The organism is Burkholderia stagnalis (assembly GCF_902830275.1).
Lineage (GTDB): Bacteria > Pseudomonadota > Gammaproteobacteria > Burkholderiales > Burkholderiaceae > Burkholderia > Burkholderia stagnalis.
This window is the reverse complement of sequence record NZ_CADESW010000032.1, coordinates 1-49,903: the sequence shown is the minus strand read 5'-3', so window position 1 is coordinate 49,903 and position 49,903 is coordinate 1. Positions and strand designations below refer to the sequence as shown.

46 protein-coding genes and 2 pseudogenes are annotated in these 49,903 nt (G+C 68.1%); 29 read left to right on the top strand and 19 right to left on the bottom strand.

Annotation, left to right across the window (positions count from 1 at the left end; all coding sequences use genetic code 11):
* Positions 1-342 (top strand): transposase (locus tag HWY45_RS34010; protein ID WP_150999185.1); only part of this gene is annotated, 342 nt, incomplete at its 5' end.
* 39 nt (positions 343-381) lie between these two features.
* Here HWY45_RS34010 and HWY45_RS34005 read toward each other — a convergent pair.
* Together HWY45_RS34005 and HWY45_RS34000 are read right to left on the bottom strand one after the other, a co-directional pair.
* A pseudogene (locus tag HWY45_RS34005) lies at positions 382-828 on the bottom strand (cysteine hydrolase family protein); the annotation flags it as partial.
* Between the two features lie 208 nt (positions 829-1,036).
* Entirely contained in the window at positions 1,037-1,927 is an 891-nt protein-coding gene (locus HWY45_RS34000) for a LysR family transcriptional regulator (protein ID WP_059881075.1), read from the bottom strand.
* A gap of 99 nt (positions 1,928-2,026) precedes the next feature.
* Between HWY45_RS34000 and HWY45_RS33995 the strand changes: the two genes are divergently transcribed.
* From HWY45_RS33995 to plcR, 4 genes are all read left to right on the top strand, one after another.
* A complete protein-coding gene (locus HWY45_RS33995; RefSeq protein ID WP_059563769.1) occupies positions 2,027-2,467 on the top strand; it encodes a PACE efflux transporter in 441 nt (146 codons plus the stop codon).
* 89 nt (positions 2,468-2,556) lie between these two features.
* On the top strand, positions 2,557-3,567 hold the full coding sequence (locus tag HWY45_RS33990; RefSeq protein WP_059881083.1) for a Gfo/Idh/MocA family protein: 1,011 nt from the start codon (positions 2,557-2,559) through the stop codon (positions 3,565-3,567).
* Positions 3,568-3,762: 195 nt separating this feature from the next.
* Positions 3,763-5,919, top strand: coding sequence for a phosphocholine-specific phospholipase C (locus HWY45_RS33985; protein WP_059881073.1), 2,157 nt, complete (start codon positions 3,763-3,765; stop codon positions 5,917-5,919).
* Positions 5,916-6,515, top strand: coding sequence for a phospholipase C accessory protein PlcR (gene plcR, locus HWY45_RS33980; RefSeq protein WP_081069733.1), 600 nt, complete (start codon positions 5,916-5,918; stop codon positions 6,513-6,515). Before HWY45_RS33985 ends, plcR begins: the two co-directional genes overlap by 4 nt.
* A gap of 76 nt (positions 6,516-6,591) precedes the next feature.
* On the opposite strand, the gene HWY45_RS33975 is transcribed toward plcR, so the two are convergent.
* The 5 genes from HWY45_RS33975 to HWY45_RS33955 form a co-directional block, all read right to left on the bottom strand.
* The gene (locus HWY45_RS33975) at positions 6,592-7,446 is read right to left on the bottom strand and encodes an alpha/beta fold hydrolase (RefSeq protein WP_059563772.1); all 855 of its coding nucleotides are present in this window, start codon (positions 7,444-7,446) and stop codon (positions 6,592-6,594) included.
* A 268-nt stretch (positions 7,447-7,714) separates the two neighbouring features.
* Positions 7,715-8,044, bottom strand: a complete 330-nt coding sequence (locus tag HWY45_RS33970) for a DUF3579 domain-containing protein (protein WP_059563773.1) — start codon at positions 8,042-8,044, stop codon at positions 7,715-7,717.
* Between the two features lie 81 nt (positions 8,045-8,125).
* Complete coding sequence (locus HWY45_RS33965) at positions 8,126-9,490, bottom strand: sigma-54-dependent transcriptional regulator (RefSeq protein WP_059563774.1); 1,365 nt, start codon at positions 9,488-9,490, stop codon at positions 8,126-8,128.
* Positions 9,480-11,363, bottom strand: coding sequence for a sensor histidine kinase (locus HWY45_RS33960; RefSeq protein ID WP_059881069.1), 1,884 nt, complete (start codon positions 11,361-11,363; stop codon positions 9,480-9,482). The genes HWY45_RS33965 and HWY45_RS33960 overlap by 11 nt, the downstream gene beginning before the upstream one ends.
* 106 nt (positions 11,364-11,469) lie before the next feature.
* Entirely contained in the window at positions 11,470-12,834 is a 1,365-nt protein-coding gene (locus HWY45_RS33955; RefSeq protein WP_059881066.1) for a 2-hydroxycarboxylate transporter family protein, read from the bottom strand.
* Positions 12,835-13,243: 409 nt separating this feature from the next.
* Here HWY45_RS33955 and HWY45_RS33950 point away from each other — a divergent pair, with 409 nt between their 5' ends.
* Genes HWY45_RS33950 through HWY45_RS33925 form a run of 6 tightly spaced genes read left to right on the top strand, consistent with a single transcriptional unit; the run spans position 13,244 to position 19,431 of the window.
* On the top strand, positions 13,244-14,071 hold the full coding sequence (locus HWY45_RS33950) for a MetQ/NlpA family ABC transporter substrate-binding protein (protein WP_059881065.1): 828 nt from the start codon (positions 13,244-13,246) through the stop codon (positions 14,069-14,071).
* Positions 14,072-14,082: 11 nt separating this feature from the next.
* On the top strand, positions 14,083-15,486 hold the full coding sequence (locus HWY45_RS33945) for an LLM class flavin-dependent oxidoreductase (protein ID WP_059881062.1): 1,404 nt from the start codon (positions 14,083-14,085) through the stop codon (positions 15,484-15,486).
* Between the two features lie 18 nt (positions 15,487-15,504).
* Positions 15,505-16,671 carry a methionine ABC transporter ATP-binding protein gene (locus HWY45_RS33940; protein WP_059563779.1) on the top strand — a complete coding sequence of 389 codons (1,167 nt, stop codon included), beginning with the start codon at positions 15,505-15,507 and terminating at the stop codon, positions 16,669-16,671.
* Positions 16,664-17,320 carry a methionine ABC transporter permease gene (locus HWY45_RS33935; RefSeq protein WP_059881061.1) on the top strand — a complete coding sequence of 219 codons (657 nt, stop codon included), beginning with the start codon at positions 16,664-16,666 and terminating at the stop codon, positions 17,318-17,320. Before HWY45_RS33940 ends, HWY45_RS33935 begins: the two co-directional genes overlap by 8 nt.
* 57 nt (positions 17,321-17,377) lie before the next feature.
* Positions 17,378-18,223 (top strand): hypothetical protein, encoded by an 846-nt coding sequence (locus HWY45_RS33930; protein WP_059563781.1) that lies wholly within the window; start codon positions 17,378-17,380, stop codon positions 18,221-18,223.
* The gene (locus tag HWY45_RS33925) at positions 18,220-19,431 is read left to right on the top strand and encodes an acyl-CoA dehydrogenase family protein (protein WP_059881059.1); all 1,212 of its coding nucleotides are present in this window, start codon (positions 18,220-18,222) and stop codon (positions 19,429-19,431) included. The genes HWY45_RS33930 and HWY45_RS33925 overlap by 4 nt, the downstream gene beginning before the upstream one ends.
* Before the next feature lie 12 nt (positions 19,432-19,443).
* Here HWY45_RS33925 and HWY45_RS33920 read toward each other — a convergent pair whose 3' ends face one another.
* Positions 19,444-19,908, bottom strand: a complete 465-nt coding sequence (locus tag HWY45_RS33920; protein ID WP_059810669.1) for an Lrp/AsnC family transcriptional regulator — start codon at positions 19,906-19,908, stop codon at positions 19,444-19,446.
* A 132-nt stretch (positions 19,909-20,040) separates the two neighbouring features.
* Here HWY45_RS33920 and HWY45_RS33915 point away from each other — a divergent pair, with 132 nt between their 5' ends.
* Both HWY45_RS33915 and HWY45_RS33910 read left to right on the top strand, forming a co-directional pair.
* Complete coding sequence (locus HWY45_RS33915) at positions 20,041-20,667, top strand: LysE family translocator (RefSeq protein WP_059881057.1); 627 nt, start codon at positions 20,041-20,043, stop codon at positions 20,665-20,667.
* Positions 20,668-20,713: 46 nt separating this feature from the next.
* Positions 20,714-20,914, top strand: a pseudogene (locus HWY45_RS33910) (site-2 protease family protein); the annotation flags it as partial.
* Between the two features lie 36 nt (positions 20,915-20,950).
* Here the strand turns inward: HWY45_RS33910 and HWY45_RS33905 are convergent.
* Positions 20,951-22,327, bottom strand: coding sequence for an MFS transporter (locus HWY45_RS33905; protein WP_059881081.1), 1,377 nt, complete (start codon positions 22,325-22,327; stop codon positions 20,951-20,953).
* 237 nt (positions 22,328-22,564) lie between these two features.
* Here HWY45_RS33905 and HWY45_RS33900 point away from each other — a divergent pair, with 237 nt between their 5' ends.
* The gene (locus HWY45_RS33900) at positions 22,565-24,142 is read left to right on the top strand and encodes an aldehyde dehydrogenase (NADP(+)) (RefSeq protein ID WP_059881053.1); all 1,578 of its coding nucleotides are present in this window, start codon (positions 22,565-22,567) and stop codon (positions 24,140-24,142) included.
* 45 nt (positions 24,143-24,187) lie between these two features.
* Here HWY45_RS33900 and HWY45_RS33895 read toward each other — a convergent pair whose 3' ends face one another.
* Complete coding sequence (locus HWY45_RS33895; protein WP_059881051.1) at positions 24,188-24,559, bottom strand: type II toxin-antitoxin system VapC family toxin; 372 nt, start codon at positions 24,557-24,559, stop codon at positions 24,188-24,190.
* Positions 24,556-24,753, bottom strand: coding sequence for a type II toxin-antitoxin system VapB family antitoxin (locus HWY45_RS33890; protein ID WP_059563810.1), 198 nt, complete (start codon positions 24,751-24,753; stop codon positions 24,556-24,558). The genes HWY45_RS33895 and HWY45_RS33890 overlap by 4 nt, the downstream gene beginning before the upstream one ends.
* A gap of 241 nt (positions 24,754-24,994) precedes the next feature.
* Between HWY45_RS33890 and HWY45_RS33885 the strand changes: the two genes are divergently transcribed.
* Positions 24,995-25,546: a hypothetical protein gene (locus tag HWY45_RS33885; protein WP_059881049.1), complete on the top strand. Its 552-nt coding sequence runs from the start codon at positions 24,995-24,997 to the stop codon at positions 25,544-25,546.
* Between the two features lie 49 nt (positions 25,547-25,595).
* Here the strand turns inward: HWY45_RS33885 and HWY45_RS33880 are convergent, their stop codons facing one another.
* Both HWY45_RS33880 and kdgD read right to left on the bottom strand, forming a co-directional pair.
* Complete coding sequence (locus HWY45_RS33880) at positions 25,596-26,645, bottom strand: PDDEXK nuclease domain-containing protein (protein ID WP_059881048.1); 1,050 nt, start codon at positions 26,643-26,645, stop codon at positions 25,596-25,598.
* Between the two features lie 305 nt (positions 26,646-26,950).
* Positions 26,951-27,865 carry a 5-dehydro-4-deoxyglucarate dehydratase gene (gene kdgD, locus HWY45_RS33875; RefSeq protein ID WP_059563789.1) on the bottom strand — a complete coding sequence of 305 codons (915 nt, stop codon included), beginning with the start codon at positions 27,863-27,865 and terminating at the stop codon, positions 26,951-26,953.
* A 229-nt stretch (positions 27,866-28,094) separates the two neighbouring features.
* On the opposite strand from kdgD, the gene garD reads away from it, so the two are divergent.
* From garD to HWY45_RS33860, 3 genes are all read left to right on the top strand, one after another.
* Positions 28,095-29,651 carry a galactarate dehydratase gene (gene garD / locus HWY45_RS33870; protein ID WP_059881047.1) on the top strand — a complete coding sequence of 519 codons (1,557 nt, stop codon included), beginning with the start codon at positions 28,095-28,097 and terminating at the stop codon, positions 29,649-29,651.
* 128 nt (positions 29,652-29,779) lie between these two features.
* On the top strand, positions 29,780-30,235 hold the full coding sequence (locus HWY45_RS33865; RefSeq protein ID WP_059563791.1) for an RbsD/FucU family protein: 456 nt from the start codon (positions 29,780-29,782) through the stop codon (positions 30,233-30,235).
* A gap of 181 nt (positions 30,236-30,416) precedes the next feature.
* Positions 30,417-30,854, top strand: a complete 438-nt coding sequence (locus HWY45_RS33860) for a DoxX family protein (protein ID WP_059810675.1) — start codon at positions 30,417-30,419, stop codon at positions 30,852-30,854.
* Between the two features lie 107 nt (positions 30,855-30,961).
* On the opposite strand, the gene HWY45_RS33855 is transcribed toward HWY45_RS33860, so the two are convergent.
* Entirely contained in the window at positions 30,962-32,254 is a 1,293-nt protein-coding gene (locus HWY45_RS33855; RefSeq protein WP_124484014.1) for an MFS transporter, read from the bottom strand.
* Between the two features lie 311 nt (positions 32,255-32,565).
* Entirely contained in the window at positions 32,566-33,702 is a 1,137-nt protein-coding gene (locus tag HWY45_RS33850) for a branched-chain amino acid ABC transporter substrate-binding protein (RefSeq protein ID WP_081063059.1), read from the bottom strand.
* A 445-nt stretch (positions 33,703-34,147) separates the two neighbouring features.
* On the opposite strand from HWY45_RS33850, the gene HWY45_RS33845 reads away from it, so the two are divergent.
* Positions 34,148-34,942, top strand: a complete 795-nt coding sequence (locus HWY45_RS33845; RefSeq protein ID WP_059563793.1) for an AraC family transcriptional regulator — start codon at positions 34,148-34,150, stop codon at positions 34,940-34,942.
* A 73-nt stretch (positions 34,943-35,015) separates the two neighbouring features.
* Here the strand turns inward: HWY45_RS33845 and HWY45_RS33840 are convergent, their stop codons facing one another.
* Positions 35,016-35,285 carry a hypothetical protein gene (locus HWY45_RS33840; RefSeq protein WP_059810676.1) on the bottom strand — a complete coding sequence of 90 codons (270 nt, stop codon included), beginning with the start codon at positions 35,283-35,285 and terminating at the stop codon, positions 35,016-35,018.
* 274 nt (positions 35,286-35,559) lie between these two features.
* Positions 35,560-37,452 (bottom strand): bifunctional sugar phosphate isomerase/epimerase/4-hydroxyphenylpyruvate dioxygenase family protein, encoded by a 1,893-nt coding sequence (locus tag HWY45_RS33835; protein WP_059881045.1) that lies wholly within the window; start codon positions 37,450-37,452, stop codon positions 35,560-35,562.
* Between the two features lie 254 nt (positions 37,453-37,706).
* Here HWY45_RS33835 and aroQ point away from each other — a divergent pair, with 254 nt between their 5' ends.
* The 3 genes from aroQ to HWY45_RS33820 are packed head-to-tail and all read left to right on the top strand — an operon-like array spanning position 37,707 to position 40,395.
* Complete coding sequence (aroQ, locus tag HWY45_RS33830; protein ID WP_059563796.1) at positions 37,707-38,162, top strand: type II 3-dehydroquinate dehydratase; 456 nt, start codon at positions 37,707-37,709, stop codon at positions 38,160-38,162.
* Positions 38,159-39,013, top strand: a complete 855-nt coding sequence (locus HWY45_RS33825; RefSeq protein ID WP_059563797.1) for a shikimate dehydrogenase — start codon at positions 38,159-38,161, stop codon at positions 39,011-39,013. Before aroQ ends, HWY45_RS33825 begins: the two co-directional genes overlap by 4 nt.
* 41 nt (positions 39,014-39,054) lie before the next feature.
* Positions 39,055-40,395, top strand: coding sequence for an MFS transporter (locus tag HWY45_RS33820; RefSeq protein WP_059881043.1), 1,341 nt, complete (start codon positions 39,055-39,057; stop codon positions 40,393-40,395).
* A gap of 79 nt (positions 40,396-40,474) precedes the next feature.
* On the opposite strand, the gene HWY45_RS33815 is transcribed toward HWY45_RS33820, so the two are convergent.
* On the bottom strand, positions 40,475-41,590 hold the full coding sequence (locus HWY45_RS33815; protein ID WP_059881041.1) for a 2-aminoethylphosphonate--pyruvate transaminase: 1,116 nt from the start codon (positions 41,588-41,590) through the stop codon (positions 40,475-40,477).
* A 318-nt stretch (positions 41,591-41,908) separates the two neighbouring features.
* Between HWY45_RS33815 and phnS the strand changes: the two genes are divergently transcribed.
* The 7 genes from phnS to HWY45_RS33780 all read left to right on the top strand — a co-directional run bounded on the left by phnS (position 41,909) and on the right by HWY45_RS33780 (position 49,479).
* On the top strand, positions 41,909-43,000 hold the full coding sequence (phnS, locus tag HWY45_RS33810) for a 2-aminoethylphosphonate ABC transporter substrate-binding protein (RefSeq protein ID WP_059810681.1): 1,092 nt from the start codon (positions 41,909-41,911) through the stop codon (positions 42,998-43,000).
* Positions 43,001-43,313: 313 nt separating this feature from the next.
* The gene (phnT, locus tag HWY45_RS33805; RefSeq protein ID WP_059881039.1) at positions 43,314-44,417 is read left to right on the top strand and encodes a 2-aminoethylphosphonate ABC transport system ATP-binding subunit PhnT; all 1,104 of its coding nucleotides are present in this window, start codon (positions 43,314-43,316) and stop codon (positions 44,415-44,417) included.
* Positions 44,395-45,318 (top strand): 2-aminoethylphosphonate ABC transporter permease subunit, encoded by a 924-nt coding sequence (locus HWY45_RS33800; protein WP_059881037.1) that lies wholly within the window; start codon positions 44,395-44,397, stop codon positions 45,316-45,318. The genes phnT and HWY45_RS33800 overlap by 23 nt, the downstream gene beginning before the upstream one ends.
* A complete protein-coding gene (phnV, locus tag HWY45_RS33795) occupies positions 45,308-46,168 on the top strand; it encodes a 2-aminoethylphosphonate ABC transport system, membrane component PhnV (RefSeq protein WP_059881035.1) in 861 nt (286 codons plus the stop codon). The genes HWY45_RS33800 and phnV overlap by 11 nt, the downstream gene beginning before the upstream one ends.
* Positions 46,165-47,472 (top strand): phosphonoacetate hydrolase, encoded by a 1,308-nt coding sequence (gene phnA / locus HWY45_RS33790; protein ID WP_059810685.1) that lies wholly within the window; start codon positions 46,165-46,167, stop codon positions 47,470-47,472. Before phnV ends, phnA begins: the two co-directional genes overlap by 4 nt.
* The gene (phnY, locus tag HWY45_RS33785; RefSeq protein WP_059881033.1) at positions 47,469-48,923 is read left to right on the top strand and encodes a phosphonoacetaldehyde dehydrogenase; all 1,455 of its coding nucleotides are present in this window, start codon (positions 47,469-47,471) and stop codon (positions 48,921-48,923) included. The genes phnA and phnY overlap by 4 nt, the downstream gene beginning before the upstream one ends.
* A 4-nt stretch (positions 48,924-48,927) precedes the next feature.
* Entirely contained in the window at positions 48,928-49,479 is a 552-nt protein-coding gene (locus HWY45_RS33780; protein ID WP_059881031.1) for a phosphonate degradation HD-domain oxygenase, read from the top strand.
* Positions 49,480-49,697: 218 nt separating this feature from the next.
* On the opposite strand, the gene HWY45_RS36645 is transcribed toward HWY45_RS33780, so the two are convergent.
* Positions 49,698-49,903, bottom strand: a 206-nt coding sequence (locus HWY45_RS36645) for a hypothetical protein (RefSeq protein ID WP_208450112.1), incomplete at its 5' end; no start/stop codon positions are given.

Below are 49,903 nucleotides of genomic sequence, written 5' to 3'. Positions count from 1 at the left end.
GTGGCGCTGGACGCGTTCGATACGAGCCCGTGGGGTACTAAATACCCTCCGATTGCCGCGCTCTGGCGCCGAGCCTGGGATCAGGTGATTCCGTTCTACGCCTTCGCGCCGGATATCCGGAAAATCGTATATACGACCAACGCGATCGAGTCGCTGCACATGCAGCTTCGGAAGATCATCAAGGCGCGCGGCCACTTCCCGTCAGATGAGGCCGCGCTCAAACTGATCTGGCTGGCGCTGCGCAACGTCGTGGCCAAGTGGACCGGTTCCCGGCACGATTGGAAGAGCGCCATGACCCAGTTCGCGCTGCTTTACCCGGAACGATTCAACATCGGAGTCTGAATCTCAACCCGCCTCACACACGGAATTCCGGATACCTCCCGCGTCGCTCGCATACGCGACCGACGACAGCACGACACCGGTCGACGCAATGCCGACCATGATCAGCGTATCGACGCCTTGCGCGGACAGTCGCACCGCCAGATCGGTGCCGAAGAACACGCTGGCCCGGTGCGCGGCGATCAGCGGTTCGTGGGCCTGCCGGCCCAGTTCGGGCGCGGTCCGGTCTTCGACGAAGAGCCCCAGCCGCTTGATGCCTTGCCCGTTCTTGTTCAGCGGGCTGACTTCCGGATAGCCCGGACTGAAACGCAGGTTGGCGAAATACACGCCGACGCCCTTGGCCCGCGCGGCGTCGCAGAGCTGGCGCGTATTGGCGAGCAAGGCCGGCGCGACGGATGGAAAGAGCCCGAGTATGTCGGTCTGGTAATGCATGACGACGAGCGCGGTTTGCGACGGCGTGATCGGGCGGTTGATTTCGTCGGTTGTCATGGCGCCACCTCTTTCCGGTTCGTGACGGATGCTGTCATTCGCGTCTCCTTCAGGTCGATACGTGGTTCATTTTCGCAACCTGGAAATAGTACGTCATGTGGTCGGGAGAACGACCGGCCCGGCATTCGTGTCGCAACTAACGGCCTATCCCTACCGGCGCCCGCGAACTGACGCGCGCGGCGCTGCCGCGGTCGTTAGCCCGCGATCGTCAGCCCACCGCACCAGTCGCCCTTAGCGCCCGCACCAGCTCGCCCGCCGCCTTGCCGAGCCCCGTGTGCTTCGGCAGGCGCAGATAAACGGGCAGCGTCAAACCGTTGCGAATATTCGCGAATGCCAGTCGCGCGAGCTCGCCGGCGTCGACATGACGTCCGATCACGGATTCCGGCAAGTTCGCCCAGCCGTGGCCGGCCTTCACGAGCGCGATCGCGGTGGCCATGTCGTCGACCTTCCACGTGCGGCTGCCGATCACGGGCCGGATATCGGTCAGCGGCGTATCGGCATCGGCGATCACGATCTGCCGGAAGCCCGCCAGCCGCTCGATCGCTTCCGGCCGCGCGCCATCTGCAATCAACGGATGGCCCGGCGCGGCGACCGCGACGAGCGTCTCGGCCCACAGCGCATGAATCTGCTCCTGCGGATGGAGATCGAGCCCGCCGTACGCGACGCACAGGTCCACCGCGGAGCGATGCAGCGCGTCGACGATCACGTCCTGCGGCGCCGTCGTGACGCTGATCGCCAGCGCCGGGTAGGTTGAGGCGACGGCGGTCAGCGCCTGCGCGACGGGCGCGCCGTCGATCTCGGCGGCAAGGCCGATGCGCAGCGTGTCCTCGACGCCCGCGGACAGGTGCTGCGCATGCGCGCGCAATGCTTGCAGCCGTTCGGCGATCGACCGCGCGTCGGGCAGCAAGGCCGTCATCGCCGCAGTGGGCGTGGGTTCGCGCGTGCCGCGGTCGAACAGCGCGAGGCCCAGCTCGGCCTCGAGATTCGCGATGGCCATGCTGACGGCCGACGGCGTGCGGCCGAGCGCGCGCGCGGCGGCGGAGAAGGAGCCTTTGTCGATGACGGTCAGCAGCATGTCGATGTGGTCGCTGGTGAGCACGAGACGCCTCCTGTAAGCAGAATTGAAAGGACCTGACTTTTGCGGACGGCCGCCTCGCTGTTAGTCTCGGCGCCTTGTTCGATTCGCAGGTGAGTGGTCATGCAAGGCTGGAAGAGACGCATCGTCTATGTCGTGCTGTTCGAGGTGCTCGGCATCCTGGTCGCGTCCGCGACGCTGGGTGCGCTGAGCGGCGCGGGCGCCGCGAAAAGCGGCATGCTGGGGGTGATGATCTCGACGACGGGCGTCGTCGTCAATTTCCTGTACAACCTCGCGTTCGAGGCATGGGAGCGGCGTCGCGCGGCGACCACCCGCTCGGTCGGGCGCCGCGTGCTGCACGCGATCGGGTTCCAGGTCGCGCTCGTGACGTTCCTGATCCCGCTGATCGCGTGGTGGCTCGACGTGTCGCTGCTTCAGGCGTTCCTGTACGACGCCGTGCTGATCGTGTTCTTCCCGATCTTCACGTTCGTCTACAACTGGTCGTTCGACGCCGTGTTCGGGCTGCCGGACGCGGTGACGCGCCACGCCGAACCGCAGGCGTAGGCCGCACGCTCGCGTCCTGCGCGGCCGGCGACGCGCGTATATTGGCACGAATCGAAAGCGTATCGCAGGTCGATCGAATGGAAGAACGCATGACGGAAGTACGCTGGGGCATCATCGGCTGCGGCGCGGTGACCGAAGTGAAGAGCGGCCCGGCCTTCGGGAAGGTGGCCAACTCGCGCCTGGTTGCCGTCATGCGCCGCGATGCCCGGCTGGCGGCGGATTACGCGAGTCGGCATCACGTCCCGCGCTGGTACGCGGATGCCACCGGCCTCATCGAGGATCCGGAAGTCAACGCGGTGTATGTGGCGACGCCGCCGAACATGCACAAGGCATACGCGATCCGGTGCATGGAGGCGGGCAAGCCCGTGTACGTCGAAAAACCGATGGCCCTGAATGCGCAGGAGTGCGCGGAGATGCTCGCGGCATCGAGGGCCAACGGCACGCCGCTGTTTGTCGCCTATTACCGCCGACGTCTGCCCCGCTTCCTGAAGATCCGCGAGCTGATCGCGTCGGGCGCCTGTATCGGAACGCCCCGGTTCGTCACCTGCATGCTTCATCGGCCGCTCGAAGCGCGATACCGGAACCCGGCCGAGCTTCCGTGGACGGTCATGCCGGACATCTCGGGCGGCGGCCTCTTCGTCGATCTGGCGTGCCATACGCTCGACATCCTCGATTTCCTGTTCGGCGAAATCACGTCGGTGCGCGGGCATGCCAGTTCGCAGTCGAATGCCTATCCTGCGGAAGACTGCGTATCGATGTCGTTCCTCTTCCGCAACGGCATGCACGGCTGCGGGATGTGGAATTTCGCGTGCCATGAGCGGTACGACGAGGTTCGCGTGGTCGGCAGCGAAGGGCAAATCAAGTTTGCGACGTTCGGCGACGGGGACATCGTCGTCACGCGGCCGGGCGAACCCGAGCAGCGATTCGCGATCGGGAATCCCGTGCATATCCAGCAACCGCTGATCGAATGCGTGGTCCGGAGCCTGACAGGGGAAAGCGCTCACCCGCCTGACCTGGCGCCCGAGCATGCGGCTCGAACCAGCTGGGTCATGGATCAGGTGCTGAACGAATACCGACTCAGCCAGCACCTGCGCGCCTGACTGGCGCGGCCACCGGCCGCATCGAAGGACGATTGGTAGAAGACTTCTAATGTCGCAATCGTCTGGTTTTTCGTCGCGGCTTAACAAAATTGTCCGATCGCGCTTCCTAGAATTCGACGAAACGATGTGACGCGCGGCTTCGTTGCGCGCTCACCCATTCCATCCCGTGAGCCAAAAAACGAGGAGAGTGTGTCGATGTCGCGACTCGATCGTCGTACGTTCCTGATCCGCTCGGCCCAGGCCGCCGGTGCTTCGGCACTCGCGGCCGCGGTGCCCGAATCCATCCGGCGCGCGCTCGCCGTCGAGCCGGCCCGCGTGACCGGAACGATCCGCGACGTGCAGCACATCGTCGTGCTGATGCAGGAGAACCGCGCGTTCGACCATTACTTCGGGACCTTCCCGGGCGTGCGCGGCTTCAACGATCCGCGCGCGGTCGCACGCCCCGACGGCAAGGCGATCTGGTATCAGAACTACAAGGGCCGCGACTACGTGCCCTGGCACCTCGACACGTCGAAGACGTGGGCGCAGTGGATGACGTCCGAATACCACGACTGGGATCCGTTCCACCAGCTGTGGAACGAGGGCCGCAACGACAAGTGGATGGCCGTGCAGTGGCCCGAGGCGATGGGCTATTTCAAGCGCACTGACCTGCCTTACTACTATCCGCTCGCGAACGCGTTCACGATCTGCGATGCGTATCACCAGTCGATGATGGGGCCCACCAACCCGAACCGGCTGTACCTGATGACGGGCCGCGCGTCGCCGAACCCCGACGGCAGCCAGGTCGCGACGTCCAACTTCATGGGCGACCGCACCGGCACGGTGTCGTGGACAACCTTCCCGGAACGCCTGCAGCAGGCCGGCATCGACTGGCGGATCTACCAGGAAGGCGGCGTCGGCTCGTATCGGGACGTGTGGAATGTCGTGTCGAGCCGCTACTGGATCGACAACACGAACAATTTCGATTGCAACGCGCTGGCGTGGTTCGCGCAATTCAAGTCGGCACCGACGAGCTCGCCGCTGTACCAGCGCGGGATGACCGCGCGCGGCATCGCGTCGCTGCGCGACGACGTGCTCGCCGACCGCCTGCCGCAGGTGTCGTGGATCGTGCCGCCGTTCTCGTCGTCCGAGCATCCGTGGTGGGGGCCGTCGTTCGGCGAGGAGTTCGTGTCGCGGATCCTCGATGCGCTCACGTCGAACCCGGCCGTGTGGGCGAAGACGGTGTTCCTGCTCTGCTACGACGAAGGCGACGGCTTTTACGATCATGTGACGGCGCCCGTGCCGCCGTGGAAGGCCGGCAAGGGGCTGTCGACGGTCAGCGTCGAAGGCGAGATCGAGCAGCAGTCGGGGCTGCCGATCGGGCTCGGCACGCGCGTGCCGCTGATCGCGATCTCGCCGTGGTCGAAGGGCGGGTGGACCTGCTCCGAGGTGTTCGACCACACGTCGGTGATCCGCTTCATCGAGAAGTGCTTCGTCGACGATCATCCGGGCGTCTACGAAACCAACATCACGCCGTGGCGCCGCGCAGTGTGCGGCGACCTGAGCTCGGCGTTCGATTTCGCGGGGGACGCCGATGCCGCGGTGCCTGCCGACTTGCTCAACCTGACCGCGACCAAGGCGCAGCTCGACAATGCGTACTGGGTCCAGTACTACCTCGCGAAGCCGAGCTATCCGGCGGGCTACCCGGCCGAGAACGCGCCGCTGCCCGTGCAGGAGCCGGGCCAGCGCAAACTGCGCCCGGTGCCGTACGAGCTGTTCGTCGAGGCCGCGCTCGACGTGCGCGCGGGCGTGCTGAACGTGAGCTTCGCGAACAACGGCAAGGCGCTGCCCGGCAACGCGGCCGGCACGTCGGCCGCGGTGTTCCACGTGCACGACGCGCTCGCGCAGAACGGCCCGCGCTTCTACACGATCCAGAACGGCCGCGTGCTGAGCGACCAATGGTGGCCGGTGCGCGATACGCAGGGGCGCTACGATCTCGCCGCATACGGCCCGAACGGCTTCTATCGCCGCTTCAAGGGCGGCGCGACGGCGAGCGCGGCGCTGCTCGACGTGAGCGTCGCGTATCGCGTCGACGGCGGGCTCGTCGTGCGGATGCGCAACGCCGGCAACGCGCGGCTCACCGCGACGATCACGGACAACGGCTACGGTGTCGCGCCGCGCGCCGGCGCCATCGAGCCGGGCGCGACGGTCGAGACGGTGTGGAACCTGGCCGGAAGCGGCGGCTGGTACGACCTGAGCGTGACGGTCGACGCGGATGCGGACTATCTGCGCGCGCTGGCCGGCCACGTCGAGACGGGCGCGGCCAGCATCACCGATCCGCTATTCGCGCGCGTCACCGGGAGCGCAGCATGAGCCGCGATCGCGTGTTGTGGGGGGGCGTGGTGCTGGCGGCGGGCACCGTCGCATCGGCCGCCGTGTTGTGGACCAGCCGCCTGGACGCCGCGCGGCCAGCCGATTCTCCACCTGCCCTTCAACAGGAAACCCGCATGACGAACGCTTCGACTGCCTCGCCCGCCGACTTCCACACGCAGTTCGACGGCTATGCGCACGACCGCGCGACGCTCGGCGCTGCCGAGCGGCAGGCGCGCGCGCGCGAACTGCTCGCGCGTTTGCGCGCCGGCGCGGATGCGGGGGCGCTCGATCCGCACGAAGCGTCCGGCATCGCGGATCTGCTGTGGCAGGACGCGGAACCCGATGCGGCCGCGCGTCGCGCGGGCAGCGATGCGCTGCGCGAGCACCTGCGCGATCTCGCGATGGGCGCGCGTGCGCCGTCGCCGGCGCGCGAGCGGCAGGACGCGGCCTATGTGGCGGAGAGCCGCAAGATCATCGACGAGGTGACGCGCACCGTGCCGGACCGCGAGCAGCAGCGTGCAGCGCTCGATATGCGGCTCGCGGAATTGCGCAGGCAGATCTACGGGACGGCGGCGCCGGCGACGCACGGCGGTTGAGCGCGGCAGGCACCGGGCGCGCATCGCGCGGCCCGGTCGCGTTTCGGAGGGAATGGGCGCACGGCCTGAAGAACGCTTACGCGGCGACGAATTCGTGCACGTAGCGATTGAACACGCCCGGCGCCGCGGCGTTCATGCCGTGCGACGCACCGGCGACGGTCTGCCGTTGCGCGCCGCCGATCCACTGCGCGAGCGTCTCGACGTTGTGGCGGAACATCTTCGGGCTGCGCTGCCCGTCGATCAGCAGCGTGGGGCACGCGATGTCGGCGGCCGCGCCGCGCGTATACGCAGGCAGCGCGTCGCGCAGCTGCTTCGGCAGCGTGCTCGCGTTGTCGATCGCCATCGTGCGGAAGCGCGACGTGCTCTTCTTCCACGCGCCGGGGATGCTGACCGAATCGACGAACATCTCGAGCCCGGCCTCGACGTCGCCGTGCTCGATCAGGCTCACGGCTTTCGTGCGCAGCGCGATCGCGGCCGGCGGCAGCTTCGCTTCCTCGCGCACGCCGTCCTGCTGCAACGGGCCGCCCGGATCGGCGAGCGTCAGCGTCGCGACGAGATCGGGGCGATGGCGTGCGACGTTGAACGCAACGCTGCCGCCGCGCGAGTGGCCGACCAGGTGCACGGGGCCGAGATCGAGCGCGTCGATGAATTCGGCCAACTCGTCGACGTGGTTCTGCCACGCGAACTCGTTCTGGATGCCTGCCTCGACGGCCGGCCAGTAGTGGCTGAGGCTCGGCGCGATGCAGTGGTAGTGCGCGGACAGCGACGCGAGCTGCGCGTCCCAGTAGCGGTAATCGCAGAGCGATCCATGGACGAAGATCATCGGCGCGCCCGTGCCCTTCTCGACGTAAGGCAGGCTGATGCCTGACGACAGCGTCGCAAATTGCAGGTCGGGGTTCGCGAGCACCGAAGGCTCGATTCGCATGTTCATGAGTGAAAAACTCGCAGGTGCGTCATCACGTCGCAACTATGCCCGACGGCGGCGTTTAAGAAAAATGGATAATTCTCATTGCATCGATCAATTTCCTTGATACCAACACCGCAAACCCCTGTCGTAGAAAGGGCCTTCAGCCCGGCGATCAATTGGTCTGATGATTGCGCGCGGGCCGAGCGGCGGCGTGCCGCGGGCCGGTGAGCCCGGCGCGGCAGCGAAGCGGGAGAGGGGGGAGAAGCGGGAAAAGCGGGCGGCCGGTCCGCCGTCAGCGGGCCGCCAAAGCGGGCGCGGGGCGGGCGTCGACCGGCAGGTCGTTGTCGCGGGCGAACTGCATCACGAACGCGAATGCGTCGGGGCATACGGCCTGCAGTTCATGCGAGACGAGCAGGCACTTGGCGCCGCTGTCGACGACAGGCGTCGCGAGCCGCGTGAGCGCGCTCGGAAAGCCCGGCCGCTTCTCGCCGACGAACAGCGTGATGACGCCCGCGAGGCGCTCGGGCCAGTCGCCGGGCCGGAACGTCTTCTGCGCGTGCGTGATGCCCCGGATCAGGTAGCCGTCGAGCTGGCCTGCGTCGGTGAGGGTGATGCGATCCATGCGTATTCCGATCCTCGTTCGCGTTGCGTGGGCAGCCGCGCGTGGCCACGGCATGCCCGATTCGATATGCGTGAACAGGCCCTAAGCATCGCCGCCGTCGGCCGCCGCGTCGCCGCGCGCGGGAATCTTCAGGTTGCGCAGCTTGTGATAGAGCGTCTTCTTCGGCATCCCGAGTTCGACGCTGGCGTCCGCCACGTTGCCGTTGTGCCGGCGCAGCATGTCCTCGATCAGCATCCGCTCGAAATATGCGAGCTGCTCCGCGAGCGTGCCGCCCTTCGCGGCGGCGCCGCCGGCCGACAGCAGGCTGTCGCCGGTCAGCCCGAGCACGAAGCGGTCGGCGACGTTCTGCAGTTCGCGCACGTTGCCGGGCCACTGGTGCGTCATCAGTTCGGAAACCTGCGCAGCGGACACCACGGGCGCCGGCTGCCCGAACCGCCGCGCGGCCGCGAGCACGAAGTGCTCGAACAGCAGCGGCACGTCCTCGCGCCGCTCGCGCAGCGGCGGCAGCTCGATCTGCGCGACGTTCAGCCGGTACAGCAGGTCGGCGCGAAAGCGCCCGTCGGCCGCGAGCTCGGCGAGGTCCGCCTTCGACGCGGCGACCACGCGGCAATCGACCGGAATCAGCTCGTTCGCGCCGAGCCGCTCGATCACGCGCTCCTGCAGCACGCGCAGCATCTTGACCTGCAGCGCGATCGGCATCGTTTCGATTTCGTCGAGGAACAGCGTGCCGCCGTGCGCCCACTCGATCTTGCCGATGCGCTTCTTGATCGCGCCGGTGAACGCGCCGGCCTCGTGGCCGAACAGCTCGCTTTCGAACACCTGCTCCGGCAGCCCGCCGCAGTTCAGCGCGACGAAATGCGCGTCGCGCCGGCCGCCGAAGTCGTGCAGGCTGCGCGCGATCAGCTCCTTGCCGGTGCCCGTCTCGCCGGTGATCAGCACCGACACCGACGTATCGGCGAGCCGCAGGATCTTCTTGCGCACGTCGGCCATCGCCGGCGACTTGCCGAGCACGAACGCCTCGATGCCCTGCCAGTTGTGCAGCGCCGCGCGCAGCCCTTGCACCTCGAGCGTGAGGCGCCGCTTCTCGACCGCGCGCGCGACCCGCCCGGCGATCACGTCGGACGAGAACGGCTTCTCGATGAAGTCGTACGCGCCCACCTGCATCGCGCCGACGGCCGTCGAGATGTCCGCGTGGCCGCTGATCAGCACGACCGGGATCTGCGCGTCGACCGCCATCACGCGGTCGAGCAGCTGCAGCCCGTCGATGCCCGGCATCCGCACGTCCGACACGATCACGATCGGCGCGCCCGGCGCGACGTGTTCCAGCGCGTCGGCAGCCGACGCAAACGCGCTCACCGGAAACCCGGCGAGCGCGACGGCCTGCTCGACGCCGATCCGGACGTTCTCATCGTCCTCGACGACCAGCACCCGAATCTCATCTTCCATGGTCTGTCCTTTGCGGCGTGGCCGCCGCGAATTCGATACTGAACTGCGCGCCGCCTTCGTCGCGGTTGGCCGCGCCGATCTTCGCGCCGAACCCCTCGACGATGCGCGACGTGATCGCGAGGCCGAGCCCGAGGCCCTGGCCGCGCGGCTTGGTCGTGACGAACGGCTCGAACAGGTGCGCGAGCACGTCCGGCGCGATGCCCGCGCCGCTGTCGGCGATCGTGAAGCGCACGCGGCCGTGCGCGTCCGGCCCGTGCGCGGCGATGACGATCTCGCGCCGGGCCGCATCATGCACCGCGTCGAGCGCGTTGCCCAGCAGGTTCACGATCACCTGCTGCAACTGGCTCGATTCCGCGTATACGGTCGTGCCCGGCGGAATCCGCACGTCGAGCGTCACGCCCTCGTCGCGAATCCGCGCGTCGTAGATGAGCCGCGCATGCGCGACCGCCTCGGCCAGCGACACCGCGACGCGCTCGATATCCGGCTTGCGCGCGAACGTCTTCAGCTCGCCGGTCAGCACGGCCATGCTGTCGACGAGCTTGCCGATGCGTTCGAGATTGGCGAGCGCCTGCGCCGGCTGGCTGCGCTCGAAGAACGTGCGCGCGTTGTCGCACAGCGTGCGGATCGCGACGAGCGGCTGGTTCAGCTCGTGCGTGAGGCCCGCGGCCATCTGTCCGAGCACCGCGAGCTTGCCCGCGTGCACGACTTCCTGCTGCGAATCGCGCAGGCGCTGTTCGGTGCGTTCGCGCTCGACGATCTCCTGCTGCATCCGTTCGTTCGCGGCCGTCAGCGCGGCCGTGCGCTGCGCGACGGTCAGCTCGAGCTGGTCGTTCGCGCGCCGCAGCGCGTCCTGCGCGTTGAGCCGCGCGGCGATCGTGCGGCGCCGCTGGATCGCGTAGGCGGCATAGAGCGCGGCGATCAGGAATACGCCCGTCACGAACGCGAACGCCATCTGCTGCTGGCGGCGCGCGCCCGACACGTCGAGCAGCACCATCAGCGAATCGCCGGCCTGCGGCGCGGGCCGCGACATCACGAGATAGCGTGCGGTGCGCCCCGCATGGCGCAGGTCCGGAAACACGCCGAGCCACGCGGCGGCGTTGCGCTCGTCGGTGCGCCGGTAGGGCAGCGCCTCGACCGTGCGGCCCGCGTATTGCCGCGAGGCCTGGATGTCGCTCTGCTGCTGCGCGGTGATCGGCCGCAGCGCGGCGAATTTCCATTCGGGTTCGGTCGAGATCACGATCACGCCGTTGCGGTCGACCACCATCGCCGCGACGCCGGGCGCGCGCCACGCCGATTGGAGCGCGTCGACGCTTACCTTGACGGCGGCGGCGCCGAGCGTCGCGCCGTCGTCGCGCACCGCGCTCGCGAAGTAGAGGCCGGGGATGCCCGTGTTGGTGCCGATGCCGAAGAAGCGGCCGCTGCCGTGCGCGAGCGCGTCCTTGAAGTACGGCCGGTACGACACGTTGGTGCCGACGAAGCTGACCGGCTGGTTCCAGTTGCTGGCCGCGATCACCGAGCCCTGCAGGTCGATCACGTCGGCGGCGCCGCTGCCCGCATCGCGGTTGACGGCTTCGAGATAGGTGTTGACGGTGTGCAGCAGGCCGGGCGCGTCATGCGGCGTGGCTTTCAGCAGCGCGCGCACGCTGTCCTGGCGGGCGATCAGCACGGGCATCATCTCGTAGCGCCCGAGCTCGCTCTTCAGGCTCGCCGCATACAGGTCGAGCCGGTGCGCGCCGGTTTCCTCCAGGCCGTCGATCGCGCGATCCCACGCGAACTCGACCGCGGCGGCCGTCACGCCGACATACAGCGCCGCGGCCGCCGCCCAGCCCCACCATGCGATTCCCTTGTAACGCTTCTGCACATTCGCCCTCATCGATGCCCGTCGCCGGCCCGCCGGATGTGCGCGCGCCGCGCGCCGGGCGAACCGGCCGCGGCGCTGCGCCGCGTGCGGCCGCCGCGACGGGACGCGCGGCGACGCGTCATCCGAGATGCGCCAGCAGGATCAGCGTCACCGTGACGACGATCGCGCCGCCGATGCGGGTGGCGATCTGCGCGAACGGCATCAGCTGCATGCGGTTCGCGGCGGTCAGGATCGCGACGTCGCCGGTGCCGCCTTGCCCGCTGTGGCACGCGTTCACGATGGCCGTGTCGATAGGGTACATCTTCAGCAGGCGGCCGACCACGAAGCCGGTGCCCATCAGCGTGGCGACCGTCGCGACGATCGTGATCACGTTGACCAGCGTGAACGCGCCGGTCAGCTTGTCCCACGGCGTCATCGCGACGCCGATCGCGAACAGCAGCGGATAGGTGACGGCGGTCGAGAAGAACTTGTAGACGACGAACGCGCCTTCCTGCAGCGGCGGCGACACCGCGCGCGCGAGCTTCACGAGCACCGCGAGGAACAGCATCGCGACCGGCGCCGGCAGGCCGAACAGCTTGTGCGCCATCAGGCCGACCAGGTACAGCGTGATCGCGGTGATGCCGGCGCCCGCGATGTGCGTGACGTCGACGTGGCCGCGGATCTCCTCGTTCTCCGGCGCCATGTCGCCGTGCTCGCCCACTTGCAGGCGGCCGTTGCCGGTCAGGTGCGGCAGGCGCTTGCCGAGCATGTCGAGCGCGCCCGACAGGATGATCGCGGTCAGGCTGCCGAGCATCACCGGCGGCAGCACCATCGCGAACATCTCGCCTTGCGGCAGGTGCAGGATTTCCGAATAGCCGATCGACAGCGGGATCGCGCCTTCGCCGACGCCGCCGGCCATGATCGGCACGACGATGTACAGCAGCGTGTGGCGCGCGCCGAGGCCGAGCGCGGTGCCGACCGCGGTGCCGACGATCGCCGCGGCGATCGAGCCGGCCGCGAGCGGCACGAAGATCTTCACGAAGCCCTGGATCAGCACGCGCCGGTCCATGCTCAGGATGCTGCCGACGATGATCGACGCGATGAACAGGTACAGGAAGTTGGTCGACTTCGTGAACTCGGTCGTGAGGGTGAGCACGGGCTTCGGCAGCACGTGATAGTAGGTCAGCGCGGACGGCACGAAGGTCGCGAAGATCGCCGCGGCGCCGATGTTGCGCAGGAGCGGCAGGCGCTTGCCGAGTTCGGCGCAGGTGAAGCCGAAGAACGCGAGCACCGCGATCGCCATCGAGATCTCGCCGGGCACCTTGCCGGTGACCGAGAAGCCGACGATCAGCGCGAACAGGATGAAATAGATCGGCAGCGGGATGATGCCGATGCGGATCTCCATCAGCTTCCACCAGCCTTCGGGCCAGAAGCGCGTGCGGGTGTCGGAACGGAGCTGGGCGATCGGCTCCGCGTGAGCGGGGGTGGACGTAGAGGTCTGCAACACGTGTCTCCTTGGATTTGGAATGCCGGCGCCGCGTGGCGGCATCGCGTGCCGACTATTACGCAACGTCCGTGCCAGGAGCGATCTCGCGAGAAAATCCGTAATGCATTGATTTGACGAGGGTTTTTTTGGTGTGATGAAAGCGGCGGGAAACGGGCGTTCCGAAACTTCGGAATCGGCCCCGCGCGCAGGCCGAGATTTCAGCCGGCCGGGCGCGGCCCGGCGCAGATCGGGTCATATCGCTGACGAAGATTTTCTTCGCACAATCGCTTCGTAGACCGCTCCCGCGCCGCTCTCTATCATCGGCTGAACTTTTCCTCTCGCATGACGCCCTGTCCGGAGAACGCCCGCGCGCTCGCCGCGGCTTTGCGCATGCGTCGTCACCGTCTATCGACTGGAGTGGGTTCCCATGCAGCATCCCGTACTTTCCGTTCGCGGCGCCGCGCGCGTCGTCCGCCTGCTGGCCGTGGCGCTCGTCGGCGCCGCGCTGTTCGCCGGCGCGCACGCCGAACCCGCGCCGCTCAAGGTCGGCGTCGCGACCACGCCGCAGATCGACGCGCTGAAGATCGCCGCGAAGGAGGCGAAGGCGCAGGGGCTCGACGTGAAGATCATCGAGTTCACCGACTGGAATACGCCGAACGCGGCGCTCGCGAACAAGGACATCGACGTCAACTACTTCCAGCACGTGCCGTTCCTCGAGAACGCGAAGAAGCAGGGCGGCTACAACTTCGTCGCGATCGCGCCGGGCACGATCATGAAGATCGGCCTGTATTCGAAGAAGGTGAAAAGCTTCGGCGAGCTGAAGGACGGCGCGAAGGTCGCGATCGCGAACGATCCGGTGAACGGCGGGCGCGGGCTGTTGCTGCTGCAGCGCGCGGGGCTCATCACGCTGACGCCGGGCATCGACTACCGCGCGACGACGCGCGACATCGTCGCGAACCCGAAGCACCTGAAGATCATCGCGCTCGAGGCCTCGCAGCTCGCGCGCTCGCTCGACGACGTCGATCTCGCGCAGGGCTACCCGAGCTTCATCAAGCTCGCGGGCACCACCGACCCGAACAGCGCGCTGCTGTTCGACGGCACCGAGAACAAGAACTACGCGCTGCAATGGGTCGTGCGGCCGGAGAGCGCGAACGACGCGCGCATCCGCAAGTTCATCGCGATCTACCAGACCTCGCCCGCGGTGCGCAAGGCGCTCGACAACGCGTTCGGCACGCTGTACGCGATCGCGTGGTGACGGGGGCGCGCATGGCGAACACGAACAAGAAGAAGATCCTGCTGAACGCGTTCAACATGAACTGCGTCGGGCACATCAACCACGGCCTGTGGACTCACCCGCGCGACCGCTCCGCGCACTACACCGATCTCGACTACTGGGCCGATCTCGCGAAGACGCTCGAGCGCGGCAAGTTCGACGGCATCTTCCTCGCGGACATCGTCGGCGTGTACGACGTGTTCGGCGGCGGCCCGGACGCCGCGCTGCGCGAATCGGTGCAGGTGCCCGTGAACGATCCGCTGCTGATCGTGCCCGCGATGGCGCAGGTCACGAAGCATCTCGGCTTCGGCGTGACGGCGAACCTGACCTACGAGCCGCCGTACCTGTTCGCGCGGCGCATGTCGACGCTCGATCACCTGACGAAGGGCCGCATCGGCTGGAACATCGTCACCGGCTATCTCGACAGCGCCGCGCGCGGGATGGGCCTCGCGCAGCAGATCGGCCACGACGACCGCTACGAACGCGCGGACGACTACATGGCGGTCGTCTACAAGCTGTGGGAACAGAGCTGGGACGACGATGCGGTGATCCGCGACGCGCACGCGCGCGTGTTCGCGCAGCCGGGCAAGGTGCGGCGCGTGAAACACGACGGGCCGTTCTATTCGATCGACGCGATCCACCTGAGCGAGCCGTCGCTGCAGCGCACGCCGGTGCTGTACCAGGCCGGCGCGTCGGCGCGCGGCGTCGAGTTCGCGGGCAAGCACGCGGAATGCGTGTTCGTGAACGGCCAGAGCAAGGCGGCCGCGCGCGCGGCGGTGCTCGACATCCGCGCGGCGGCGGCGCGGCAGGGGCGCGATCCGGCATCGATCAGGATCTTCGCGGGCGTGACCGTCGTCACCGCCGAGAACGAACGGCTCGCGCGCGAGAAGTTCGACGAATACCGGCGCTACGCGAGCGCCGAGGCGGGCCTCGCGCATTTCGCGAGCTCCACCGGCATCGATTTCGCGAAATACGGGCTCGACGAGCCGATCTCGTACGTGAAGACCGATTCGATCCAGTCGGCGGTCGACGCGATCTCGCGCAAGAGCACGAGCGGCGCGTGGACCGTGCGGCGCATGCTCGACCAGATGTCGCTCGGCGGCCGCTATCACCCGATCGTCGGCTCGCCGTCGCAGGTCGCGGACGAGCTGCAGGCGTGGATCGACGAAACCGGCATCGACGGTTTCAACCTGACGCGCACCGTGATGCCCGAGTCGTTCGAGGATTTCGTCGACTGGGTCGTGCCGGAGCTGCAGAACCGCGGCGTCTACAAGGAAGACTACGATCCCGCGCCGACGCTGCGCGAGAAGCTGTTCGGCGGCGGCGCGCGGCTGCCCGCGTGGCACGCGGGCGCACAGCACCGGCCGGCCGCCGTGCGCGAGCCGGCGCATGCGTGAACGTGGCGGAGTGAAGCAATGACGCAATTTCTCGATACGCTGGGCTTCGTCGAAACGTCGGCCGCGCATGCGGGGCGGGACGCCCATGCGCGTGCTGAAGCAGCCGCGCCGGCCGACGGCAGCGCCGTCGCATTCGAGCAGGTCGGCAAGGTGTTCGCGTCGCCGCGCGGGCCGGCCGCCGCGCTGCGCGACGTGACGCTGAACGTGCGGCGCGGCGAGGTGTTCGGCATCATCGGCCGCAGCGGCGCGGGCAAGTCGACGCTGCTGCGGCTCGTGAACGGGCTCGAACGGCCGACGTCCGGGCGCGTGCGCGTGCAGGGCGTCGACGTCGGCGCGCTCGACGAGAACGGGCTCGTCGCGCTGCGCCGCCGCACAGGCATGGTGTTCCAGCATTTCAACCTGCTGTCGGCGAAGACGGTGGCCGAGAACGTCGCGCTGCCGCTGAAGATCGCCGGCGTGCCGAAGGCCGAGCGCGCGCGCAAGGTCGCGGCGCTGCTCGAACTGGTGGGGCTGACCGCGAAGCGCGACGCATACCCGGCGAGCCTGTCGGGCGGACAGAAGCAGCGCGTCGGCATCGCGCGCGCGCTCGTGCACGATCCGGAAGTGCTGCTGTGCGACGAGGCGACCTCCGCGCTCGATCCCGAAACCACGCAGTCGATCCTCGCGCTGCTCGCCGACATCAACCGCCGCCTCGGCCTGACGATCGTGCTGATCACGCACGAGATGGAAGTGATCCGCGCGGTGTGCGACACCGTCGCGGTGATCGAGCAGGGCGAAGTCGTCGAAACGGGCCCCGTGTGGCGCGTGTTCGGCGATCCGCAGCACGGCGCGACGCGCGCGCTGCTCAGCACGCTGGTGCACGACCTGCCGGCCGAACTCGCCGCGCGCGTGCAGCCGCTGCCCGCGCATGCGGCGCTGCCCGACGGCGCGCAGGTCGTGCTCGACGTCCGCTACACGGGCGAGAGCGGCGGCGAGCCGGACGTCGGCGCGCTGGCTGCCGCGCTCGGCGGCTCGGTGCGCTTCCTGCACGGCGGCATCGAGCGCATTCAGGGGCGCGCGCAGGGCCGCCTCGTGATCGCCGCGGCAGCCGGTGCATCGGATGTGCCCGCAACCGGCGCGATCGCCGCATTGCTCGAGCGCGCGCGCCGCCATGCGAACCACGCGGAGGTGCTCGGCTATGTTTGAGCTGTGGGGGCCCGAACTGCTCGACGCGTTTCGCGACACGCTGTCGATGGTCGCCGCGTCGGCCGCGATCGCGGCGCTGCTGGGCTTGCCGCTCGCGGTGATCCTGGTGACGACCGCGCCCGGCGGCATCTATGCGCGGCGCGGCCTGAACGCGGTGCTCGGCGCGATCGTCAACGTGTTCCGCTCGACGCCGTTCATCATCCTGCTCGTCGCGCTGCTGCCGTTCACGCGCGTGCTGATCGGCACGACGATCGGCGTGTGGGCGGCCGTCGTGCCGCTGTCGATCGCGGCGATCCCGTTCTTCGCGCGGGTCGCCGAGGTGAGCCTGCGCGAAGTGGATCGCGGGCTGATCGAGGCCGCGCTCGCGATGGGTGCGAAGCGCCGCCACATCGTGTGGCACGTGCTGCTGCCCGAGGCGCTGCCCGGCATGCTCGGCGGCTTCACGATCACCGTGGTTGCGCTGATCGGCTCGACCGCGATGGCAGGCGCGGTCGGCGCGGGCGGGCTCGGCGATCTCGCGATCCGCTACGGCTACCAGCGTTTCGACACCACCGTCATGGCGACCGTGATCGTGATCCTGATCGCGCTCGTCTCGGCCGTGCAAGTCACGGGCGACCGCCTGGCCCGACACCTGGCCAGGCGTACCTGAGCGGGCGCCACAAGCGCCCGCTCTTTCCCTCCAACGATTCCGAGAGAACGATTCATCATGACTTTGCCCATCGGCGCGCCGCGCGAGTGGAACGCGCAGTTCGAGGAGGCGCTGTTTCTCGACGTGGCGCGACGCCATCGCCCCGGCTTTCCGGACAAGCTCGCCACGCCGCCGCGCGAGCCGCGCAACGCGGACGAACTGGCCGCCGTCGCCGACTACTACACGAAGATGGCGTCGCACGACCTGTTCATCGTGCAGGTCGTCGCGAAGGCGATCGACACGCTGTTCAGCGACGATCCGCATTTCCAGCTGATCCTGTCGCGCCAGCTCGGCGACGACGGCGCGCACGCGGTGATCGGCCGCGAGCGCGTGAAGGAACTGACCGGGCGCGATCCGCTGCCGGAGATCGACGCGCTGGTCGCCGCGCACTGGGCGCGCATCGGCGATCTCGCCGTGCGCGATCTCGCGGGCTTTCTTGCATTCGAATGGCATTACGAGCTGCACATCCTCGCGAAGCTGTGGATCCAGCGCAAGACCGGCCGCATCGCGGACGGCGCGATGCGCGAGCACGGCGAGAACCGCATCCGGCCCGACGAGGAATGGCATCGCGTGCAGATCGTGCAGTGGTGGTTCGAGAAACTCGCCGCGCTGCCGGCCGCCGAGCGCGACGCGCTGATCGACCGCGTGATCGACGCCGACGAGGCGACGCAGCGGCGGCTCGACGGTTACCTGCACGACGAATACGCGCATACCGCCGAGGTGTTCGGCGCGGATATCGCCGACTATCGCGCGATCTACGACGACTGGCGCCGCGAGATTCTCGCGCGGCTGACCGGGCGGCCCGCGCTTGGGGCGCTGGTGCCGCTGTCGGGCGAACGGGTTGCGCAGGAAGCGCTCGCATGAACGATCCCCGCGGCCTCGCGGCGCTCGCTTCGGAGACGAGCGCACGCGCCTTCGATCCGGCGGCGCTCGCGCGCGTGATCGACGCGCTGCGCGGCAGCGCCGCCGCGCGCGATCGCGCGGGCGGCCATGCCGCGCAGGAAAAGCAATGGCTCGCCGATGCGGGGCTGCTGACGCTCGCGGTGCCGCGCGCGTTCGGCGGGCAGGAAGCCGCGTGGCCCGTGATCTACGACGCGATCCGGCAGGTCGCGCGCGTCGACAGCGCGCTCGCGCATCTGGTCGGCTTCCAGTGCCTGCAGGTCGTGAGCATCGACGTGTGGGGCGATCCGGCGCAACGCGCGCGCTATCTGCGCGGCACGGTCGAGCATCGCTGGTGGTGGGGCAATGCGGTCAATCCGCTCGACACGCGGCTCGTCGCGACCGCGACGCCCGACGGCGGCTACCGGCTCGACGGCGCGAAGGGCTTCTGCTCGGGCACGCGCGGCTCGCAGCGGATGACCGTGTCCGCGCACGATCCGGCGCTTGGCCGGACCGTGTTCGGCGTGGTGCCGACCGCGCGCGCGGGCATCACGGTCAACGACGACTGGGATCCGATCGGCCAGCGGCAGACCGACAGCGGCAGCGTGACGTTCGACGGCGTGACGCTCGCGCCGGACGAGGTGCTGCACCGCTCGGAAACGCCGCCGACGCCGCGCGCGACGCTGCGCACGCTGGTGTCGCAGCTCGTGCTGACGAACCTGTTCGTCGGGCTGGCCGAAGGCGCGCTGGCGGAAGCGCGCGATTACGTGCTGCGCAACGGGCGGCCGTGGATTCAAGCGGGCGTCGAGCGCGCGAGCGACGATCCGTACACGCTGCAGCGCTTCGGCGACATGCGCGTGCAGGCGGTGGCCGCCGCGGCGCTCGCCGATCGCGCGGCCGACGCGCTGCAGCGCGCATGGACGCTGCGCGATACGCTGACGGCCGACGGGCGGGCCGAGGTGGCGCTGGCGGTATCCGAAGCGAAGATCGTCGCGCAGCGCGCGGCGCTCGAGAACGGCGAAGCGCTGTTCGATGCGTGCGGCGCGCGGGCGACCGGTGCGGCGCTCGGGCTCGACCGGTTCTGGCGCAATGCGCGCACGCATACGCTGCATGATCCGCTCGACTATCGGCTGAGGGATGTCGGGCGGTTTGCGCTGACGGGGGAATTGCCGCAGGCGTCGCTGTATACGTGACCGAATCCGCTTCTAGATCGGCAGTCGGGTGGTCTGCTTGATCCGCTTCAGCGGAATCTCGGTCTGGATGTTGCGCACCCCGGCGATCCGCGTGAGCGTCTCCATCTGAAAGCGCTGGAAGTCGTCCAGATCCTTCGCGATGACGCGCAGCAGGTAGTCGTAACTGCCGGCCATCAAATGGCACTCGAGCACCTCGGGTGCCTTTTCGATTTCCCGCGCGAAGTGCTCTACGGTCGTCTTGTCCTGCCGTTCCAGCGTGACGCGCACGAAAGCCGTGAACCTCAATTCGACGGCGGCGGGATTCAGCAGCGCAACGTACGCGTCGATCACGCCTTGTTCTTCCAGCAGGTGAACGCGCCGCAGGCACGGGGTAGCCGAGAGCCCGGCATGTTCCGCCAGCTCGGCGTTCGTCCGGTTCGAGTTCTGTTGGAGCGCACGCAGAATGCGCTTGTCGATCGCATCGAGCTTGATTGGCATGATTGACTACCAGGATTGTGAATATTGGAGAATAGCGCCAATTTCACGGCAGATCATGGCCGAGATTGCATCCAATCACCACGGCAGGATGGCCATAATCGGACGACCGCCCACCCTTTCAGGAGTCGTCCGATGCTGCACATTTCGTGGTTGCCGTTCCTGGCCACTTCCCTTTTGATCATCCTCACCCCGGGCCAGGACATGGTCCTCGTGATGTCGCGCACGCTCTCCGGCGGCACGCGCACGGGCGTCGTCACCGCGGCGGGCGTCAGTGTCGGGCTCATCCTGCACACGATGCTCGCGACGCTGGGCCTGGGGGCGCTTCTCCAGGCATCCGAATGGCTGTTCACGGCGCTGAAGCTGGCCGGCGCGCTGTATCTGCTGTACCTCGGCGTCACGCTGCTGCGCGCGTCGGGGGAGCTGACGCTGTCGAGCAGCGGCGGCGCGCCGGAATCGGCGCTGCGGACGTTCGCACAGGGTGCGCTGTCCAACGTATCGAATCCGAAGGTCGCGCTGTTCTACCTGGCCTTTCTGCCGCAGTTCGTGCACGCGGATGCGGCGCGCCCGATGCTGTCGGTGTTCGTGCTGGGCGCGACGTTCGCCGGCCTGACGTTTCTCGTCAAGGGCCCGGTCGCGCTGTTCGCCGGCCTGCTGTCGACATCGATTCGCCGCAACCCGCGCATCCTGACCCGCATGCATCGCGTCAGCGGCGTCGTGTTGCTGGGGCTCGGCGTGAAGCTGGCGCTGGAGCGGCGCTGACGCGTGAGAATCCCCCGTCTTCATGCGGACGAGGACGTCGAGCCGCGTGATGGCGATTCTCGCGCTGCCGCAGCTCAAGCGCGCGTGGCGCTACGATCCCGACGCGCCGGAGAACCGCGCCTATTTCGCGACGTCGATCGAGACCAAGACGACCTACGCGCTCTGCTATGTCGGCCTGCTGGCGTTTCTCGCGCTGATGACGTCCGGCGTGCACGACATGCTGCGCGCCGTGCATTCCGCGAGCTGACGCACACGGCGGCCGCTGCGCGCGGCCGCCGATCCTTCACGCGGCGCGATGCCGCAACTCGACCCGCTTGATGTCCTTCACGATCACGAGATAGCTCAGCACCGTGACGAGCGCATTGAGCCCGACGAACACCAGCGCGCCGTTGAACGAGCCGCTCGCGCCGACGAGGTAGCCGATCGCGATCGGCGCGACGATCCCGGCCGTGTTGCCGAACATGTTGAACAGGCTGCCCGACAGGCCGATCGCTTCCTTCGGCGCGGTATCCGCGACGACCGCCCAGCCGAGCGAGCCGATTCCCTTGCCGAAGAACGACAGCGCCATCAGCATGATCACGAGCGCTTCGCTCTGCACGTAGTTGCAGCCGATGATGACCATCGACAGCAGCATCCCGCCGACGATCGGGATCTTGCGCGCGACCGTCAGCGACACGCCGCGCCGGATCAGCGCGTCGGACAGTATTCCGCCGAGCACGCCGCCGAGGAACCCGCAGATCGCGGGCAGCGACGTCATGAAGCCGGCTTTCAGCAGCGACATCCCGCGCGCCTGCACGAGGTAGATCGGGAACCACGTGAGGAAGAAGTAGGTGAGCACGTTCACGCAGTACTGGCCGAGATAGACGCCGATCAGCATCCGGTTCGACAGCAGTTGGCGCACGTAGTACCAGCCGGCGACCTTGTTGCCTTCGGTTGCCGCGCCCTTGTCGCGCGGGGCCGTGCGCACGAGCCCGCCGCCTTGCTCGATGTGCTCGAGTTCCGCGCGGTTCACCGCCGGATGATCGGCCGGATCCTTCACGACGCGCAGCCACACGAACGCGAGCGCGATGCCCGCGAGGCCGAGCCACAGGTACACGTGATGCCAGCCGTACGCGTGCGTGAGCCACGCCATCAGCGGCGAGAACACGACGGCCGCGAAGTACTGCGCGGCGTTGAAGATCGCCGACGCGGTGCCGCGCTCGGCGGTCGGGAACCAGCTCGCGACGACCTTCGCGTTCGCGGGGAACGCCGGTGCTTCGGCGATGCCGACCGCGAAGCGCATCGCGAACAGCGCGGCGACCGCGAACGCGGCGCTGCCGCCGAGCCCGATCGTGCTCTGCAGCAGCGTGAACGCCGACCACAGGAAGATGCTGCCCGCATACACGCGCCGCGCGCCGAAGCGGTCGAGCAACCAGCCGCTCGGCAGCTGCGCGAGCACGTACGCCCAGCTGAACGCCGAGAAGATGTAGCCCATCGTTACCGGGTCGATGCCGAACGCCTTGCGGATCGGCGTGCCGGTGATCGACAGCGTCGCGCGGTCCGCGTAGTTGAGTGTCGTGACGACGAACAGCATCGCGAGGATCCAGTAGCGCACGGCAGTGCGGCGGGCCGCGTGGGCGAGGGCGAGCGGGAGGTCGCGGGAGGAAGTCTGATTGGGCACTTTAATGTACGTCGTCATATGACATGATGCGCAGTTTAGAGACGGGCTGCCGCGCCGCGTAACCCGGGTTTTCCCTCTGGAGGGGGCCGAGTCAGGCAGGAAAATCGGGCTGCATAAGGCACTGATGAGATTGGGTGAGATCGGGGACCATCATGGTCGCGTAAAAAACAAGTCGGCAGACATCATATCTGTTCGGCTACAATGGGCCATCCATACCCGAACCACGGAGCACACCCCATGCAACTGACTGGTGAGATGCTGATCGGCGCCGACGCGGTCTACGGCGCGGCCGGAACCCTGCACGCGTTCGACCCGGCGCAGGGCGCGCCGATTGATGTACCAGCGTTCGGCGTCGGCGCGCTGGCCGACGTCGAGCGCGCGTGCGAACTCGCGCGCGACGCGTTCGATGCCTACCGCGCGCAGCCGCTTGCGGCGCGCGCCGCGTTCCTCGACGCGATCGCGGACGAGATCGTCGCGCTCGGCGACACGCTGATCGCGCGCGCACACGCCGAGACGGGCCTGCCGGTCGCACGGCTGCAAGGCGAGCGCGGACGCACGGTCGGCCAGCTGCGCCTGTTCGCGCGGGTGGTGCGCGACGGCCGTTTCCTTGCCGCGTCGATCGATCCGGCGCAGCCGGCGCGCACGCCGCTGCCGCGCGCCGACCTGCGGCTGCAGAAGATTCCGCTCGGGCCGGTCGCGGTGTTCGGTGCGAGCAATTTCCCGCTCGCGTTCTCGGTCGCCGGCGGCGACACGGCGTCGGCGTTCGCGGCCGGCTGCCCGGTGATCGTGAAGGCGCACGAGGCGCATCTCGGCACGTCGGAGCTGGTCGGCCGCGCGATCCGCGCGGCGGTCGCGAAGTGCGGGATGCCGGCTGGCGTGTTCTCGCTGCTGATCGGCCCGGGCCGCGTGGTCGGCGCGGCGCTCGTCAGCCACCCGGCGATCCAGGCGGTCGGCTTCACCGGCTCGCGGCAGGGCGGCGTCGCGCTGACGCAGCTGGCGAACGCGCGCCCGCAGCCGATTCCCGTCTATGCGGAAATGAGCAGCATCAATCCGGTGCTGCTGTTTCCGGCCGCGCTCGCCGCGCGCGCCGAGTCGCTCGCGACGGGCTTCGTCGATTCGCTGACGCTCGGCGTCGGCCAGTTCTGCACGAACCCGGGCCTCGTGCTCGCGGTGGACGGGCCTGATCTCGACCGCTTCGAAGCGGTGGCTGCGCAGGCGCTCGCCGCGAAGCCGGCAGGCGTGATGCTCACGCGCGGCATCGCCGACGCGTATCGTGCGGGCCGTGGCCAGCTCGCCGAGCTGCCCGGCGTGCGCCAGCTCGGCGCGGGCGGCGCGGCGCAGGGCGCGTGCGACGTGAGCGGCGCGCTGTTCGAGGTGCCGGCGCACGCGTTTCTCGGCGAGCCGGCGTTCAGCCACGAAGTGTTTGGCCCGTCGTCGCTGATCGTGCGCTGCCGTGATCTCGACGAGATGGCGCGCGTGCTCGAGGCGCTCGAAGGCCAGCTGACGGCCACGCTGCAGATGGATGCCGCCGACAAGCCGCTCGCGCGGCGCCTGCTGCCGGTGCTCGAGCGCAAGGCGGGGCGCCTGCTGGTCAACGGGTTCCCGACCGGCGTCGAGGTGTGCGACGCGATGGTGCACGGCGGCCCGTTCCCGGCGACGTCGAACCCGGCGGTGACGTCGGTGGGCGCGACCGCGATCGAGCGCTTCCTGCGGCCGGTGTGCTACCAGGATTTCCCGGACGATCTGCTGCCGGAAGGGTTGCAGGAGGCGAACCCGCTTGGCGTGCCGCGTCTGCGGGACGGCCAGGCGGAGTGAGCGGGAGGGCAGGGCTGGCAATGCGCCCGCCCGGTTGTTGGAACGTCAGTGAGCGGGGTGCGCGGCGAGCTGCAGTCGATCGGCTGCGGACAACAAGCGCCGATCCCGGGTCCACAACCTGCTGCCGGCCGTCAGCCGGACCGACGCAAGCAAATGTGCATGCACGTAGCCGATGCCGAGCCCATGAAGTGGTGCGTCGTCGATCAGGCGTTGTACTTCTTCGTCGGTTGCGGTGACGGCGGCCGGCAGGTCGCGCAGCGCATCCAGCACGATGTGGCGGTTACGCAGGCTGCCGAGCGCGAGCTCGCCGATCACGAACGGGTGAACCAGTACCTTTTCCGTATCGAGGAGCGCGGCGAGGGTCGCGTCGTTGGCACGCAAGTGATCAATCCACACGGATGTATCGACCAGAATCATGCCGACTCCGATTGACGCCGCGGGATGGGTTCGAGGTCGGACTCGGTGCCGCCCAGACGCGCGAGCCGCCTGGCGCTTTCGCGCGCGATCAGCGCGTGCAACGCTTCGCGAACGAGCGCGGATTTCTCAGTGACGCCGGTCAGTTGCTGCGCCTTGGCGAGCAATGCATCGTCGAGGGACAAGGTAGTGCGCATGATGCTCTCCCGGATAATGGATGGCATCAATTATGGCATCAAATGATGCTGTTTTCGATGCATGCGCAAGACGCCGGCCACGCAAGGCCGATCAGGCATAGGCGCCGAAGCCGGCGCATGGGTCGATGTCCCGTCGGCTTTCACGACGCCGGATTTTCTCCTACAGTAGCGGAGCCCCGGGCCGCACGGCCCGCGGGCGGAGCCTGAGAGATCGAGAAAACAAAACGAGGGAATACACCCAATGAACATCAGCAAGCGTGGCGACCACCTGTTCGCCGCCGGATTGTGGAAGACGATCGGCGACGTCGCCGGCCTGGTCCGCGCCAAGGTCGGCGACTACAGCGAAGGGCGTGTCCTGAGCACCGAACTGTTCGCGCTGCAGCGCGAACTGTCATCCAGCGCATTCGACATCACGATCAACAAGGGCCGGGCGGTCATGGGCCCCGACGCGCACTCGCTCGCGTTCGGCGAAGCCGTGCGCCGGTTCCGGCTGGATATGGAAGCGCTGGTGTTCGCGCTGCAGCACCGGCGCAACATCGACGACCGGGAGCCGGCCGCGCGCCTCGCCGCGCTGACCCAGGCCAACGCGCAGCTCGCGACCGCGAAGCAGTATGCGACGCTGACCGTCGGCCGGTTCTTCGATACGGTCGTCGACCAGAACGTGCTCGGCCAGCTGGCCCAAAACGGCACGAACTCGCGCGACAGCATGATCGCCAGCGTGAAGGTTCGCGACGCCCGCATCAAGCTCGGGCATGTGCGGCGGGGGATCATCGAGAGCATCGCGAAGATGTGAAGACGGTGCCGCCTGCCCGACAAGTCGAGCCGCGCCACTGCTGCTTCGGTCAGGCTTCGACGTCCGGCAGATCCGGCAGCAATTCCGCCTCGATTTGATCGATCGACGGCAAGCCTGCCTCAAGTGATTCCGGTACGTGTCTCAGTAACTGATATTCTGCGACGCCCATTGGATTGGCCATGCCGCGCAGCGCGTACTCCGCGACCAGGCGATTCTTTTCCCGGCAGAGCAGCAGGCCGATCGTAGGCTGATCCTCCGGCGCCTTGATTTGTGCGTCGACGGCGGACAGGTAAAAGTTGAGCTGGCCTGCGTATTCGGGCCGGAACGGCGTGGTCTTGAGTTCGACCACGACGTAACTGCGCAGCTTCAGGTGGTAAAAGAGCAGGTCGATGAAGAACTCGTCGCCGCCGACGACAAGTCGGTACTGTCGGCCGACGAACGCGAATCCGGCACCCAGCTCGAGCAGGAATCGCGTGATATGACGCGTCAGTGCCTGTTCGATATCACGTTCCTGCGCATCTTCGGCGAGGCCCAGAAAATCGAAAATGTAAGGATCCTTGAGCGCTTCGCGTGCGAGATCGGATTGGGGAGGCGGTAACCGCGCGTCGAAGTTGGTCACGGCATTGCCGGCGCGTGCATAGGCCTGCGTGTCGACCTGCATGGCAAGGACATTGCGTGACCAGCCATGTTCGAGCGCCTTGCCTGCATACCAGTCGCGAGCAGCGGGATCCTTGACCTTGTCGAGCAGCGTGCAGAGATGGAACCAGGGCAATTGTGCAGCAGGTTGCTGCACAAATTCCGCTGCTGGCCACGCCTGTGCAAGCGCGCGCATGTACTTGAGGTTGCGCGGTGAAAATCCCCGCATGTCGGGAAATGCGGACTTCAGATCCCGTGCGAGCTGGTCAATGACCTTCGCCCCCCATCCCTGTCGTTGCTGCCGTTCAAGAATGTCGCGGCCGATCTGCCAGTAGAGCGTGACGAGCTCGCGGTTCGCGCTTGCAACTGCGCGCTGCCGAGCACGCTCCACGCGTTGTTTGAGTTCGGTCAGCCAGCTTCGGTAATCGTCGCCCCAAGGGCCGGTGGGTAATGTATCGGTCATCCAGCGTTCAGCGGCAGCGATCCTCGATCAAGTCCCGACATTATCCGGAGACGTCTGCTTGCTCGCAATGCTGCTGCACGTGACCGACGGACAGCGATGAAGAAGTGCGACCATCGATCATCAAGGACGTATCGAGGCGCATCGGCAGCGCCTGGCCGTCCAGACACGCAGCCCGCACGCATCAGCGCTGTCTGCGGGCATGCGGCGCGGGAGCCGCATGACTCCCGCAGCAGGGGAGAGGGTGGAAACCGACGCGGGCCGCCGCATCACTTCGGACGATTGACCGCTTTGGCCCGACGCGGCCCTCACTGCGCTCCCATCCTCCTGATGAGCACATCGAGCTGCGCCACTTCCTCCTCGGTCAGGTCGACGAGCGGCGCGCGCACCGGGCCCGCGTCGTGGCCGACCAGCTTCGCGCCCGCCTTGACGATGCTGACCGCATAGCCCGCGCGGCGATTGCGGATCTTCAGGTACGGCAGGAAGAATTCGTCGATCAGGCGGCCCACCGTGTCGTGGTCGTCCTTCGCGATCGCCTCGTAGAACGCCATCGCCGTCTTCGGAATGAAGTTGAACACGGCCGACGAGTACACCGGCACGCCGAGCGCCTTGTACGCGGCCGCATAGACTTCGGCGGTCGGCAGCCCGCCGAGGTAGGAGAAGCGGTCGCCGAGGCGGCGGCGGATCGTGACCATGCTCTCGATGTCGCCCACGCCGTCCTTGAAGCCGATCAGGTTCGGGCAACGGTCCGCCAGGCGCTCGAGCATGTCCGCATCCAGCTTCGAGTTCGCGCGGTTGTACACCACGACGCCGATCTTCAGCGCGCGGCACACCTGCTCGACGTGCTCGGCGATCCCTTCCTGGCTCGCTTCGGTCAGGTAGTGCGGCATCAGCAGCACGCCGCTCGCGCCGAGGCGCTCGGCTTCCTGCGCGTACTCGATCGCCACCCGCGTCGCGCCGCCCGCGCCGGCCAGGATCGGCACCTTGCCCTTGCAGGTCTCGGTCGCGACGCGGATCACGTCCGAATATTCACGCTGCGTGAGCGAGAAGAACTCGCCCGTGCCGCCGGCGGCGAACAGCGCGGTCGCGCCGTACGGCGCGAGCCATTCGAGGCGCTCGGCGTAGGTGGCCGGGCGGAAGTTGCCTGCCGCGTCGAAGTCCGTCAGCGGAAACGACAGCAGGCCGTGGGAAATGATCTGTTTGAGTTCTTGCGGTGAAGTCATGGTTGGGTCGTCCGTCTAGCGCGAGTGCTGGGTTCGTCGGGAACGGCATGCGGGCCGTGAGTGGCGATGTCGTTGTATGTCATCGTACAACGTGGGATGAGGTGACGCAAGCGGTTTGCCTCCATCGCGTAAGTAGGGTCTTTCCGGGTAAGGGTTTACGCAACATTCCCGGGTTCTGCTCAATGTCATATGATGACTAACAATCAAGACGGTAGCCCCAGGAATTCCGATGACTGCTTCCCCGCTCTACATCCGCGTGCATCCGGACGACAACGTCGCGATCGTCGTCAACGACGGCGGCCTGCCCGAGGGCGCGACGTTTGCCGACGGGCTCACGCTGCGCGAACGCGTGCCGCAGGGCCACAAGGTCGCGCTGGCCGATCTCGCGGCCGGCGACCCGATCGTCCGCTACAACGTGGTGATCGGCTATGCGCTGACCGACCTGCGGCGCGGCAGCTGGGTCAACGAGCGCACGATGCGCATGCCCGAGCCGCCCGGGCTCGACGACCTGCCGCTCGCGACCCGCGCGGCGCCGCCGCTGCCGCCGCTCGAAGGCTATACGTTCGAGGGCTTCCGCAATCCGGACGGCTCGGTCGGCACGCGCAACATCCTCGCGATCACGACGACGGTGCAGTGCGTATCGGGCGTCGTCGAGCACGCGGTGCGGCGCATCAAGGCGGAGCTGCTGCCGCGCTACCCGAACGTCGACGACGTGGTCGGCCTCGAGCACACGTACGGCTGCGGCGTCGCGATCGATGCGCCGGACGCCGACATCCCGATCCGCACGCTGCGCAACATCAGCCTGAACCCGAACTTCGGCGGCGAGGTGATGACGGTGAGCCTCGGCTGCGAGAAGCTGCAGCCGGAGCGCTTGCTGCCGCCGGGCGTGATCCCGGTCGCGGCCGATGGTGAACCTGGTGATAACGGCGGCGTAGTGTGCCTGCAGGACGCCGCGCACATCGGCTTCGAGTCGATGATCGACTCGATCATGCGGATGGCCGAGTCGCATCTGGCGCGGCTGGACCGCCGCCGGCGCGAAACCTGCCCGGCGTCGGATCTCGTGGTCGGCGTGCAGTGCGGCGGCAGCGACGCGTTCTCGGGCCTGACCGCCAACCCGGCGGTCGGCTTCGCGGCCGACCTGCTGGTGCGCGCCGGCGCGACGATCATGTTCTCCGAGGTGACCGAAGTGCGCGACGGCGTCGCGCAGCTCACGTCGCGCGCGGCGAACGAGGATGTCGCGCGCGCGATCATCCGCGAGATGGACTGGTACGACCGCTACCTGCAGCGCGGCCGCGTCGACCGCAGCGCGAACACGACGCCCGGCAACAAGAAGGGCGGCCTGTCGAACATCGTCGAGAAGGCGATGGGCTCGATCGTGAAGTCGGGCAGCGCGCCGATCAGCGGGGTCGTGCCGCCCGGCGAGCGCGCGAAGCAAAAGGGGCTGCTGTACGCGGCCACGCCCGCAAGCGATTTCATCTGCGGCACGCTGCAGCTCGCGGCGGGGATGAACCTGCACGTGTTCACGACCGGGCGCGGCACGCCGTACGGTCTCGCGCAGGTGCCGGTGATCAAGGTCGCGACGCGCAGCGACCTCGCGCGCCGCTGGCACGACCTGATGGATCTCGATGCCGGGCAGATCGCCACCGGCGCGGCGACCATCGAGGAGGTGGGCTGGGAACTGTTCCGGCTGATGCTCGACGTCGCGAGCGGCAAGCGCCGCACGTGGGCCGAGCAATGGAAGCTCGCGAACGCGCTGGCGCTGTTCAACCCGGCGCCGGTGACCTGACGCGCGGGCGTTCGATCGGACGGTCGGCAGACAGACGGGCGCCTTCGGGCGCCCGTCGTCGTATGGAGGCGGGCGCCGGGATCGGGTAACGTTATGCGGTTCGTTCACGACCCCGGAGACTCGCCGACATGCTGAAGAATCTCGATCCGCTGCTGCACGCCGACATCCTGCACGCGCTGCGCGCGATGGGCCACGGCGACGAAGTCGCCATCTGCGATGCGAATTTCCCGGCGGAGTCGGTCGCGCGGCACACCGCGGTCGGCCGCGCGCTGCGGATCGACGGCGCCGATTCGGCGCGCGTCGCGCGCGCGGTGCTGTCGGTGCTGCCGCTCGACACCTTCGTCGAAACGCCCGCATGGCGGATGGAAGTCGTCGGCGATCCGGCCGCGGTGCCGCCGGTGCAGCGCGAAGTGCAGGCCGAAATCGATCGCGCGGAAGGGCGCGCAGTGCCGCTCGCCGGCATCGACCGGTTCGCGTTCTATGTGCGCGCGCAGCAGGCCTACGCGGTGATCGTCACCGGCGAGCCGCGCGGCTACGGCTGCTTCCTGTTCAAGAAGGGCGTGTTGTTGAGCGACGCGGGCTGAACGCGTCGATTGTTTCGTTGTCCGGAACCGGGCGCCGCTCTGTAAAGATTTGGTACAACCTTTTGCTTGGATGCGGCGGAAAGTGCCTCTATTCTGGCCCATTTGCCGGGCCGGGCAGGCCCGGCGAGCCGCATGGGGCACGATCCCGCGCGGCCGGCCGAACTGCAACGAGGAGAAAGGCATGACGCGTCCCGTCGATTCCGGCGTCATTTTTTTCGCGCGCCTGGCGCTGGCGGCGCTGTTTCTATGGGGCGGCGTGATGAAGCTGCTCGGCTACGGCGATTTCGTCGGCTACCTGCGCGGCATGAACGTGCCGTTGACGACCATCGTCGCGCCGCTCGTCGTTGCGATCGAAGGGCTCGGCGCGCTGCTGCTGATCGTCGGCTACAAGGTGAAGCCGCTCGCGTTGCTGATGGCGTTCTATACGTTCGCGACCGCCGTGATCGGGCACAACTTCTGGGACGCGACGAACCCCGCGGTCCAGCATGACATGGTGATCCACTTCTGGAAGAACGTCGCGATCGCCGGCGGTTTCCTGCTGCTGTTCGTGACCGGCGCGGGCGGCGTGAGCATCGACGGCGCGCGCCGCGGCAACTCGTCGTACGGTTCGCTGCGCTGAGCGCTTTGACGCGCGGATAACGAAAGGGCCGAATCCCGCGCGCTGCGGAATTCGGCCCTTCGACGTTCGGCGGCGCGCGCTTGCAGGCACGTCGCCTCGGCGCGGCGTTAGCGCGCGTCCTTCGCGAACTGCACGGCGATCGCGCCGAGCACGCAGATCGCCGCCACGTACATCACCGGCGCGAGCGGATTCGACTTCATCATCAGCGACACGATCACCGGCGTGAGGCCGCCGAAGATCGCATAGGCGACGTTGTACGAGAACGAGATCCCCGAGAACCGCACGACCGCCGGGAAGCTTTTCACCATCACGTACGGCACCGCGCCGATCGTGCCGACCGCGAAGCCCGCGATGCCGTAGTAGATCGGCAGCGTCGACGCGTCGGCCGCGACCCGCGCGAACAGCAGGTAATAGCACGCGGCCAGCACGAGGCCGCCGATGCCGAGCACGCGCTTCGCGCCGATCGCGCCGGCGAGCGAGCCCGCGGTGATGCAGCCGGCGGTCAGGCACAGCGTCGCGATGCTGTTCGCGAACAGCGTCGTGGCGGGCGTCAGGTGGAACTGCTTCTGCAGCAGCGCGGGCGTCATCAGGATCACGACGACGATCGCCGCCGACAGCATCCACGTCAGCAGCATCGACACGATCACCGCGCGGCCGTGGTCGCGCAGCACGGCCTTCAGCGGGATCTCGGCCGCGAGTGCCTTCTTCGCCTTCATCTCGGCGAACACCGGCGTCTCGTGCAGCCAGCGGCGCAGGTAGACGGAGAACAGGCCGAACACGCCGCCGAGCAGGAACGGGATGCGCCACGCGAACGCGGCGACTTCGCTGCTCGAGTAGCGGCTGTTGATGCCCGCGGCCACCAGCGAGCCGAGCAGGATGCCGGCCGTCAGGCCCGCGGTGAGCGTGCCGCACGCATAGCCGATGTGGCGCGACGGCACGTGCTCGGACACGAACACCCACGCGCCGGGCACTTCGCCGCCCACTGCCGCGCCCTGCAGGATGCGGAACAGCAGCAGCAGCACGGGCGCGAGGATGCCGACCGTGTCGTAGGTCGGCAGCAGGCCCATCAGCAGCGTCGGCACCGACATCATCAGCACGCTCAGCGTGAACATCCGCTTGCGGCCGACGAGGTCGCCGAAGTGCGCCATGATCACGCCGCCGAGCGGGCGCGCGAGGTAGCCGGCCGCGAAGATGCCGTAGGTCTGCAGCGTGCGCAGCCAGTCGGGAATATCGTGCGGGAAGAACAGCTGCCCGATCGCGGGCGCGAAGAATACGAAAATGATGAAGTCGTAGAACTCGAGCGCACCGCCGAGTGCGGCGAGGCCGAGGGTCTTGTAGTCGCTGCGCGTCAGCGCGCGCTCTGCGGCGCGCGGGACGCCGCTCAGTTCGGAAGCTTGCATGTTCAGGGCGATCGGTTTTTGAATGTTGTTGTCGGTGCTGCGTCTCCAGGGCCCGCTATCGGCATGGACTGACAAGGCGCGGCTTGCATCGTCGAAGCGTGCCGGGTGCCGGATGGGGCACGCGACGCGCATCGCCGCACCGGGATGGGGCGCGGCGCAGACGAAGCGTCAAAGCGGGTGGGGGGATTCTACAGGAGCGCGAAATGCGCGCGTGGGTGTGCGCTGAGGAAGGCTTGGGACCGTGCCGCCGAAGTGCGCGGCGCGGGCGGCCGGTGAGCCGCTGGCGCGCCGCGCGGGAAGGGTCTCGCGTATCAGTTGCCGGCGATCGTGTCGACCGGCTTGAACGCGCCGCGCTCGACCTTGTAGATCGTCACCGGCGCATCCTTCAGGTCGCCCTTCGGGTCGTACGCGATGCTGGGGGCCGACACGCCCTTGATCGCCAGCTTGCCGAGATACGGCGTGTAGACCTTCGGGTCGGTCGAGTTGGCGTCCTTCATCGCGGTGAGCAGCGCCATCGTGCCGTCGTACGCGTAGGGCGAGTAGGTGATCACGTCTTCGTTGAAGCGCGCCTTGTAGCGTGCGGCGTAGCCGGCGAAGCCGGGCATCTTCTCCTTCGGCAGCCCGCCCATGTAGACGATCGCGCCTTCGGCCGCATCGCCGCCGACCTTCAGGAACGTCGGCGAGCGCGACATCTCGCCCGTCACGAATGCGGATTTCATCCCGAGCTGGCGCATCTTGCGGATCATCGGCGACGATTGCGCGTCGCCGCCGCCGTAGAAGATCGCGTCGGGATTCATCCCCTTCAGGTTGGTCAGGATCGCGGAGAAGTCGAGCGCCTTGTCGTTCGTGAAGTCGCGCTTGATGATCGTGCCGCCCGCGGCCTGCACGGCCTTCGCGAATTCGTCGGCGATGCCCTGGCCGTACGCGGTGCGGTCGTCGATGATCGCGATGCGCTTGAAGTGCAGGGTCTTCACCGCGTAGGTGCCGACGATGCGGCCCGCCTGCGCGTCGCTCGTCAGCAGCCGGTAGGTGGTCTTGTAGCCGCGCGCGGTGTATTGCGGCGAGGTTGCCATCGAGATCTGCGGCAGCCCCGCGCGATCGTACAGATCGGACGCCGGGATGCTGGTGCCCGAGTTGAAGTGGCCGATCACGCCGCTGACGTTGTCGTCGATCAGGCGCTGCGCGACGGTCGTGCCGGTGCGCGGGTCGGCCTGGTCGTCCTGCGAGTCGAGCTGGAACGTGACCGGCTTGCCGCCGATCGTCGGATGCGTCGCGTTGAAATCGGCGATCGCGAGCTGCACGCCTTTCTGCATGTCGGTGCCGTAGTTCGATTGCGGGCCGGTGAGCGGCGCGGCGAAACCGATCTTGACGACGTCGGCGGCGAGGGCGTGGGCGCCCGACAGTGCGCAGGCGGCGGCCAGCGCGACGTGCGATACCTTCAGCTTCACTTTCACTTCCCCTTGATGGCGTGGTTGGGCCGGCGGGCGAGCAGGGGCCGGCGCCGGTGAACCGGGCGAGACGCGCCGGCCTGGCTGTGCCGAAATCGGCGTGCCGTATGGCGATTGCGGCATCGTGTGCGTGTCGCATGCCGGCATGGCCGTGTGTCGTCTCGTGACCGTGAAGCAAGTCTAGGTAGCGAAAATGCACGCGTCTTGCGCGTTCGGAGCGCGGCCGGCGACGATTTCGGCATATCGTCGATTACCCTGATATATGCTGAAATCGTCATCCCGCATGCGCAATCGCGCCAAGACGCGGCGCGGCGGCGTTTTTTAGGATGGCGGCTTCGGGCGCGCACGCGTGCGCGCGAAGCGGCGCCGCACTGCGCCGGCGCGCCGGATGCGAGGCGCGCTCCTATAATCGACGCCATCAGCCACTCGCCTAGCGGATGCCGGGATGACGACCTTGCTTGCCGTACCGTCCATGAGCCTGTCCGACACCTTGCGCTACCAGCCCGAGAACGCCGATTTCGGCGCGATGCTCGCGCACTTCCGCCTGCTCGAGCCGGTGTTCGATGCGCTGCCCGACGTCGCGTTCTTCGTGAAGGATGCCGACGGCCGCTACGCGCTGGTCAACCGCACGCTCGCGATGCGCTGCGGCTACAAGGACAAGCGCGACCTGCTCGGCAAGACCACCGACGAAGTGTTTCCGCGCCGCTTCGGCCACGGCTACTTCGAGCAGGACATGGCGACGATCAACGCCGGCCACCAGCTGATGGACCAGCTCGAACTGCATCTGTACCCGGGCCGCCAGCCGGGCTGGTGCCTGACCTGCAAGGAACCGCTGCGCGACGCGGCCGGCAAGGTGGTCGGGCTCGCCGGCATCTCGCGCGACCTGAAGGCGCAGGAAGGTTCGCACCCGGCCTACAGCAAGCTCGCGGACGTGGTCCAGTACATCCAGGATCACTACGTGCAGCCGCTGAACCTGAAGCAGCTCGCGCTGATGGCCGGGATGTCGGTCGCGCAGCTCGAGCGCTATTTCCACAAGGTGTTCCACCTGACGCCGCGCCAAGTGCTGCTGAAGACGCGGCTCGACGCCGCGACCGCGCTGCTGATCACGCACGACAAGGTGACCGACGTGGCGGCGCTATGCGGGTACACCGATCACAGCGCGTTCACGCGCCAGTTCAAGGCGACGGTCGGCGTGACGCCGACGGAATACCGGATGATGCTGCAGGATCGGGCGGGGTAACGGGTAAGGGCGGGGTAAACGGCGCGCGCCGGCAACAGCCGGCGCGGTGGGGGAGCGGCGGGCGATCCGCCGTTCAGCGGTAGCCGAGCCCTTTCAGCACGGCCGTGCCGTTTTCCGTCAGGCGGAAGCTCGGCTGCGTGTCGGCGTCGAGCTTGACCATCTCGACGAGGCCGTCTTCCTGCAGCGCAGGAAGTTCGGGTTTGGCCGCGCTCGCGCCGATCGGCGCGTGCAGCAGCACGAGCAGCGTCGCGATTTCGTGATGGCTGAGCAGGCGCCGCAGCATCGTCTTGGGTTTGGCAGGGGGCGCGGCCGGGCGGCCCGCGGGTGCATCTACGGCGCTCATCGCTGTCCTCCTATTTCGAAAGTGTCTTCGGATATGGTTGCGGATGGTGCCGTCGAAGACTTAAGCGATTCTTAAAACGCCCCGATCATTGACCGGCCGCGGCGAGCCGGTGGTTACAGCATGTAACGGCCCGGCGGCGGCTTTGCGAACCCGATCGGCGCAAGCCGCTTCAGGCGGGCGTCCGACAGCACTTGCGCCAGCGTAGTGCATGTGCGGCCGATTCACCAGACAAATAGGCGATGACTTTTCGTCGCACCCGGTTTTTCCCTGCCCCTTATTTTCTGCGCTGCGCCTGGGCCGCCAGGCGAACGGCCGCGTTCGCCGCGCCGTAGCCGTCGTATCCGCCGCGGCGCTCGACGATCTCCAGCGAGAACCGATTGTCGACCAGCTCCGTATACGCATGCAGGAACTCGCCGCCGTGTTCGTCGCGGTCGTACAGCAGGTGGTGCGCGCTCAGCGTGTCGATGAGCGCGTCCGGCAGCGCGTAGCGCGCGGCGAGGTCGTCGTAGTAGTTGCGCGGGATGCGCAGGAACGGCACGCCGTCGGCCGCGAACTCGGCGACCGTTTTCACGATGTCGTCGGTGCGGAACGCGACGTGGTTCAGCCCGGTGCCGTGGTAGCGGTCGAGCGACTCGGCAACCGCGGTGTGGCGGTCGACCGACGCGTTCAGCGCGATCCGCACCGAGCCGTCCGCGCTGCGCACCGCGCGGCTGCGCATCAGCCCGTACGGGTCGGGCACCAGCCAGCTGCGTTCGGCCTCGAAGCCGAACGCCGTCTTGAAGAACAGGATCCACGTGTCGAGCGCGTCGCCCGGCAGCGCGAGGCACACGTGGTCGATACCGGTCAGCGGGCCGACTTCGCTCGGGCCGTCGATGTCGGTCAGCACGAAGTCGGATTCGTACAGCGTCGGCGCGTCCGGGGTTTCGTCGACGAAGTATTCGAGGCTGCCGTCCGGCGCCTTCACGCTCGGCAGCACGCGCTCGTTCGGGCCGACGCGCCCGGAAAACGGCGCATAGCCGAAACCCGCCGCGCGTTCGAACGCGACCTTCGCGTCGTCGACGCGAAACGCCGACGCGCACAGCGACAGCCCGTGCTGCTGGAAGAACGCGTCCGCGAACGAATCCCGCTCCGCGTTCAGCACGATCGACGCGGCGCCGTGCTGGAACAGCGTCACGTCCTTCGAGCGATGGCGGCCGGCGAGCCGGAAGCGCATCTTGCCGAGCCATTCGCCGACATTGGCCGCCGCGCGCGAGTCGACCGCGAATTCGATGAACTGGAAGCCGACGTGTGCCGGCGGCGCGGGCGGCGCGAACAGCGGCTGGCTCGCGGCGGGCGCACGGCCTTCCCGCGCGAGCTGCGCACGCGTGAGCTCCTCGAGGTAGAGCAGCGAGCGGTGGCCGTCGGCCGCCGTGAGCGCGGTCGGCGCCGCGCGGAAGCCGTCGTTGAAGATCTCGAGCGACAGCGGCCCCGTGTAGCCGGCCTCGATCACGCGCGCGGTGAAGCGCGCGAGGTCGAAGTCGCCCTGGCCGGGAAACGAGCGGAAATGGCGGCTCCATTCGATCACGTCCATCACGAGCTTCGGCGCGTCGGCGATCTGCACGAACGCGATCCGGTCGCCGGGGATGTCGGCGATCGCGTCCGGCGAATCGTCGAGCGACAGCGTGTGGAAGCTGTCGAGCGCGAGCCCGAGGTGCGGGTTGTTCACCGCGTTCACGAGCCGCCACGCATGGCCGTACGTGTTCACGACCCGGCCCCACGCCAGCGCCTCGTAGGCGGCGACGACACCCGCCTGCTGCGCCGCCTCGGCGAGCGCGCCGAGCTGGTCGACCAGCAGCGCATCGTCGGCGATCGTGTCGGGCGACGCGTTGCTGCAGACGAGGATGCGATCGGTGCCGAGCGCATGCATCACGTCGAACTTGCGCCGGATGCGGTCGAGATTGCGCGCGAGCTGCGCGGGGCTGACGCCCTCGAAATCGCGGAACGGCTGGAACAGCACGATGTCGAGGCCGAGATCGGCGGCCATGGCCCGCACGTCGGCGGGCGATCCGTCGAAGTAGACGAGGTCGTTCTCGAAGATTTCGACGCCGTCGAAACCCGCGGCCTGGATGGCGGCGAGCTTCTCGGCGAGCGTGCCGGACAGGGACACGGTGGCGATCGAGCGCTGCATGGGCGAATCCTGCGGATGAGCGGGGTGGCGCGCGCCGGACCGACCCTGAATTGAACCAGTCGTTGAGCCCGCTGCGCGCGCCATATCCCGAATTTACTGGGATGGTGCGTCGAATTATACAAACTAACTAGTTGGTACAAATTAGCGAAAACCCGAAAAGACTTTGCGTTTGCGCAAGCGCACACTAGCGTCGAATCTTGACGTCAGGGGGCGAAGTCGCGTAGCGATGAGCCCCCGTTTTCGGAGCAACTGACATGAGCAAGCGCAAGGTCCTGGTGCTGAACGGCCCGAACCTGAATCTGCTGGGGACGCGCGAGCCCCACATCTACGGCGCGGAAACCCTCGCCGACGTGGAGCAACGCTGCCGCGCCGCGGCCGATGCGCTCGGGCTGGAGATCGAATTCCGCCAGTCGAACGCCGAGCACCAGCTGATCGACTGGCTGCACGCGGCGCGCCACGACGCGCACGGCGTCGTGATCAACCCCGCCGCGTACACGCATACGTCGGTCGCGCTGGCCGATGCGCTGTCCGCGATCGACAAGCCGGTGATCGAAGTTCACATCTCGAACGTGCATCGCCGCGAACCGTTCCGCCACCACTCGTACGTGTCGGCGGTCGCCGAGGCCGTGATCTGCGGCTGCGGCACCGAAGGCTACGTGTTCGCGCTGCAGCGCATGTCGACCATTCTTTCGCAGGGAGCCGAGCAATGAGCCGTCCGTCCTTTCTGATCGGCCTGATCGGCCAGGGCATCGGCGGCTCGCTGTCGCCCGCGATGCATGAAGAAGAGGGGTTCCGCCAGGGGTTCGGCTACGTGTACCGGCGCATCGACCTCGACGTGCTCGGCGTCACCGTCGACGCGCTGCCGCAGCTGCTCGCGGCCGCCGAGCAGATGGGCTACACGGGCCTGAACATTACGCATCCGTGCAAGCAGCGCGTGATCGAGCATCTCGACGCGCTGTCCGACGACGCGCGCGCGCTCGGCGCCGTGAACACCGTACTGTTCAAGGACGGCAAGCGGATCGGCCACAACACCGACTGGTCGGGTTTCGCGAAGTCGTTCCGGCGCGGGCTGCCCGATGCGTCGCTCGCGCGCGTCGTCCAGCTTGGCGCGGGCGGCGCCGGGGCGGCCGTCGCGCATGCCGCGCTGCAGATGGGCGCGGCCGAACTGGCGATCTTCGACGTCGATGCGGCGCGCGCCCGCGCGCTCGCCGGCGAGCTGCAGGCGCGCTTCCCGGCTGCGCGGGTCACGCAGGGCGACGACCTCGCGCACAGCGTGCGCGCGGCGACGGGGCTGATCCACGCGACGCCGACCGGCATGGCGAAGCATCCGGGCCTGCCGCTGCCGGCCGAGCTGCTGCATGCGGGGATGTGGGTGGCCGACATCGTGTACTTCCCGCTCGAAACGGAACTGATCCGGGCAGCGCGCGCGGTGGGCTGCGCGACGCTGCCGGGCGGCGGGATGGCGGTCTACCAGGCCGTCGACGCATTCGAGATCTTCACCGGACGCACGCCCGACGCCGAGCGGATGTTCGATCACTTTCAGTCGCTCGTCGGGCGCTGATCCATTTCAGACTCATAGAAAGACGAGACCAGGAGACGACCATGCAGCACACCACCCACACCAACCATGCGCCGGCGCGTCCGGCGCAGGCGGCCGGCACGGTCCGGCGCACGTCGGCGCGCTACAAGATTCTCGCGCTGCTCGCGATCGGCACGATGATCAACTACCTCGACCGTACCGTGCTGGGGGTGGCTGCGCCGCAGCTCACCAAGGAGCTCGGCATCAACGCGGCGGTGATGGGCATCATGTTCTCCGCGTTCTCGTGGACCTATGTCGCGATGCAGGTGCCCGGCGGCCTCTTTCTCGACCGCTTCGGCAGCAAGATCACTTATTACTGGTCGATGACGCTGTGGTCGCTGTGCACGCTGCTGCAGGGCTTCGCGCCCGGCGTCGCGACGCTGCTCGCGTGCCGCCTCGGCCTTGGCGTCACGGAAGCGCCGTGCTTCCCGACCAACAGCCGGGTGGTCGCGACGTGGTTCCCGCAGAATGAGCGCGCGATGGCGACCGGCACTTATACGGTCGGCGAGTACATCGGCCTCGCGTTCTTCAGCCCGATGCTGTTCGCGCTGATGGGCGCGTTCGGCTGGCGCTCGCTGTTCTGGGTGGTCGGCGGCGTCGGCATCGCGTTCGGCCTGGTCTGGTGGAAGTTCTACCATGAGCCGCGCAATCATCCGGGCGCGAACAAGGAGGAGCTCGAGTACATCGAGGCGGGCGGCGGCCTCGCGCACAGCGCGAAGAAGGACGACCGGCCCGCGCAGGCGAAATTCAGCTGGAGCATGGCCGGCAAGCTGCTGAAGAAGCGCCAGCTCGCGGGCATCTGCCTCGGCCAGTTCGCGGGCAACTCGACGCTGGTGTTCTTCCTGACCTGGTTCCCGACCTATCTCGCGACCGAGCGCCACATGGGCTGGCTGAAGATCGGCTTCTTCGCGATCATGCCGTTCATCGCCGCGTCGGTCGGCGTGATGTTCGGCGGGATCCTTTCCGACTGGCTGCTGCGCCGCGGCAAATCCGCGAACCTCGCGCGCAAGCTGCCGATCATCGCGGGCCTGCTGCTCGCATCGACGATCATTCTCGCGAACTACGTGCAGAGCAACGAGGCCGTGATCGCGATCATGTCGGTCGCGTTCTTCGCGCAGGGGATGGCCGCGCTCGGCTGGACGCTCGTGTCCGACATCGCGCCGGACGGCCTGCTCGGCGTGACGGGCGGCATCTTCAACTTCGCCGCGAACCTGGCCGGCATCATCACGCCGCTGGTCGTCGGCTTCATCGTCGCGTCGACCGGCTCGTTCGTCGGCGCGCTGGTGTTCATCGGCGTGATCGCGCTGATCGGCGCGGCGTCGTACATCTTCGTCGTCGGCGACATCAAGCGGATCGTGCTGTAACGCATTCCATGCAGGTGCAGTGAGCTCTGGGCCCGGCGGATCGAACCGCCGGGCTTTTTTTCGCCTGTCTTTCTATCGTTTACGCGCGGCGCAGCGAAATGCCGAGCGATTCGACCGCGTGTGCGATCGCGGCGACCGCGCGGCGGACGTCGTTGGCATCGATCGCGCCGATGCACCCGACCCGGAACGTCTCGAGCTGCGTGAGCTTGCCCGGATAGAGGATGAAGCCGGCGTCGCGCACCGCGTCGTAGAAGCGCCGGAAGTCGTAGGCCGGATCGGCCGGCGCGTGGAAGGTCACGATCACGGGCGCCTGCACGCGTTCGGCAAGGAACGGCGTGAAGCCGAGCGCGCGCATCGATTCGACCAGCGTCCGGCAGTTCTCCGCGTAGCGCGCGCCGCGCACGGGCTGGCCGCCTTCGGCGAGGAACTGGTCGAGCGCGGCGCGCAGCGCGGCGACCACGTGCGTCGGCGGCGTGAAGCGCCACTGGCCCGTCTTGCGCAGGTACGCGTACTGGTCGTACAGGTCGAGCGCGAGCGACCGCGCGTTGTCCTCGCTGGCTTCGAGCGCCGCGCGCCGCACGATCGCGAACCCCATCCCCGGCACGCCTTCCAGACATTTGCCGCTCGCGGAAATCAGCGCGTCGATGCCGCTGCCGTCTAGCGTGATCGGCAGCGCGCCGAACGAGCTCATCGCGTCGACGATCAGCTGCTTGCCGCGCCGGCGGCACAGCGCGGCGATCTCGTCGAGCGGGTTCAGGATGCCGGCGCTGGTCTCCAGATGCACGAGCGCGACGTGCGTGATGCGCGGCTCGCGCGCGAAGGCCGCCTCGAGCGCGGCCGGATCGGCGGCGGCGTCCTCGCCGAACGGCAGCGCGATCGCGTCGATGCCGAGCCGGCCGAGGATCTTCAGGATGCGCGCGCAGTACGCGCCGTTGTCCGGCACGAGCACGACGCCGTCGCGCGGCACCAGCGTGCCGAGCGCGGCCTCGACCGCGAACGTGCCGCTGCCCTGCATCGGCACGCACACATATTCGTCGCGCCCGTGCGCGATGCCGGCGAGGTCGGCGCAGACGCTGTCGGTCAGCTGATTGAATGCCGCATCCCACGATCCCCAGTCGCGTTGCATCGCGTGGCGGGTCGCGGCGGATGTGGTCAGCGGGCCGGGTGTGAGCAGGATCGGATCGGGTGAGGGCATCGGGTTTTCTCCAACGGGAACAGGGGCGGGACGCAGATCGGCGTCTCCGGATCGATGTGTATGATATTGGCAAAATGTGTCATTTTTTGGAAGTTGTGGCAGTCGTCACGGGGTTGTCATCGAACGCTGTGATCCTTCGCTTGCCGCACGAAACCGCATCGGTCCAGGATCGCTCGGGCGGCGACGAGGCGGGCCCGCTGGCGGGTCGCCCCCTATTACTGCTCTGCCTGGGGCCAGAGTAAGCGCTGAAGCGCCAACTCTGGTCGACAGAGCCGGTCGTGCCCCGGCCGTTTGATGTCCCGTCTACGGAGAAGTGAGATGACACAGCAGAATTCCCCGCGCGCCGGTGCCGGCGCGTTCCGCAAGCTCGCGCTGGCCGCCTGCGCCGCCGGTCTGCTGCAAGGCGCCGCGCTGCCGGCCCACGCCGCGAACGCGGTCGTGCTGTATACGGCGGACGGCCTCGAGAACCTCTATCGCGACGTGCTGCCGGCGTTCGAGAAGAAGGAAGGCGTGAAGGTCAACATCGTCACGGCGGGCAGCGGCGAAGTCGTGAACCGCGCGAACGTCGAGAAGAATTCGCCGAAGGCCGACGTGATCGTCACGCTGCCGCCGTTCATCCAGCAAGCCGGCCAGATGGGCCTGCTGCAGGCGTACCAGAGCGTCAACTACAAGAACGTGCCGGCGATCGCGAAGGCGGAAGACGGCACCTGGGCGACGTTCGTGAACAACTACTTCTCGTTCGCGATCAACCCGGAAGTCGTCAAGCAGCAGCCGAAGACGTTCGCCGACCTGCTGTCGCCGAACTACGCGGGCAAGATCGCGTACTCGAACCCGGCCACGGCCGGCGACGGGATGGCCGTGCTGATCCTGACGACCACGCTGATGGGCGAGGACAAGGCGTTCGACTATCTCGCGAAGCTGTCGCAGAGCGTGAAGTTCCACACCAAGGGCACGGGCTACCTGAACGTGCTGCTGTCGCGCAACGAGATCAACGTCGCGAACGGCGACCTGCAGATGGACCTCGACGACGCCGAGCACGGCGGCCTGTCGATCAAGCCGATCTTCCTCGCGGCGAAGGACGGCGACCAGCCGACGACGTTCCAGCTGCCGTACGGCATCGGCCTGATCAAGAGCGGCCCGAACCAGGACGCCGGCAAGAAGCTGATCGACTACCTGATGTCGACGGACGTGCAGTCGAAGGTGCCGGACATGTACGGCATCCCGGGCCGCACCGACGTGCCGCTCGCCGGCAAGAACGGCGAGGCGGTCAAGAAGGCGATCGCGGGCGTGAAGCTGATCCCGGTCGACTGGAGCCAGGTGATGGCGAAGAAGCCGGTGTGGATCGAGCGCTGGAAGAAGGACGTGATCGGCAGCTCGGGCAAGCAGACCGACGTCGTCAAGCCGAAGTGACCGGCGCACGCCGCCTGAGGGCCTGTTCCCGCTCATAACGGGCTTGCGCCGGCCGCCGGAAGGGCCGAGCGCAAGGACTGCGACGAAGCGAATACCGGGCGTATTCGCGAGAAGCATGACGCAACGATCGGCCCTTCCGGCGGCCAGCCCCTGGAAGATTTTTTTAGTTTCGGGAACGTACCTTGCCGGCTGCATTGCGGCGTCGCGCGTCGCTTGTTTGGCTTGGCCAAACGGCGCTCCTTGCTTCTTGCACTGCGGCCGGCAAGGTACGTTCGCAAGCCCGTTATGAGCGGGAACAGGCCCTATCGAAAGGATGAATCCGGTGGACACCACCCTGACCCATCCCGGCGCATTCGGCGCCGCCGAGCCGCATGCGACGCAGCGGTCCGGCGCGCCGGGCGGCGTGCGGATCGAGCACCTGAGCGTGCGCTACGGCGCGCGCACGGTGCTGGACGATCTGACGCTGTCGATCGGCGCCGGCGAATTTCTGACCGTGCTCGGCAAGAGCGGCTGCGGCAAGACCACGCTGCTGCGCTTCATCGCCGGGTTCGTGAAGGCCGATGGCCTGACCGGCACGCTGACCGTCGCCGGGCGCGACCTGACCTATGCGCCGCCGCACAAGCGCAATCTCGGCCTGCTGTTCCAGAACTACGCGCTGTTCCCGCACCTGTCGGTGTTCGAGAACGTCGCATTCGGCCTGCGCGCGCGGCGCATGGCGTCCGCCGAGGTGACGCGCCGCGTCGCCGACGCGCTGAAGCTCGTGCAACTCGGCGATGCCGGCCATCACCTGCCGGCGCAGCTGTCAGGCGGGATGCAGCAGCGCGTCGCGCTCGCCCGCGCGCTCGTGATCGAGCCCGACGTGCTGCTGCTCGACGAGCCGCTGTCGGCGCTCGACGCGAACCTGCGCGCGTCGGTGCGCAGCGAACTGAAGGCGCTGCACGAGCGCCTGCCGAACCTGACCGTCGTGTGCGTGACGCACGACCGCGACGACGCGCTGGTGCTGTCCGATCGCGCGCTGCTGATGCGCGACGGCCACGTCGCGCAGCTCGGCACGCCGCAGCAGCTGTACGACACGCCGCGCAACGGCTACGTCGCGCGCTACCTGGGCCCGGCCAACCTGCTGCCGCCGCGCGTGATCTTTCCGCTCGGCGATCCGCGCCACGACGTGCGCGACAAGGTCGCGTGCGTGCGCCCCGAGCAACTGGCCGTCAAGCCGCTCGCGGCGGGCGGGCTGCATGGCACGGTCGCGTCGGTCGAATGGCAGGGCGCGGAGCTGTCGATCGCCGTCGTGGTCGACGCGGCGCCGGACGAGCCGGTGCGCGTGACGATGCAGCGCGGCCGCGGCGCGGCGCCCGAGCGCGGCGCGCGTGTTTCCCTGCATTGCGAGGCAGACGATGTCGTCCTTATCGAGCCCTGACGCCGGGCTGTCGCCGCAGGCGCTCGCGTCGGCCGCCGCGCATGCCGTCGCCGCGCGGCGCCGCAAGCGCGCCGGCGACTGGCACCTGATCCTGCTCGCGGTCGTCGTGCTCGGCCCGCTCGTCGTCTATCCGCTCGCGCGGCTCGTGCTGCTGAGCCTGAGCGGCGACCACGGGCTGAGCTTCGCCGCCTACCGGAACTTCTTCGGCAATCCCGACACGCGCAGCGTGCTGCTGACGACGCTCGGCGTCCTGTTCGCCAGCGCCGGCACCGCGTCGGTGCTCGGCGTGCTGCTGGCCGCGCTGCTGTTCTTCCGGCCATTTCCGGGCGCGTCGCTCGTCACGCGCTTCCTGGAGCTGTACGTCGCGTTCCCGTCGTTTCTCGTCGCCTTCACGCTGATCTTCCTGTACGGCTCGCAAGGCTCGGTCAGCATCGCGCTGCAGCAGCTGTTCCATCTCGACCAGCCGCCGCTCGACTTCCTGTTCGGCTTCGGCGGCGTGATCCTCGCGCAGACCGTGTTCTATACGCCGTTCGTCGTGCGGCCGACGCTCGCGTCGTTCGCGACGCTCGACCTGCGCCTGATCGAAGCGGCGCGCAGCCTCGGCGCGTCGGGCGGGATGCTGGCGCGGCGCGTCGTGCTGCCGATCGCGTGGCCCGGGATCGCGGCCGGCACCGTGCTGTGCTTCCTGCTGACGCTGAACGAATTCGGGATCCTGCTCGTGCTCGGCAGCGCGAAGCTCGTCACGCTGCCGGTCGCGATCTACAGCAGCGCGACCGTCGATCTCGACCTGCCCACCGCATCGGCGGGCGCGGTCGCGATGCTCGCGCTGTCGCTGGCGCTGTATTCGATCTATCGCCGGGTGAACCGGCGGGCCATGGGAGGCGCGCGCGATGTCCGCTGAATATCGAATCGGGCAGGCCGTGCCGCGCCACGAGCCGGGCTGGAGCGACACGCTGCTCAAGCACGCGTCGCGGGCCGCGCTGGCGCTCGCCGCGTTCGCGTGCTTCTGGCTGTTCGTGCTGCCGGTGGTCGTTGTCGCGCTGTCGAGCGTGTCGAGCCGCTGGTCCGGCACGATCCTGCCGGCCGGCTACAGCCTGCGCTGGTTCGAGCATCTCGGTTCGCAGGAATACGGCGCGCTCGCGACGAGCCTCGAGATCGGCTTCGGGGTGGCCGTGCTCGGCACGATCCTCGGGCTGTGGCTCGCGCTCGCGCTCGAAGGGCGCGACCGGCGCGGCATCGGCGCGGCGGTCGACGCGCTCGTGATGGTGCCCAACGGCGTGCCGAGCGTCGTGCTCGGGCTCGCGGTGCTGATCGCGTATCACCAGAAGCCGGTCGACTTGTCGAGTTCGGCGGCGATCGTCGTGTTCGTGCAGCTCGCGCTGATCCTGCCGTTCTGCTATCGCTGCGCGGCGGCGGCGCTGCGCCCGGAACTGACGGTGCTGCGCGAGGCCGCGGCCAGCCTCGGCGCGCCGCCCGCGATGGTGCTGCGCCGCGTGCTGCTGCCGCAGCTCGTGCCGGCGCTGCGCGCGAGCCTCGCGCTCGGCTTCGCGCTGTCGCTCGGCGAGCTCGGCGCGACGCTGACGGTCTATCCGCCCGGCTTCGCCACCGTGCCGATCGTCGTGATCGGCCAGGTGGAGCGCGGCTATTACCTGCCGGCGTCGGCGCTGTCGCTGATGATGCTCGGCGCGTCGCTCGCGGCGCTGCTGCTGATTGCCGCACGCGTGCCGCGCGGCGGGCGGGCCGGGGCATGAACGCGGCATTCTCGTTGCGGCTTTCCGGCGACGCGCCGGCCGCCGGCACGGAGGTTCATATGACCGACCGATACGTCGACGTCAATGGCCGGCGCTACCGGCTGCCGTCCGAGCCGACCGTCGTCGTGTGCGTCGACGGCTGCGAATACGACTATCTGGAGCGGGCGGTGGAGGCGGGCGTCGCGCCGTTCGTCGGCAGGATGTTCGCGGAAGGCACGGCGTGGCGCGCCGATTGCGTCGTGCCGACGTTCACCAACCCGAACAACCTGTCGATCGTCTGCGGCGTGCCGCCGTCGGTGCACGGCATCTGCGGCAACTACTTCTGGGATCCGGACGCCGACGGCGGGCGCGGCGCCGAGGTGATGATGAACGATCCGGCCTACCTGCGGGCCGGCACGCTGCTCGCGGCGGCCGCCGACGCTGGCGCGCGGGTGGCGGTCGTGACGGCGAAGGACAAGCTGCGCCGCCTGCTCGGCTGGCGGATGCGCGGCATCTGCTTTTCCGCGGAGAAGGCCGCGCAGGCGAATCTCGCGGACAACGGCATCGCCGACGTGCTCGACTGGGTCGGGTTGCCGTCGCCGGACGTCTACAGCGCGGCGCTGTCCGAGTTCGTGTTCGCGGCGGGCGTGCGGCTCGCGCAGACGCGCCAGATCGACCTGATGTATCTGTCGACCACCGACTACGTGCAGCACAAGTGCGCGCCCGGCAGCGCCGGCGCGAACGCGTTCTACGCGATGATGGACCGCTATCTCGCGCAGCTCGACGCGCTCGGCTGGGTGATCGGGCTGACCGCCGATCACGGGATGAACGCGAAGCACGATCCGGCGACCGGCCGGCCGAACGTCGTCTATCTGCAGGATGCATTCGACGGCTGGTTCGGCGCGCAGGCCGCGCGCGTGATCCTGCCGATTACCGATCCGTATGTCGTGCACCACGGCGCGCTCGGTTCGTTCGCGACCGTCTACCTGGCGCCGGGCGTCGACCGGACCGACGCGATGTGGCGCGTCGGCGGGCTGGATGGCGTCGAGCTCGTGCTCGACAACGCGGAAGCGTCGGCGCGCTTCGAGCTGCCGGCCGACCGCATCGGCGACCTGGTGGTGATCGCGCGCCGCGACATGACGCTCGGCACGCGCGAGCGCGAGCACGACCTGTCCGGCCTGACCGTGCCGCTGCGTTCGCACGGCGGCGTGTCGGAGCAGGAGGTGCCGCTGCTGTTCAACCGGCGCGTGGAGCGGGGCGATCCCGCGCGTCGTCCGCGCAATTTCGACGTGTTCGACTTCGCGCTGAACCGGATCGCATCATGACGTCGAGGCAACGGCAGGATCATCCGGCGTTTCGCGCCGAGGCGCTGCGCTGGCGCGGCGAACGCGCGGTGCGCGAGCGGACCCTGGATGTGACGGATCCTTATACAGGCATGCGGGTCGGCACGGTGCCGCTCGCGAGCGTCGACGACGTGCGCGCCGCCTTCGATTACGCGATGGCTTACCGGCCGGCGCTCACGCGCTACGAGCGTTCGCAGATCCTCGAACGGGCGGCGGCGTTGCTGCGCGAACGCACCGAGGAAGCGTCGGACCTGATTTCGCTCGAATCCGGGCTGTCCAAGCAGGATTCGCGCTACGAAATCGGCCGTGTCGCGGACGTGCTGAAGTTCGCGTCGGTCGAGGCGCTGCGCGATGACGCGCAGAGTTTCTCGTGCGACCTGACGCCTCACGGCAAGGCGCGCCGGGTGTTTTCGCAGCGCCAGCCGCTCGACGGGGTGATCGTCGCGATCACGCCGTTCAACCATCCGATGAATCAGGTCGCGCACAAGGTCGCGCCGGCGATTGCGACCAACAACCGGGTGATCCTGAAGCCGTCCGAGAAGGTGCCGCTGTCGGCGTTCTATCTGGCCGGTCTGCTGGTCGAAGCCGGGCTGCCCGAGCCGATGCTGCAGGTCGTGACCGGGGATCCGGGCGAAATCGCGGAGGAACTCGTGACGCATCCGCATGCATCGCTGATCACGTTCACCGGCGGCGTGGCGATCGGCAAGGCCATCGCCGCGAAGGCCGGATACCGGCGCGTCGTGCTGGAACTGGGCGGCAACGATCCGCTGATCGTGCTGGACGATGCCGATCTCGACCGCGCCGCATCGCTGGCGGTGCAGGGCTCGTACCGGAACTCCGGCCAGCGCTGCACGGCGGTCAAGCGCATCCTGGTGCAGCGCTCGGTTGCGCCGGCCTTCACTGAGCGGCTGGTCGAGCTGACGCGTGCGTGGTCGTACGGCGATCCGTTCGATCCCGCGAACGAAATGGGCACGGTGATCGACGAAGCGGCGGCGCGCCTGTTCGAGGCGCGCGTCAATGAGGCGGTCGCGCAGGGGGCGCGGCTGTTGGCCGGCAATGTGCGCCGGGGCGCGCTGTATGCGCCGACCGTGCTCGACCGCGTCGACCCGGCGATGACGCTGGTGCGCGAGGAGACGTTCGGCCCCGTGTCGCCGGTAATCGCGTTCGATACGATCGACGACGCGATCCGGATCAGCAACGGCACGGCGTTCGGGTTGTCGTCGGGTGTCTGCACGGACAGTACGGCTGCGGTCGTGCGGTTCGTGAACGAATTGAACGTCGGCACCGTGAATGTCTGGGAAGTGCCAGGCTACCGGATGGAGCTGACACCGTTCGGCGGCGTCAAGGATTCCGGGCTGGGTTACAAGGAAGGCGTTCAGGAGGCGATGAAGAGCTTCACGAACCTGAAGACCTTCTCGCTGCCTTGGGAGTGACGGAATGGCATTGACGCTTGAAGAGATTCGCGGCCTGTATCGCGAGCATGGCCACGTGGCTTACAGCGGGGAGCCGGTCACGCAGCTCGAGCATGCGCTGCAGAGCGGGCTGCTGGCGGAGGAGGCGGGGGCCGACGACGCGCTGGTCGCGGCGGCGTTCCTGCACGACCTCGGGCATTTGCTGAATCGCCAGGGCGAGACGCCGAGCGCGCGCGGCATCGACGATCTCCATCAGTATTACGTGTTGCCGTTCCTGCGGCCGATCCTGCCGGACGCCGTGCTGGAGCCGATCAGGCTGCATGTGGACGCGAAGCGGTGCCTGTGCCGGATCGATGCCGGCTACTACGAGAGCCTGTCGCCGGATTCGGTACGCAGCCTGGCGCTGCAAGGCGGGATCTTCAGCGACGCGGAAGCGGACGCATTCCTGCAGCGCCCGCATGCGGCGGACGCGCTGCGTCTGCGCCGGTGGGACGATACGGCGAAGGCGGCAGGGAAGGCGACGCCGGATCTGGATCACTATATGGAGATCGTCGTGCGCCAGATGCGCGTGGCCTGACGGTTTTGCATCCTCTATTTAAGGCCCCGCACGCGACAGCGTGCGGGGCCTTAAATTTATTTCGCGCACCCCCTTGCGCTGGCGGCGCGGGATGCCTAGAATCACGCCTCTTTCGCGCTAACGGCAACGCGGCGCGGAAGGGGGAAGCGAAGTTGGTTGGATGCCTGTAGGGCGCCGGCCGGCGCAGGAAGATGAACCCCGCAGTCGCAACGAAGTAGTTAAAAAAGTTGTTGACGAACTGCGAAACAGTGTTCATAATCTCGTTTCTCTGCTGCTGACAACGCAGCGCTGCTGAGAAGGAAGAATTTCTCGCAGAAACGTTCTTTAAAAATTAACAGCCGATAAGTGTGGGCGCTTGATGGCAGCGAACCGATCCTCGGATCGGATAGCAAAAGTATCAAGAGTCTCACACTAAAGTAAGTCA

Excerpts from the sequence above, each read along its gene's own strand:
- HWY45_RS33885 (WP_059881049.1), top strand. The coding sequence starts at position 24,995 with ATGAACATCAGCAAGCGTGGCGACCACCTGTTCGCCGCCGGATTGTGG.
- HWY45_RS33800 (WP_059881037.1), top strand. The coding sequence starts at position 44,395 with ATGTCGTCCTTATCGAGCCCTGACGCCGGGCTGTCGCCGCAGGCGCTC.
- HWY45_RS33880 (WP_059881048.1), bottom strand. The coding sequence starts at position 26,645 with ATGACCGATACATTACCCACCGGCCCTTGGGGCGACGATTACCGAAGC.
- HWY45_RS33960 (WP_059881069.1), bottom strand. The coding sequence starts at position 11,363 with ATGAGGGCGAATGTGCAGAAGCGTTACAAGGGAATCGCATGGTGGGGC.
- HWY45_RS33780 (WP_059881031.1), top strand. The coding sequence starts at position 48,928 with ATGGCATTGACGCTTGAAGAGATTCGCGGCCTGTATCGCGAGCATGGC.
- HWY45_RS33940 (WP_059563779.1), top strand. The coding sequence starts at position 15,505 with ATGACGCAATTTCTCGATACGCTGGGCTTCGTCGAAACGTCGGCCGCG.
- HWY45_RS33930 (WP_059563781.1), top strand. The coding sequence starts at position 17,378 with ATGACTTTGCCCATCGGCGCGCCGCGCGAGTGGAACGCGCAGTTCGAG.
- HWY45_RS33895 (WP_059881051.1), bottom strand. The coding sequence starts at position 24,559 with ATGATTCTGGTCGATACATCCGTGTGGATTGATCACTTGCGTGCCAAC.
- HWY45_RS33965 (WP_059563774.1), bottom strand. The coding sequence starts at position 9,490 with ATGGAAGATGAGATTCGGGTGCTGGTCGTCGAGGACGATGAGAACGTC.
- HWY45_RS33820 (WP_059881043.1), top strand. The coding sequence starts at position 39,055 with ATGCAGCACACCACCCACACCAACCATGCGCCGGCGCGTCCGGCGCAG.
- phnT (WP_059881039.1), top strand. The coding sequence starts at position 43,314 with ATGAATCCGGTGGACACCACCCTGACCCATCCCGGCGCATTCGGCGCC.
- HWY45_RS33845 (WP_059563793.1), top strand. The coding sequence starts at position 34,148 with ATGACGACCTTGCTTGCCGTACCGTCCATGAGCCTGTCCGACACCTTG.
- HWY45_RS33950 (WP_059881065.1), top strand. The coding sequence starts at position 13,244 with ATGCAGCATCCCGTACTTTCCGTTCGCGGCGCCGCGCGCGTCGTCCGC.
- HWY45_RS33935 (WP_059881061.1), top strand. The coding sequence starts at position 16,664 with ATGTTTGAGCTGTGGGGGCCCGAACTGCTCGACGCGTTTCGCGACACG.
- HWY45_RS33835 (WP_059881045.1), bottom strand. The coding sequence starts at position 37,452 with ATGCAGCGCTCGATCGCCACCGTGTCCCTGTCCGGCACGCTCGCCGAG.
- HWY45_RS33985 (WP_059881073.1), top strand. The coding sequence starts at position 3,763 with ATGTCGCGACTCGATCGTCGTACGTTCCTGATCCGCTCGGCCCAGGCC.
- HWY45_RS33815 (WP_059881041.1), bottom strand. The coding sequence starts at position 41,590 with ATGCCCTCACCCGATCCGATCCTGCTCACACCCGGCCCGCTGACCACA.
- HWY45_RS33860 (WP_059810675.1), top strand. The coding sequence starts at position 30,417 with ATGACGCGTCCCGTCGATTCCGGCGTCATTTTTTTCGCGCGCCTGGCG.
- HWY45_RS33945 (WP_059881062.1), top strand. The coding sequence starts at position 14,083 with ATGGCGAACACGAACAAGAAGAAGATCCTGCTGAACGCGTTCAACATG.
- HWY45_RS33975 (WP_059563772.1), bottom strand. The coding sequence starts at position 7,446 with ATGAACATGCGAATCGAGCCTTCGGTGCTCGCGAACCCCGACCTGCAA.
- HWY45_RS33865 (WP_059563791.1), top strand. The coding sequence starts at position 29,780 with ATGCTGAAGAATCTCGATCCGCTGCTGCACGCCGACATCCTGCACGCG.
- HWY45_RS33890 (WP_059563810.1), bottom strand. The coding sequence starts at position 24,753 with ATGCGCACTACCTTGTCCCTCGACGATGCATTGCTCGCCAAGGCGCAG.
- phnV (WP_059881035.1), top strand. The coding sequence starts at position 45,308 with ATGTCCGCTGAATATCGAATCGGGCAGGCCGTGCCGCGCCACGAGCCG.
- HWY45_RS33970 (WP_059563773.1), bottom strand. The coding sequence starts at position 8,044 with ATGGATCGCATCACCCTCACCGACGCAGGCCAGCTCGACGGCTACCTG.
- HWY45_RS33900 (WP_059881053.1), top strand. The coding sequence starts at position 22,565 with ATGCAACTGACTGGTGAGATGCTGATCGGCGCCGACGCGGTCTACGGC.
- kdgD (WP_059563789.1), bottom strand. The coding sequence starts at position 27,865 with ATGACTTCACCGCAAGAACTCAAACAGATCATTTCCCACGGCCTGCTG.
- plcR (WP_081069733.1), top strand. The coding sequence starts at position 5,916 with ATGAGCCGCGATCGCGTGTTGTGGGGGGGCGTGGTGCTGGCGGCGGGC.
- HWY45_RS33840 (WP_059810676.1), bottom strand. The coding sequence starts at position 35,285 with ATGAGCGCCGTAGATGCACCCGCGGGCCGCCCGGCCGCGCCCCCTGCC.
- phnA (WP_059810685.1), top strand. The coding sequence starts at position 46,165 with ATGAACGCGGCATTCTCGTTGCGGCTTTCCGGCGACGCGCCGGCCGCC.
- garD (WP_059881047.1), top strand. The coding sequence starts at position 28,095 with ATGACTGCTTCCCCGCTCTACATCCGCGTGCATCCGGACGACAACGTC.
- HWY45_RS33990 (WP_059881083.1), top strand. The coding sequence starts at position 2,557 with ATGACGGAAGTACGCTGGGGCATCATCGGCTGCGGCGCGGTGACCGAA.
- aroQ (WP_059563796.1), top strand. The coding sequence starts at position 37,707 with ATGAGCAAGCGCAAGGTCCTGGTGCTGAACGGCCCGAACCTGAATCTG.
- HWY45_RS33925 (WP_059881059.1), top strand. The coding sequence starts at position 18,220 with ATGAACGATCCCCGCGGCCTCGCGGCGCTCGCTTCGGAGACGAGCGCA.
- HWY45_RS33825 (WP_059563797.1), top strand. The coding sequence starts at position 38,159 with ATGAGCCGTCCGTCCTTTCTGATCGGCCTGATCGGCCAGGGCATCGGC.
- HWY45_RS33855 (WP_124484014.1), bottom strand. The coding sequence starts at position 32,254 with ATGCAAGCTTCCGAACTGAGCGGCGTCCCGCGCGCCGCAGAGCGCGCG.
- phnY (WP_059881033.1), top strand. The coding sequence starts at position 47,469 with ATGACGTCGAGGCAACGGCAGGATCATCCGGCGTTTCGCGCCGAGGCG.
- HWY45_RS33915 (WP_059881057.1), top strand. The coding sequence starts at position 20,041 with ATGCTGCACATTTCGTGGTTGCCGTTCCTGGCCACTTCCCTTTTGATC.
- phnS (WP_059810681.1), top strand. The coding sequence starts at position 41,909 with ATGACACAGCAGAATTCCCCGCGCGCCGGTGCCGGCGCGTTCCGCAAG.
- HWY45_RS33995 (WP_059563769.1), top strand. The coding sequence starts at position 2,027 with ATGCAAGGCTGGAAGAGACGCATCGTCTATGTCGTGCTGTTCGAGGTG.
- HWY45_RS33920 (WP_059810669.1), bottom strand. The coding sequence starts at position 19,908 with ATGCCAATCAAGCTCGATGCGATCGACAAGCGCATTCTGCGTGCGCTC.